This window comes from Bacteroidota bacterium (genome assembly GCA_016718825.1).
Taxonomy (GTDB): Bacteria; Bacteroidota; Bacteroidia; order J057; family JADKCL01; genus JADKCL01.
Window position 1 is genome coordinate 115,343 of the sequence record JADKCL010000008.1, and the last position, 57,671, is coordinate 173,013.

A 57,671-nucleotide genomic window follows, 5' to 3' on the forward strand; every position below is an offset into this window, starting at 1 on the left:
CGCTGCAATGGCCTCAGGGAACTATTGGGTACTGGTGGATGACGGAACTTGTGTCTCCGATACATCCTTGATCACCCAAATCGAGGTATTTCCTTTGCCTCCAACGCCGATCATCACCCCTGATGGCCCAACGGCCTTCTGCGCAGGCGATAGTGTGGTGTTGACGAGCAGCAGTACAACAGGCAATCTATGGTCTACAGGAGAAACCACGGAGTCGATTACGCTGTTTGCAGCGGATACCGTTTGGTTGATCGTCGATGATGGCACTTGTGTTTCAGACACATCTGCGATACTGATTGTTTCCATCAGCCCCAATCCGCCTGCGCCTGTGATCACAGCCAGCGGACCGGTGCAATTTTGCCCCGGTGGCAGCGTGACGCTCACGAGCAGCAGCCCGACGGGCAACCTCTGGTCCACGGGCGCGACGACGCAGTCGATCATCGTGACCACCGGCGGAACCTATACGGTGCAAGTGGTGGACGGCCTTTGCATCTCGGATCCGAGCAATGCGATCACGGTGACCATCAGCCCGGTTCCACCCGTGCCGACGATCACCCCAAGCGGACCGACAACCTTCTGCGATGGCGGCAGCGTGATTTTGACCACCAATGCACCTTCGGGACGTGTTTGGCAGCCCGGCGGACAGACGACGATCTCGATCACGGTGACGACAAGCGGCAGCTACACGGTGATGCGCAGCAATATTTTCGGATGCACCTCGACGTCGTTGCCGACCGTGGTGACGGTGATTCCGTTGCCGACAACTCCGACGATTACAGCGAGCGGACCGACGGCACTTTGCCCCGGCGACAGCGTGACCCTTACAAGCAGCAGCCCGACCGGCAATACCTGGAGCACGGGTGCCACCACGCAATCGATCACCGTCGGCACCGTCGGCAGTTATTGGGTGCGCTGGTTTGACGGAACCTGCACATCCGACACATCTGCGCTGATCAATGTGGTGACCAACCCCAATCCGCCGACACCGACGATCACCCCCTGGTGGCCCGACGACCTTCTGCTCGGGCGACAGCGTGATTTTGACATCGAGCAGCGCAGTCGGCAACACCTGGAGCACCGGCGCGACCACACAATCGATCACGGTTTTTGCCGCCGGCAACTACTGGGTCTTGGTCAATGACGGGAATTGCGTGTCGGATACTTCCGCCATCGTTTCGGTTTCCATCAGCCCCAATCCGCCTGCCCTGTGATCACAGCCAGCGGACCGGTGCAATTTTGCCCCGGTGGCAGCGTGACGCTCACGAGCAGCAGCCCGACGGGCAACCTCTGGTCCACGGGCGCGACGACGCAGTCGATCATCGTGACCACCGGCGGAACCTATACGGTGCAAGTGGTGGACGGCCTTTGCATCTCGGATCCGAGCAATGCGATCACGGTGACCATCAGCCCGGTTCCACCCGTGCCGACGATCACCCCAAGCGGACCGACAACCTTCTGCGATGGCGGCAGCGTTATTTTGACCACCAATGCACCTTCGGGACGTATTTGGCAGCCCGGCGGACAAACAACCGTTTCGATCACGGTGACGGCAAGCGGCAGTTACACGGTGATGCGCAGCAATATTTTCGGCTGTACCTCGACGTCGTTGCCGACCGTGGTGACGGTGATTCCGTTGCCGACGACCCCTACGATCACGCCGAGCGGACCGACGGCACTTTGCCCCGGCGACAGCGTGACCCTTACAAGCAGCAGCCCGACCGGCAATACCTGGAGCACGGGTGCCACCACGCAATCGATCACCGTCGGCACCGTCGGCAGTTATTGGGTGCGCTGGTTTGACGGAACCTGTACATCCGACACATCTGCGCTGATCAATGTGGTGACCAACCCCAATCCGCCAACACCGACCATCACCCCCAATGGCCCGACGACCTTCTGCTCGGGCGACAGCGTGATTTTGACATCGAGCAGCGCAGTCGGCAACACCTGGAGCACCGGCGCGACCACACAATCGATCACCGTTTTTGCTGCCGGCAACTACTGGGTCTTGGTCAATGACGGAAATTGCGTGTCGGATACTTCTGCCATCGTTTCGGTTTCCATCAGCCCCAATCCGCCTGCCCCTGTGATCACAGCCAGCGGACCGGTGCAATTTTGCCCCGGTGGCAGCGTGACACTCACGAGCAGCAGCCCGACGGGCAACCTCTGGTCCACGGGCGCGACGACGCAGTCGATCATCGTGACCACCGGCGGAACCTATACGGTGCAAGTGGTGGACGGCCTTTGCATCTCGGATCCGAGCAATGCGATCACGGTGACGATCAGCCCGGTTCCACCGGTGCCGACGATCACCCCCGGCGGACCGACGACCTTCTGCGATGGCGGCAGCGTTGTTTTGACCACCAATGCACCTTCGGGACGTATTTGGCAGCCCGGCGGACAAACAACCGTTTCGATCACGGTGACGACAAGCGGCAGCTACACGGTGATGCGCAGCAATATTTTCGGATGCACCTCGACGTCATTGCCGACGGTGGTGACGGTGATTCCGTTGCCGACAACTCCGACGATTACAGCGAGCGGACCGACGGCACTTTGCCCCGGCGACAGCGTGACCCTCACGAGCAGCAGCCCGACCGGCAATACCTGGAGCACGGGTGCCACCACGCAATCGATCACCGTCGGCACCGTCGGCAGTTATTGGGTGCGCTGGTTTGACGGAACCTGCACATCCGACACATCTGCGCTGATCAATGTGGTGACCAACCCCAATCCGCCGACACCGACCATCACCCCGAACGGCCCGACGACCTTCTGCTCGGGCGACAGCGTGATCTTGACATCGAGCAGCGCAGTCGGCAACACCTGGAGCACCGGCGCGACCACACAATCGATCACGGTTTTTGCTGCCGGCAACTACTGGGTCCTGGTCAATGACGGGAATTGCGTGTCGGATACTTCGGCCATCGTTTCGGTTTCCATCAGCCCCAATCCGCCTGCCCCTGTGATCACAGCCAGCGGACCGGTGCAATTTTGCCCCGGTGGCAGCGTGACGCTCACGAGCAGCAGCCCGACGGGCAACCTCTGGTCCACGGGCGCGACGACGCAGTCGATCATCGTGACCACCGGCGGAACCTATACGGTGCAAGTGGTGGACGGCCTTTGCATTTCGGATCCGAGCAATGCGATCACGGTGACCATCAGCCCGGTTCCACCGGTGCCGACGATCACCCCCGGCGGTCCGACGACCTTCTGCGATGGCGGCAGCGTTATTTTGACCACGAATGCACCTTCGGGACGTATTTGGCAACCCGGCGGACAAACAACCGTTTCGATCACGGTGACGGCAAGCGGCAGCTACACGGTGATGCGCAGCAATATTTTCGGATGCACCTCGACGTCATTGCCGACGGTGGTGACGGTGATTCCGTTGCCGACAACTCCGACGATTACACCGAGCGGACCGACGGCACTTTGCCCAGGTGACAGCGTGACCCTCACAAGCAGCAGCCCGACCGGCAACACGTGGAGCACGGGTGCCACTACACAATCGATCACTGTCGGCACCGTCGGCAGTTATTGGGTGCGCTGGTTTGACGGAACCTGTACATCCGACACCTCTGCGCTGATTAATGTGGTGACCAATCCCAATCCGCCAACACCGACGATCACCCCGAACGGCCCGACGACCTTCTGCTCGGGCGACAGCGTGATTTTGACATCGAGCAGCGCAGTCGGCAACACCTGGAGCACCGGCGCGACCACACAATCGATCACCGTTTTTGCTGCCGGCAACTACTGGGTCCTGGTCAATGACGGGAATTGCGTGTCGGATACTTCGAATTTTGTTCCTGTCACCGTGATTCAAACACCCGCCACTCCGGTGATCACCCCGCTTGGATCAACAACACTTTGCCCTGGCGATAGTGTGACGTTGGAATCAAGCAGTCCGGCCAACAACCTTTGGTCAACCGGTGCCACCACGCCAACGATAACAGTTTCTTCAGCAGGGAGCTATTCTGTGCAGGTTTTGAATGGGATTTGTATTTCTCAGCCTTCGAATCCCCTTACAATCATCATCGCTCCATTGCCTGCTGTTCCGACAATTTCAGTAAGTGGCCCGACGACATTCTGCGCCGGCGACAGCGTGGTCTTGACAACGACCTCACCACCTTCGCTCAATTGGCAACCCGGCGGAGCAACGACTGCATCATTTACCGTATTTGCCAGCGGAAGTTATACAGTCAGCAGCACCAATGCATTCGGTTGTACCTCCGTTTCCTTGCCTACGGTTGTCACGGTAAATCCGATTCCCGTGACCCCAACGATCACAGCATCAGGACCAACCACCTTCTGCGATGGAGACAGTGTCACATTGACGTCCAGCAGCGCAAGCAACAATATTTGGTCCACCGGTGCGACAACCCAATCCATTACCGTGTCCAGTGCCGGCAATTATTGGGTTCTGTATTCGGCGTTGGATTGTTTTTCAGATACATCTGCTGTCGTGGATGTCATTGTCAATCCATTGCCTTCCATGCCAATTATTTCCGTAACCGGGAATTTGATTTTCTGTGACGGTGACAGTGTGATCCTGACTTCGAATGTATCAACAGGAATTCTCTGGTCCACTGGCGAAACCACCCAATCGATCATTGTTGATTCTTCCGGTACATTTGAGGTGACACAAACGAACCAATTTGGCTGCAGCGCCACTTCTGATTCAATCGTTACCCAAAATTTGACGCCTCCACCTCCGGGGGTTTCACCGAGTGGCCCGATTCAATTCTGTTCTGGCCAGAGTATTCAATTGACTTCGAGTAGCCCAGTGGACAACGTATGGTCCAACGGTGCCACCACACCTTCAATTACCGTGACGACAGCGGGAACTTATTCGCTTTACGTGGACAACGGAACTTGTATTTCCGTCATGTCGAATTCGGTGGTGGTTAACGTAAGCCCAAGTCCGCCAATTCCTGTGATTACGGCAAACGGCCCGGTGAATTTCTGTCTTGGGGACAGCGTGACGCTGACAAGCAGCGCGTTAGCTGGCAACCTTTGGAACACTGGCGCGACAACGCGGTCGATCAAGGTTTTTACGTCCGGATCCTATACGGTGAGCCGTTCCAATATTTTCGGATGTACAAGCACTTCCCTCCCAAAAGTGGTGACTGTGCGTCCAAGACCTGCAACACCGATTGTCACAGTGAGTGGGGCTACGACCTTTTGCGCCGGTGACAGTGTGATCTTGACTTCAAATAGCGCCATTAACAACCAATGGTCCAATGGTGCCAGTACGCAATCCATCAAGGTTGTTGCTTCAGGATCTTATACGGTCGTCATCAATGACGGAGTCTGTCCTTCATTTGCATCCGCGCCAGTAGTGGTGACTGTCAATCCATTACCGCCCACACCAACGATTTCGTCCAGCGGACCTACGACATTTTGTATGGGTGACAGTGTGATTTTGACGTCTAGCAGTCCGACTGGAAACCAATGGTCCACGGGTGCAACGACCCAATCGATCACGGTTTACAGTTCTGGCAACTTCACCGTTTGGGCGACGGATGGTACCTGCAATTCATTGGTTTCCTTGCCATTGAGCGTGACCGTAAATCCAATTCCCACGGCCCCTGCAATTTCTGCGAGCGGATCGACCTATTTTTGCCTTGGAGACAGCGTGACTTTGACGTCCAGCAGTTCTGTTGGAAATGTTTGGACACCGGGCGGTGCGACGACGCAAAGCATCGTGGTGCATACTTCGGGCACCTACACCGTAAGTGTAACGGTTTTGGGTTGTGTTTCTCCGAATTCCGCTCCGATGGTCGTCACAGTGGGAGACAGTTTGGCTCCAACCATCGGCTGCCCGGCAAACTTGGTTATCGCCAATGAGCCGACCTTTTGCGGTGCAAGCGTGAGTTACACGATCATTGCAAATGACAACTGCCCAGGAAGCAACCTTGTGCAGACATCCGGCCTCGCGAGCGGCAGTTTATTTCCCGTGGGATTGACGCAAAATAGTTTCACGTTGACGGATGCCTTTGGAAATTCCGCAACTTGTTCATTTTCAGTGACGGTCAATGACACAGAAGCTCCGGCGGTAGTTTGCCCTGCGAATAGCAGCCTCAGCAACGATCCCGGACTATGTACAGCAACGGTTGGCTTTTGTGCGCCATCGGGTACAGATAATTGTGGTCCTTCGCAGTCGATTCCAGGGTTTACCTACCTCGGAAGTTATGGTGGACACTATTATTACAAATCGAGTTTCCCAACGAATTGGCAAACTGCTTATCAAACGGCAGGGCTTGCCGGTGGGCATCTTGCCTCCGTTTCGAATGCTGGTGAAAATACCTTTTTGGCCTCGTTTGTTTCTGGCGTTCCTGTTTGGATCGGGTGTTCGGACGCTTTGGTTGAGGGGACATTCCTTTGGGTGGATGGCTGTCCAAATGCCTATTCGAATTGGGCTCCGGGCCAACCTGACAACGGCGCCGGGGTAGAAGATTTTGTAGAAATGGTACCGGGCGGACTCTGGACGGATCAATCTCCAGTCGCGACGCGCTTTTCCATCATGGAATTGGATGGCGTTAGGTTGAGCCTGACGTCAGGGTTGCCACCATTCTCGCCATTTCCTGTAGGTACAACGGTGAACAATATCGTTGCAACCGACGGCTCCGGAAACACATCAGCCTGTTCCTTCACGGTAACCGTCAACGACACCGAAATCCCGACAATCACTTGCCCTGCAAACGTGGTCGTCAGCAACGACCCCGGCCAATGCGCAGCGATTGTGACTTATTCGGTCAGCTTCAATGACAACTGTGCGGGAGCCAACTTGGCGCAAACGGCTGGTTTGGCGAGCGGATCGAGCTTCCCAGCGGGCACGACTTCGAATAGCTTCACCGTCACCGACGGCTCGGGCAACACCGCAACTTGTTCCTTCACCGTGACCGTCAACGACACGGAGGCACCAACCATCACTTGCCCCGCCAACGTCGTGGTCAGCAACGACCCCGGCCAATGCGCAGCGATCGTGACTTATTCGGTCAGCTTCAATGACAATTGTGCAGGTGCAAACTTGGCGCAAACAGCTGGTTTGGCGAGCGGATCGAGCTTCCCTTCAGGAACAACTTCGAATAGCTTCACCGTCACTGACGGCTCGGGCAACACCGCAACTTGTTCCTTCACGGTAACTGTCAACGACACCGAAATCCCGACAATCACTTGCCCCGCCAACGTGGTGGTCAGCAACGATCCCGGCCAATGCGCCGCGACCGTGACTTATTCGGTCAGCTTCAATGACAACTGTGCTGGAGCCAACTTGGCGCAGACTGCTGGTTTGGCGAGCGGTTCGAGCTTCCCTTCGGGCACGACTTCGAATAGCTTCACCGTCACCGACGGCTCGGGCAACTCCGCAACTTGTTCCTTCACGGTAACTGTCAACGACACCGAAATCCCGACAATCACTTGCCCCGCCAACGTGGTGGTCAGCAACGATCCCGGCCAATGCGCGGCGATCGTGACCTATTCGGTCAGCTTCAATGACAATTGTGCAGGTGCAAACTTGGCGCAAACGGCTGGTTTGGCGAGCGGATCGAGTTTCCCTTCGGGCACCACTTCGAATAGCTTCACCGTCACCGACGGTTCCGGCAACACTGCAGCTTGTTCCTTCACCGTGACGGTCAATGACACGGAGGCACCAACCATCACTTGCCCCGCCAACGTGGTCGTCAGCAACGACCCGGCCAATGCGCAGCGATCGTGACTTATTCGGGGAGCTTCAATGACAATTGTGCGGGAGCAAACTTGGCGCAAACTGCTGGTTTGGCAAGCGGATCGAGCTTCCCTTCGGGCACGACTGCCAATAGTTTCACCGTCACCGACGGTTCGGGCAATACTGCAACTTGCTCCTTCACGGTGACCGTCAACGACACGGAGGCACCAACGATCACTTGCCCCGCCAACGTCGTGGTCAGCAACGACCCTGGCCAATGCGCTGCGATCGTGACTTATTCGGTCAGCTTCAATGACAACTGTGCGGGAGCCAACTTGGCGCAAACGGCTGGTTTGGCGAGCGGATCGAGCTTCCCTTCGGGAACAACTTCGAATAGCTTCACCGTCACCGACGGTTCCGGCAACACTGCAGCTTGTTCCTTCACGGTGACCGTCAACGACACCGAAATCCCCACAATCACTTGCCCCGCCAACGTGGTCGTCAGCAACGATCCCGGCCAATGCGCTGCGATTGTGACTTATTCGGTCAGCTTCAATGACAACTGTGCTGGCGCAAACTTGGCGCAAACGGCTGGTTTGGCGAGCGGATCCAGCTTCCCTTCAGGCACGACTTTGAATAGCTTCACCGTCACCGACGGCTCCGGCAACACTGCAACTTGTTCCTTCACGGTAACCGTCAACGACACGGAGGCACCAACAATTACCTGCCCTGCAAACGTGGTCGTCAGCAACGATCCCGGCCAATGCGCTGCGATCGTGACTTATTCGGTCAGCTTCAATGACAACTGTTCTGGCGCGAACTTGGCGCAAACGGCTGGTTTGGCGAGCGGTTCGAGCTTCCCAGCTGCCACGACTTCGAATAGCTTCACCGTCACCGACGGCTCGGGCAATACCGCAACTTGTTCCTTCACCGTGACAGTAAACGACACGGAGGCACCAACGATCACTTGCCCAGCAAACGTCGTGGTCAGCAACGACCCCGGCCAATGCGCTGCGATTGTGACTTATTCGGTCAGCTTCAATGACAACTGTGCGGGTGCAAACTTGGCGCAAACGGCTGGTTTGGCGAGCGGATCGAGCTTCCCTTCGGGCACAACTTCGAATAGCTTCACCGTCACCGACGGTTCCGGCAACACGGCAGCTTGTTCCTTCACGGTGACCGTCAACGACACGGAAATCCCAACGATCACTTGCCCCGCCAACGTGGTCGTCAGCAATGATCCCGGCCAATGTGCGGCGATTGTGACTTATTCGGTCAGCTTCAATGACAATTGTGCGGGAGCCAACTTGGCGCAAACGGCTGGTTTGGCGAGCGGATCGAGCTTCCCAACGGGCGTGACTTCGAATAGCTTCACCGTCACCGACGGCTCCGGCAACACCGCAACTTGTTCCTTCACGGTGACTGTCAACGACACGGAAATCCCAACGATCACTTGCCCTGCCAACGTGGTGGTCAGCAACGACCCCGGCCAATGCGCCGCGATTGTGACTTATTCGGTCAGCTTCAATGACAACTGTGCTGGAGCGAACTTGGCGCAAACGACTGGTTTGGCGAGCGGATCGAGCTTCCCTTCAGGCACGACTGCCAATAGCTTCACCGTCACCGACGGCTCAGGCAACTCCGCAACTTGTTCCTTCACCGTGACCGTCAACGACACCGGAAATCCCGACCATCACTTGCCCCGCCAATGTGGTGGTCAGCAACGATCCCGGCCAATGCGCGGCGATCGTGACCTATTCAGTCAGCTTCAATGACAATTGTGCAGGTGCAAACTTGGCGCAAACGGCTGGTTTGGCGAGCGGATCGAGCTTCCCTTCGGGCACGACTTCGAATAGCTTCACCGTCACCGACGGCTCCGGCAACACCGCAACTTGTTCCTTCACGGTAACTGTCAACGACACCGAAATCCCCACAATCACTTGCCCCGCCAACGTGGTCGTCAGCAACGACCCCGGCCAATGCGCCGCGATGGTGACTTATTCGGTCAGCTTCAATGACAACTGTGCGGGAGCGAACTTGGCGCAAACGGCTGGTTTGGCAAGCGGATCGAGCTTCCCTTCGGGAACAACTTCGAATAGCTTCACCGTCACCGACGGCTCGGGCAACACTGCAGCTTGTTCCTTCACGGTGACCGTTAACGACACGGAAATTCCAACGATCACTTGCCCTGCCAACGTGGTGGTCAGCAACGACCCCGGGCAATGCGCCGCGATGGTGACTTATTCGGTCAGTTTCAATGACAACTGTGCGGGTGCGAACTTGGCGCAAACGGCTGGTTTGGCGAGCGGATCGAGCTTCCCTTCGGGCGTGACTTCGAATAGCTTCACTGACTTCGAATAGCTTCACCGTCACTGACGGCTCCGGCAACACCGCAGCTTGTTCCTTCACCGTGACCGTCAACGACACGGAAGTCCCAACGATCACTTGCCCCGCCAACGTCGTGGTCAGCAACGACCCCGGCCAATGCGCCGCGATCGTGACTTATTCGGTGACCTTCAATGACAACTGTGCTGGCGCGAACTTGGCGCAAACGGCTGGTTTGGCGAGCGGATCGAGCTTCCCTTCAGGAACAACTTCGAATAGCTTCACCGTCACTGACGGTTCCGGCAACACTGCAGCTTGTTCCTTCACCGTGACAGTCAACGACACGGAAATCCCACAATCACTTGCCCAGCAAACGTGGTCTTCAGCAACGACCCGGCCAATGCGCGCGATGGTGACTTATTCGGTCAGCTTCAATGACAACTGTCGGCGCGAACTTGGCGCAAACGGCTGGTTTGGCGAGCGGATCGAGCTCCCTGGCACGACTTCGAATAGCTTCACCGTCACCGACGGCTCGGCAACACCGCAGCTTGTTCCTTCACGGTGACCGTCAACGACACGGAAATCCCACAATCACCTGCCCCGCCAACGTGGTGGTCAGCAACGACCCCGGCCAATGCGCAGCGATTGTGACTTATTCGGTCAGCTTCAATGACAACTGTGCGGCGCGAACTTGGCGCAAACGGCTGGTTTGGCGAGCGGATCGAGCTTCCCTGGGCACGACTTCGAATAGCTTCACCGTCACCGACGGCTCGGGCAATACTGCAACTTGTTCCTTCACGGTGACCGTCAACGACACGGAAGTCCCAACGATCACCTGCCCCGCCAACGTGGTCGTCAGCAATGATCCAGGCCAATGCGCAGCGATCGTGACGTATTCGGTCAGCTTCAATGACAACTGTGCGGGAGCAAACTTGGCGCAAACCGCTGGTTTGGCGAGCGGATCGAGCTTCCCCAGCGGAACAGCTTCGAATAGCTTCACCGTCACTGATGGTTCCGGCAACACAGCCACATGCTCCTTCACGGTAACCGTCAACGACACCGAAATTCCCACAATCACTTGCCCCGCCAACGTGGTGGTGAGCAACGACCCCGGCCAATGTGCGGCGATTGTGAGTTATTCGGTCAGCTTCAATGACAATTGCGCAGGAGCGAACTTGGCGCAAACGGCTGGTTTGGCGAGCGGATCGAGCTTCCCTTCGGGAACAACTTCGAATAGCTTCACCGTCACCGACGGCGCGGGCAACACCGCAACTTGTTCCTTCACGGTAACTGTCAACGACACCGAAATTCCAACGATCACTTGCCCCGCCAACGTGGTCGTCAGCAATGATCCCGGCCAATGCGCAGCGATCGTGACTTATTCGGTCAGCTTCAATGACAACTGTGCTGGCGCGAACTTGGCGCAAACGGCTGGTTTGGCGAGCGGATCGAGCTTCCCTTCGGGAACAACTTCGAATAGCTTCACCGTCACCGACGGCTCGGGCAACACCGCAACTTGTTCCTTCACCGTGACCGTCAACGACACGGAAGTCACCAACCATCACTTGCCCCGCCAACGTCGTCGTCAGCAACGATCCAGGCCAATGCGCAGCGATTGTCACTTATTCGGTCAGCTTCAATGACAACTGTGCGGGAGCGAACTTGGCGCAAACGGCTGGTTTGGCGAGCGGATCGAGCTTCCCAACGGGCGTGACTTCGAATAGCTTTACCGTCACCGACGGCTCGGGCAACACTGCAGCTTGTTCCTTCACGGTGACCGTCAATGACACCGAAATTCCCACAATCACTTGCCCAGCCAACGTGGTCGTCAGCAACGACCCCGGCCAATGCGCAGCGATCGTGACTTATTCGGTCAGCTTCAATGACAACTGTGCGGGAGCGAACTTGGCGCAAACGGCTGGTTTGGCAAGCGGATCGAGCTTCCCTTCGGGCGTGACTTCGAATAGCTTCACCGTCACCGACGGTTCCGGCAACACCGCAACTTGTTCCTTCACGGTAACCGTCAACGACACCGAAATCCCAACGATCACATGCCCTGCCAACGTGGTCGTCAGCAACGACCCCGGCCAATGTGCGGCGATTGTGACTTATTCGGTCAGCTTCAATGACAATTGTGCGGGTGCGAACTTGGCGCAAACTGCTGGTTTGGCGAGCGGATCGAGCTTCCCGGCTGGCACGACTTCGAATAGCTTCACCGTCACCGACGGTTCTGGCAACACCGCAACTTGTTCCTTCACGGTAACCGTCAACGACACCGAAATCCCAACGATCACTTGCCCCGCCAACGTGGTCGTCAGCAACGACCCCGGCCAATGCGCAGCGATCGTGACTTATTCGGTCAGCTTCAATGACAACTGTGCTGGAGCGAACTTGGCGCAAACGGCTGGTTTGGCGAGCGGATCGAGCTTCCCTTCGGGAACAACTTCGAATAGCTTCACCGTCACCGACGGCTCGGGCAACACTGCAACTTGTTCCTTCACCGTGACCGTCAACGACACGGAGGCACCAACGATCACTTGCCCTGCAAACGTGGTCGTCAGCAACGATCCAGGCCAATGCGCAGCGATTGTGACTTATTCGGTCAGCTTCAATGACAACTGTGCTGGCGCAAACTTGGCGCAAACGGCTGGTTTGGCGAGCGGATCGAGCTTCCCTTCGGGCACGACTTCGAATAGCTTCACCGTCACCGACGGTTCCGGCAACACCGCAACTTGTTCCTTCACGGTGACCGTCAACGACACCGAAATCCCAACCATCACTTGCCCCGCCAACGTGGTCGTCAGCAACGACCCCGGCCAATGCGCAGCGATTGTGACTTATTCGGTCAGCTTCAATGACAACTGTGCGGGTGCAAACTTGGCGCAAACGGCTGGTTTGGCAAGCGGATCGAGCTTCCCTTCAGGAACAACTTCGAATAGCTTCACCGTCACCGACGGCTCGGGCAATACCGCAGCTTGTTCCTTCACGGTGACCGTCAACGACACCGAAATCCCAACCATCACTTGCCCCGCCAACGTGGTCGTCAGCAATGATCCAGGCCAATGCGCGGCGATCGTGACTTATTCGGTCAGCTTCAATGACAACTGTGCGGGTGCTAACTTGGCGCAAACGGCTGGTTTGGCGAGCGGATCAAGCTTCCCAAAGGCACGACTTCGAATAGCTTCACCGTCACCGACGGCTCCGGCAACACTGCAACTTGTTCCTTCACGGTGACCGTCAACGACACCGAAATCCAATGATCACTTGCCCCGCCAACGTCGTGGTCAGCAACGATCCCGGCCAATGCGCTGCGATCGTCACTTATTCGGTGACCTTCAATGACAACTGTGCGGGTGCGAACTTGGCCCAAACGGCTGGTTTGGCAAGCGGATCGAGCTTCCCTTCGGGAACCACTGCCAATAGCTTCACCGTAACCGACGGTTCCGGCAATACTGCAACATGTTCCTTCACGGTGACCGTCAACGACACGGAAGTCCCAACAATCACATGCCCCGCCAACGTGGTCGTCAGCAATGATCCCGGCCAATGCGCAGCGATCGTGACTTATTCGGTCAGCTTCAATGACAACTGTGCTGGAGCGAACTTGGCGCAAACGGCTGGTTTGGCGAGCGGATCGAGCTTCCCTTCGGGCGTGACTTCGAATAGCTTCACCGTCACCGACGGTTCCGGCAACACGGCAGCTTGTTCCTTCACGGTGACCGTCAACGACACCGAAATTCCAACAATCACTTGCCCCGCCAACGTGGTGGTCAGCAACGACCCCGGCCAATGCGCTGCGATTGTGACTTATTCGGTCAGCTTCAATGACAACTGTGCGGGTGCGAACTTGGCGCAGACTGCTGGTTTGGCGAGCGGATCGAGCTTCCCTTCGGGCACGACTTCGAATAGCTTCACCGTCACCGACGGCTCGGGCAACACTGCAACTTGTTCCTTCACCGTGACCGTCAACGACACGGAAATCCCGACGATCACTTGCCCCGCCAACGTGGTCGTGAGCAACAATCCTGGTTTGTGCGCTGCGATCGTGACCTATTTGGTCAGCTTCAATGACAATTGTGCTGGTGCAAACTTGGCGCAAACGGCTGGTTTGGCGAGCGGTTCGAGCTTCCCCTTCGGGCACGACTTCGAATAGCTTCTCCGTCACCGACGGCTCCGTCAATACCGCAGCTTGTTCCTTCACTGTAACTGTCAACGACACCGAAATTCCCACAATCACTTGCCCTGCCAACGTGGTCGTCAGCAACGATCCTGGCCAATGCGCGGCGATCGTGACCTATTCGGTCAGCTTCAATGACAATTGTGCGGGTGCAAACTTGGCGCAAACGGCTGGTTTGGCGAGCGGTTCGAGCTTCCCTTCGGGCACGACTTCGAATAGCTTCACCGTCACCGACGGCTCGGGCAATACTGCAACTTGTTCCTTCACCGTGACCGTCAACGACACGGAAAATCCAACAATCACTTGCCCTGCCAACGTGGTCGTCAGCAACGACCCCGGCCAATGCGCTGCGATTGTGACTTATTCGGTCAGCTTCAATGACAACTGTGCTGGAGCAAACTTGGCGCAAACGGCTGGTTTGGCGAGCGGATCGAGCTTCCCAACGGGCGTGACTTCGAATAGCTTCACCGTCACCGACGGCTCCGGCAACACCGCAACTTGTTCCTTCACGGTAACTGTCAACGACACGGAAATCCCAACAATCACTTGCCCCGCCAACGTGGTCGTCAGCAACGACCCCGGCCAATGCGCAGCGATCGTGACTTATTCGGTCAGCTTCAATGACAATTGTGCAGGTGCGAACTTGGCGCAAACGGCTGGTTTGGCGAGCGGATCGAGCTTCCCTTCGGGCACGACTTCGAATAGCTTCACCGTCACCGACGGCTCGGGCAACACTGCAACTTGTTCCTTCACCGTGACCGTCAACGACACCGAAATCCCAACGATCACTTGCCCTGCCAACGTGGTCGTCAGCAACGACCCCGGCCAATGCGCTGCGATCGTGACTTATTCGGTCAGCTTCAATGACAATTGTGCGGGTGCAAACTTGGCGCAAACGGCTGGTTTGGCGAGCGGATCGAGCTTCCCAACGGGCGTGACTTCGAATAGCTTCACCGTCACCGACGGCTCGGGCAATACCGCAGCTTGTTCCTTCACGGTGACCGTCAACGACACCGAAATCCCAACCATCACTTGCCCTGCCAACGTGGTCGTGAGCAACGACCCCGGCCAATGCGCAGCGATCGTGACTTATTCGGTCAGCTTCAATGACAACTGTGCGGGCGCGAACTTGGCGCAAACGGCTGGTTTGGCGAGCGGATCGAGCTTCCCAACGGGCGTGACTTCGAATAGCTTCACCGTCACCGACGGCTCGGGCAACACCGCAACTTGTTCCTTCACCGTGACCGTCAACGACACGGAGGCACCAACCATCACTTGCCCCGCCAACGTGGTGGTCAGCAATGACCCCGGCCAATGCGCAGCGATTGTGACTTATTCGGTCAGCTTCAATGACAATTGTGCAGGTGCGAATCTGGCGCAAACGGCTGGTTTGGCGAGCGGATCGAGCTTCCCTTCGGGAACAACTTCGAATAGCTTCGCCGTCACCGACGGTTCCGGCAACACCGCAGCTTGTTCCTTCACGGTGACCGTCAACGACACGGAAGTCCCAACCATCACTTGCCCCGCCAACGTGGTCGTCAGCAACGACCCCGGCCAATGCGCCGCGATCGTGACTTATTCGGTCAGCTTCAATGACAACTGTGCGGGTGCGAACTTGGCGCAAACGGCTGGTTTGGCGAGCGGATCGAGCTTCCCTTCGGGAATCACTGCCAATAGCTTCACCGTCACCGACGGCTCCGGCAATACCGCAGCTTGTTCCTTCACGGTAACCGTCAACGACACGGAAATCCCCACAATCACTTGCCCCGCAAACGTGGTGGTCAGCAACGATCCAGGCCAATGTGCGGCGATTGTGACTTATTCGGTCAGCTTCAATGACAACTGTGCGGGAGCGAACTTGGCGCAAACGGCTGGTTTGGCGAGCGGATCGAGCTTCCCTGGCGGAACAACTTCGAATAGCTTCACCGTCACGGACGGCTCCGGCAATACCGCAGCTTGTTCCTTCACGGTGACCGTCAACGACACGGAGGCACCAACGATCACTTGCCCTGCCAACGTGGTCGTCAGCAATGATCCAGGCCAATGCGCGGCGATTGTGACTTATTCGGTGAGCTTCAATGACAATTGTGCTGGTGCAAACTTGGCGCAAACGGCTGGATTGGCAAGCGGATCGAGCTTCCCTTCAGGCACGACTTCGAATAGCTTCACCGTCACTGACGGCTCTGGCAACACCGCAACTTGTTCCTTCACGGTAACTGTCAACGACACCGAGGCACCAACCATCACTTGCCCTGCCAACGTCGTGGTCAGCAATGATCCCGGCCAATGCGCAGCGATTGTGACTTATTCGGTCACCTTCAATGACAACTGTGCGGGAGCCAACTTGGCGCAAACCGCTGGTTTCGCGAGCGGATCGAGTTTCCCAGCTGGCACGACAAGCAATGCATTCGTAGTCACCGACGGTTCGGGCAACACTGCAACTTGCTCCTTCACGGTGACCGTCAACGACACGGAGGCACCAACCATCACTTGCCCTGCAAACGTGGTCGTCAGCAACGACCCCGGTCAATGCGCTGCGATCGTGACCTATTCGGTCACCTTCAATGACAATTGTGCTGGAGCGAACTTGGCGCAGACCGCTGGTTTGGCTAGCGGATCGAGCTTCCCGGCTGGCACGACTTCGAATAGCTTCACCGTCACCGACGGTTCTGGCAATACTGCAACTTGCTCCTTCACCGTGACCGTCAACGACACGGAGGCACCAACGATCACTTGCCCCGCCAACGTCGTGGTCAGCAACGACCCCGGCCAATGCGCTGCGATCGTGACTTATTCGGTCAGCTTCAATGACAACTGTGCGGGAGCCAACTTGGCGCAAACGGCTGGTTTGGCGAGCGGTTCGAGCTTCCCTTCGGGAACAACTTCGAATAGCTTCACCGTCACGGATGGCTCCAGCAACACCGCAGCTTGTTCCTTCACCGTGACCGTCAACGACACGGAGGTACCAACCATCACATGCCCTGCAAACGTGGTCGTCAGCAACGATCCCGGCCAATGCGCGGCGATGGTGACTTATTCTGTGACCTTCAATGACAACTGTGCTGGCGCGAACTTGGCGCAAACGTCTGGTTTGGCGAGCGGATCGAGCTTCCCAACGGGCGTGACTTCGAATAGCTTCACCGTCACCGACGGTTCCGGCAACACTGCAACTTGTTCCTTCACGGTGACCGTCAACGACACCGAAATCCCAACGATCACTTGCCCTGCCAACGTGGTGGTCAGCAACGATCCCGGCCAATGCGCGGCGATGGTGACTTATTCGGTGAGCTTCAATGACAATTGTGCGGGAGCCAACTTGGCGCAGACGGCTGGTTTGGCGAGCGGATCGAGCTTCCCTTCGGGAACAACTTCGAATAGCTTTACCGTCACCGACGGCTCCGGCAACACTGCAGCTTGTTCCTTCACCGTGACTGTCAACGACACGGAGGCACCAACGATCACTTGCCCCGCCAACGTGGTCGTCAGCAACGACCCCGGCCAATGCGCAGCGATCGTGACTTATTCGGTGACCTTCAATGACAACTGTGCTGGAGCAAACTTGGCGCAAACTGCTGGTTTGGTGAGCGGATCGAGCTTCCCTTCGGGAACAACTTCGAATAGCTTTACCGTCACTGACGGTTCCGGCAATACTGCAACATGTTCCTTCACGGTCACCATCAACGACACCGAAATTCCAACCATCACTTGCCCTGCCAACGTGGTCGTCAGCAACGACCCCGGCCAATGTGCGGCGATTGTGACTTATTCGGTCAGCTTCAATGACAATTGTGCTGGTGCGAACTTGGCGCAAACGGCTGGTTTGGCGAGCGGTTCGAGCTTCCCTTCGGGCGTGACTTCGAATAGCTTCACCGTCACCGACGGCTCGGGCAATACCGCAGCTTGTTCCTTCACAGTGACCGTCAACGACACGGAAATTCCAACGATCACTTGCCCCGCCAACGTGGTCGTCAGCAACGATCCCGGCCAATGTGCGGCGATTGTGACTTATTCGGTGACCTTCAATGACAACTGTGCTGGAGCCAACTTGGCGCAAACGGCTGGTTTGGCGAGCGGATCGAGCTTCGCAGCTGGCACGACAAGCAATGCATTCGTAGTGACCGACGGTTCCGGCAATACCGCAACTTGTTCCTTCACGGTGACCGTCAACGACACCGGAAATCCAACCATCACTTGCCCTGCCAACGTGGTCGTCAGCAACGACCCTGGCCAATGTGCGGCGATCGTGACTTATTCGGTCAGCTTCAATGACAACTGTTCTGGCGCGAACTTGACGCAAACAGCTGGTTTGGCGAGCGGATCGAGCTTCCTTCGGGCACGACTTCGAATAGCTTCACCGTCACCGACGGCTCGGGGAACACTGCAGCTTGTTCCTTCACGGTAACTGTCAACGACACGGAAATCCCAACAATCACTTGCCCCGCCAACGTGGTCGTCAGCAATGATCCCGGCCAATGCGCGGCGATTGTGACTTATTCGGTCAGCTTCAATGACAACTGTGCGGGTGCGAACTTGGCGCAAACGGCTGGTTTGGCAAGCGGATCGAGCTTCCCTTCAGGCACGACTTCGAATAGCTTCACCGTCACCGACGGTTCCGGCAACACTGCAACTTGTTCCTTCACGGTGACCGTCAACGACACGGAGGGCCCCGTTTTGGTTTGCCAAAATATTCAGGTCGCACCTTCGCCTGGACCACTTGTTGTGACACCCGCGCAGGTCATCGTTTCTGCGTCAGACAATTGCGGAATTTCCACAAATGTCCTGACTCCGAATTCGTTCACCTGTGCCCAAGCTGGCCAGACAATTACTGTGGATTTGGCGGTAACTGACGTAAATGGCAATGTCAGTCACTGTACACCGACCGTCGAAGTTCTCGGAACGGGTTGCAATCAGCCGCCGGTCGCAATTTGCCAAAACGTAACGGTAAATGCTGATGTCAATTGCGAAAGGGGTGTTGTGCCTCAAGCATTCGACAATGGCTCTTTTGACCCCAATGGAGACCCGTTGACATTTACCACCAACCCTGCCGGCCCATTCATCGTGGGAGTTACCAACGTCGTGTTGACCGTAAGCGATGGTGCTTTGACCTCGACATGCAGTGCAACGGTTACCGTCTTGGATATCACCCCGCCAACCATTCGTTGTCCGCTGAACGTCAGTGTTTCCAATGATCCCGGAATTTGTGGCGCAATCGTGGGCTACACGGCTGTTACTGGAACCGATGATTGCTCAGGAATCACCATCGTGCAGACATCTGGATTGGTAAGTGGTGGTACTTTCCCAATTGGAACGACCCTTAACGGGTTTACAGCTACGGATGGCGCAGGTAATAGTGCGGTTTGCAGCTTTGAAGTAACGGTATTGGATACCGAGAATCCGATATTGACTTGCCCAGGAAACCTAATCGAAACAGTAGATTCAGGCATTTGTGCTGCCGTCATCAATTACAATGTCGTGCTGAATGACAACTGTCCTGGAGCGACGCTTCTCCAGATTTCGGGTCAGCCAAGTGGTGCAACGATCCCGTTGGGTACGGTGATCAATGAATTCAGGGCTGTCGATGGTGCCGGAAACACCAGCAGTTGTGTGTTCAGCGTTGAGGTCGTGGATCTTACGCCTCCGGTTGCAGTTTGCCAAAACATCACTGTGAGCAATGGTATCAACGGTAACTTCACGATCACGCCGAGCATGATCAACAATGGAAGCAGCGACGGTTGCGGAATTGACTCCATCTTTGCCAGTCAAACTGCATTCACTTGCTCCAACAATGGCGGAAATGTTGTTGTGCTCACAGTGACCGATATCTATGGCAATACCTCCACTTGTTCTTCCATCGTGACGATCTTGGGCATTACACCACCGGTAATTACGCCTTCTGGTCCTACGGTGTTCTGCTCTGGAGGGAGCGTGATTTTGAACGGCGGTGCTGGCTATAATTCCTATATGTGGTCCAACAGTGCCACCACACAGAGCATCACGGTCACGACGAGCGGCTACTATGGACTTGCGGTGGTAAATAACAATGGTTGCATCGCACTTGCGGTTCCTGTGGCTGTGACGGTGAATCCTTCTCCAACTCCGGTCATTACTGCTTCTGGGCCGACGACATTCTGTGTTGGCGGAAGTGTAACCTTGGATGCAGGTGCAGGCTTTGCCTCCTACAATTGGTCCAACGGCGCCACAACGCGCACCATCCTTGTCAATGCTACCGGCAATTATACTGTGACGGTAACCAACGGTCCAGGCTGTCCAGGAATTGCAAGCCGGACAGTAACGGTGAATCCGCTGCCGACGGTCAATATCACCGCCAACAACAACGGAATCATTTGTTTCGGCAATGCCGTGACTTTGACTGCAACGGCTGGTTTGTCGACATACGCTTGGTCTGGCGGTGGCACTGCATTTACCAAGGTAGTAACGACCCCGGGTACCTACACTGTTACAGTGACCAACGCTTTCGGTTGCGCGAATACAGCAAGCTTTGTGGTCACAGCGGTGAATGCTTGCCAGGTTCCTACGGGCGAATTTGCAGATAACATCACTTCCAATGGTGCCACGTTGAATTGGACTGCCGTGCCATGCGCGACTTCTTACCGCGTTCAATGGAGGCGAGTGGGCACCAACCCTTATACATCACGCAACGTTTCGACCAATTCGACGGTGATCACGGGTCTGTTGCCCAATACAACCTACGAATGGCACGTGCGCACGACCTGTACGGGTGGTGGCGGCACCACTGCATATTCAGCGTTGTTCCAGTTCACGACACTTGGCCCACAAGCCAAGGGTGAGATTGGAGCCGAAGCCGAGGCCGCAGCAGGGCCGGATCCAATGCTTTATCCAAACCCCAACAGCGGTAAGTTTACCCTTGAGTACTTTGCCGAAGTTGAGGCCCATGTCCAGATTTGTGTCTATGATATGTTTGGGAAGCTTGTACGCTGCGAAACCAAATTGGCCTCCGAGTCGGAAAACACTTGGGAAATGCAATTTGACAATCTCTCCAAAGGCATGTACATGCTCAAGGTGGAGGGCGTCGAACAAGGCCTTGTGGAAACGCAGAGCGTCAGGTTCATTGTGCAGTAAGTTTGCGATTTAACGAAGGGGGCGCTATCACATTGGCTGTGGTTAGCGCCCCCTTCGTTTTTTGCTGCGCTATCACATTGGCTGTGGTTAGCGCCCCCTTCCTACTTCAGTCGATTATCGTTTTTCAGCAAGCCATACAACATGGTGGCTGCCTTTGTGGCCTTGCGTACGGACCTTCTCAACGGTGACTTTGAAACCGCATTTTTCGAGGCGATTGGTGAATTGTGGTTCGTTGGTGACGGACCAAACGGCAAAAATGCCCTTGGGCTTGAGCGCATTACGCGCGGCTGTGAGCCCGTGAAAGGAGTAGAGCCAATTGTTATTCGAAGTGGTAATGGCCTGTGGGCCATTGTCGACATCCAGCAAAATGGCATCGTACGTTGCTTCTCCTGCACGGATGAGCTTGCCTACATCGCCAATTTCCACCTTTACACGTTTGTCCTTGAGTGGATGTCCTGCCAATTCGCCTAAAACGCCACGGTTCCATTCGACAACCGCAGGCACAAGTTCGCCGAGCGTGATTTTCGCATTGGGAAGGAGGTGCGTCAGGGCTGAAGCAAGCGTAAATCCCATGCCCATACCGCCAATCAGGACATTCGGATCCTTGCGGCGTGCGATCACTGTGCAAGCCATTTCAGCAAGTGCTTCCTCTGAGCCATGCACGTAGCTGTTCATGAGCTCCATTTCACGGTCGCCGGAAATCCAAATGGAAAACTGTTTCCCCGTTTGGATGAGTTTCAATTTGTTCTTCGAATTTGGAATGTCGGCAGTTTCTAGGAGGATGTGTGGGAGCATCTAATTGAGTGAAAAGTGAAAAGTTATCAGTGAAAAGTGAAAAGCGCCATTTTGGTGCAAGTTCTGGCTATTCTTGGGTTTTTCTTTCGAAATTTTAGGAACCCATCAATTTACCCGCGCAATCAACGGGCATTCTTGCTGCCATTTGGCATTTTGAGCTTGTACCTTTTATTTACTTCCCCGTCATCTGCCACTTCAAAAATTCAATGAGCAAATTCCTCACCTCCAGATATTTGGAAAATTTCATTTCCTCAAAGGTATCGTTGACATCATGGTAATGAGGTGGGCCACCCATGGTGAAGATAAACATTCCTTTGACACCGTTTTTCACGAACCAATAGTGGTCGCTGTTGGGTGCATTCGGGCGTCCTTTGACGATCGGGACAGCATTCATCCGCGTATTCAAGGCCTGCAATTGGGCAAAATCAGTCGGATAATCCAAGCCACATACGGCCATGATGCCTTCGTCGCCATTGGCCATCAGGTCCAGGTTCAGGATAAATTTGGTATTGGCGAGTGGAAAAAGCGGATTCTTCTCCACGTATTGCCGCGAGCCGACGAGTCCCGCCTCTTCGCCCGTAAACGCGATGAACAGCATCGTAAAAGCGGGTTTGTTTTGCGGTAGACTGAAATGCTCGGCCATACTCAGCAACATCGAAGTTCCCGAAGCATTGTCGTTGCCACCATAAAAAATCGCCTCGCCTTGGGTGCCGAGGTGGTCATAGTGGGCGCTAACAATGATGATCGAATCGGGGAACGTGGTTCCACGGACCATCGCAGCGACATTTTGGCTTTGGGTGGTTTTGAAGCCTGTATTGATGGTCATGCTGCACTTTTTGACCTTCTTTTTGGGTAAACGATCCGCCAAAACTTCCACGACTGGCAGATCAATTGGCATTTGGCTGAGGCTTGCGGTGAGTTTCTTCTTGAGAATGACGACCGCAGACACCTTCATCTTATGTGCGAAGTCCAGTTTGGCATCATCAGAGGCAAATTGGCTGTATTTTTTCTTGAGTTCGGGGTCTTTTTCGATGTTTTCAGGTAGGCCGCTACGGAAAAGGATGGCCGAACCCTTTGAGGCTTGTGTTGAATTGCTCTGGCAAGCCATAGCCGATGTCCTTTATTTTGAGATTTTCGAGTTTACAGCGTGTACTTGCCTCATGCACGATGTAATCCTGCCCGATTTTCATGGTTTTTCCGTCGATGACGAGGGCTTGTTCTCCTTCGATCAGGTTGATCGACACACGTACCGGCTGAAAATAGGGTTTCGAAGGATCGGCAGGGGAGAGCGGCGGATACAGACCGAAACTTTGAAAGTGGGCAGCAATGTAGTCCGCTGCCATGCGATGGCCCTCTTTTTGGTAGCCACGGCCAAACATCGCTGGCGAAGCCAGATCCTTCGCAAAGACTTTGGCCCGGGTCAAAACACTGTCCTGAGCAGGCAATGCGATTGCGAAGGTGAGCGCGAGCGCGACAAGTAGGGGACGGATCAAGTGCCGCATTTTTGGCTGATTTTTGATGGCGGAAGTGATCATTCGAAATTTAAAAGTATTAATATCTTTCAAAACTCGGTTACGTAACATGGGGTTTTCGCTTTTTTTGTTAATATTACCTTCGTTCGGCTAAAATTAACTCAAAAATCACGTTTGTACGCGATGGAAGTAAAGCGACTCTTCGACATTTTCCCTTATCAACAGGAAAAATTCCCTCAAACTGCTGCGTTGGCGGGCAAAGCCAATGGCATTTGGGAAACCTATTCGACTGCACAAGTCATTGAAATCACGGATAGCATTGCCTTGGGGCTGCTTGCTTTGGGCCTCAAAAAGGGGGATGCAATCGGTTTGATTTCAGAAAATTCGGTGGAATGGGCGTTTGCCGACCACGGAATTCAGAAAATGGGCGGCATTGTCATTCCGTTGTATCCGACCTCGAGCAAGGAGGATTTGGCTTATATCTTGAATCACTGCGAGGCTAAGCTCTGTTTCTGCCAAAGCGAGGAGCTCCACGACAAGATCAAGAGCTGCCAACCTGAGGTTCCGAGTTTGCAACACCTCTATACCTTCCGCGAGGTCAAAGGCGCAAAAAATTACAAGGAGATCAAGGAAAATGTAAGCCCTGAAGGTCGTGCGCAGTTGGCTGCCATTCAGGATACCATCAAGGCGATGGATTTGGCGACCATCATTTACACCTCCGGGACGACTGGCAAGCCCAAGGGCGTCATGCTCTCCCACAACAACATCGTCGCGAATATTTTCTCTTCGATCGAGCGCCTCCCCGTGGGCAAGGGAGATGTGGCGCTGAGCTTTTTGCCCCTGAGTCACATTTTTGAGCGGATGATCAACTACATGTATTTCTCGGTGGGCATCTCGACCTACTATGCAGAGAGCATGGACAAAATCGGCGACAACTTGAAAGAAGTGCGTCCGATGGTGTTTACAGCCGTTCCGCGATTGCTGGAGAAGGTCTTTGACCGTGTCATGGCAGGCGGCAATGCCAATAAAGGCTTCAAGAAAAAAATCTTCCTCTGGGCAACCAAGCTCGCTGAAAAGTGGGAACCGGATGGAAAAGGCGGTTTTGTTTACGGGATGAAGATGAAGATCGCCGACAAGATGGTCTTCTCCAAGATCCGGAAAAAGGCAGGATTGGATCGCGTGTTGGCAGTCGCTTCCGGGTCTGCTGCCTTGCAGGTGCGCCTTTTTCACTTCTACAATGGCATTGGTGTGCCCTTGACCGAGGGTTATGGCTTGACCGAAACGTCGCCGGTAATTTCCGTCGGTGGCTTTGGTCCCGGCGAAATGAAAATCGGCTACGTGGGTACGGTCATCAACGGTGGTACGGTCAAGATTGCCGAAGACGGCGAAATTCTGTACAAAGGTCCGAACGTGATGATGGGCTACTACAAGGAGCCTGAAATGACGGCCGAGGTGATGGACAAAGAAGGTTGGTTCCATACCGGTGATATCGGAGAGGTTGATGCACAAGGATTCATCCGCATCACCGACCGCAAGAAGGAAATGTGGAAGACCAGTGGCGGCAAGTACATTGCACCGCAAGTGATTGAAAATAAGCTCAAAGAATCCCCGTTCATCGAGCAGGTTGTCATTGTCGGCGAGGGCAAAAATTTCCCGGGCGCTTTGATCGTTCCCAACTTCGAAAATCTGTATTCGTGGATGAAAGAAGAAGGAATGAACTTCAACAAGGATATGCCGGCCGCGGTGGTGAGCATGGACAAGGTGAAGGCCAAAATCGCTTCTGAAGTGGCAGTTTTGAACCAAGGATTCGGCAAATGGGAAATGATCAAGCAATTTGAATTGTTGCCTACCGAGCTCAGCATCGCCGGCGGCGAATTGACCCCCAAATTGTCAATCAAGCGGAAGGTGGTTTACACGAAGTATGCCACTGAAATCGAGAAAATCTATGCTGGGAAATCTGGCGGCGGTGAGTAATTGAGAATGGAGAATTGAAAATTGAAAATGGAGAATCCTCATTGGGGTTCTCCATTTTCGTTTTTAGGGGATGTTGAGGCGTAACCGAGGCTGAGAAAAATTCATTTGCGATCTATCCGGGGATAGTTCCTCCATTCTCAGGCGAGCTGCCCATATTCTCAAGCACCTTCGGTGGAAGTCGGGTCTTCCGGGAAGTTGCTGCCTTCTTGAGTTGGCACTTGGGTGGATAATTCTTCCGATGGGGGCTGTATTGCCTTAGGCTCTAGTTCTGCCTGCGCCATCGTCGGATTGGCAACCTCCGGGGCAATCGACTGATAATTTTTCCAGTTGGCGACTTCTTTTGAAAGCAGATTTTCAATCGTCTGCACGAAAATGTCGAAGCGGTTGGCAGCCGCGTAAGCGCCTGTGCGCGTGAGGAACATGTAGCGCTCATGGCGCAGCAATTCGGCGGTGGTGCGGTATTCAACCCAATTGTCACGGTATTTCATCAACGCAAGGAATCCCGAAATCCCGGCAATCGCGACCCCCATGAAGCTCACGCAATGCTTGACCCAAGGCGTTGCTGTCGTCATAAAATTGGAAACAAACGGAATCGATACCGACAATAGAATTGCAACGGCCTCCAGTCGGATGTACCATTGCTTATTCAATTTCGCTTTGTCCGAGTACCAATCGAGTTGGGAATCAACACGTTGTTTGAGATATTCTTCTTCTTTCATAAAAAGCAGCGATTAATTTTTGGGGCCATTCGCTTGCGGAGCTCCGCTATTCGCGACCATTGGCATCATGTGACCTAAAATAGCGGATAAGAGGCAATTATCCTAGGTGCCTGAATCTCAACTTAGCTTTCTCCCGCTGAATCCTGCCTCGATTTTCGGTTTTCGGATCGTTGAAAATCCAATCAAACAGGAGAGAAATATTCCCCAACGAGAAATTCTGCATCTTTGTCGTTATGTCTACTGAACGCACAATACAACCTGAGGGTACAGGGTTGAGAACCTATCTCGGGAGGGTCTGGGCTTACCGCAGATTGATTGGCGTGTTTGCTTGGCGAGATATCCGTGCCCAGTATGCGCAAACCCTTTTGGGGGTGTTTTGGGCAGTGATCAAGCCTTTAATGGCCTTGGCCATTTTTACAATATTCTTCGGTGTGCTTGTACCCTTGGACAGCAAAATCAAGGTCGAATATCCCCTTTTTGCTTTCTCCGGCATGGTGGCTTGGTACTTTTTTACGTACCTCATCACCAATGTCGGAACGTCCGTGGTCAATGCGCAGCAGCTCATCTCACGGGTATATTTTCCAAAACTCATCCTTCCACTCGCCAAAACATTTGCTGGAATGGCTGATTTTTGCATCTCGATGGTGTTGATGGTGATTTTGATGATGATTTGGGGGCACGTTCCCGGCTGGGAGATCGCATTTTTTCCGTTGATTTTGGGGTTGAATATTCTGGTGGGTCTCGGAATGGGACTTTGGTTGAGCGCCCTCACGAGTCGCTACCGCGACTTCCACCATTTATTGCCTTATTTGGTGAATTTTGCGATTTGGCTCACCCCGGTTTTCTATCCGACCACGATCATACCGGAAAAGTATCAAGCCTTTTTGTATGCCAATCCGATGGCGGGTGTCATCGCGGGATTCAGGTGGACCTTGCTCGGGGATGATGTGCCCGACGCGCGATACCTGTACGGCATGATTCCAATGGTTTTGATCTTTTTTGTCGGCGTCGTGTTTTTTTACCGCGTAGAGCGATTGATGGTCGACAAGGTGTGATTGCCTTGGTTTTCCTTCATTCTCAAGCGTCCAAACGCCGCAATTCCCATTCTAGTGCCGGCCGCAAAGCATAGTCCTGTTGCCCCTGATTCCATTGTTTGCCAACCTCCCAAGGCGTGATTTCGACGGTAAACCGCTGGACACAAGGAAGTTCCAGAAGCAATTTTTCCAGGTCGCCAAAGTAAAGGTCCACATAGAATGTTCCGGTATAGAAGAGATTTCCCGGCACGGTGACTTTGGTTTCATATTCACCTGCCTCCATCGGTTGAAATTCGAAGTCTTCACGGTAAATCCGGCAATCACTCATCAATACATTTTCCAAGTTGTTGATGTTGAGCAAAATTTCCAGTTTGGTGAAGTCCGTCTTTTTGCGGTACCGGATTTTGATTTCGACGGCATCGGCCATATAAATCGGCGAATCGACTGCTTTACCTCCCGCGCCAATGGTCATAGACAAAAAGGCTACATTTTCATGCTCCAATACCCGCGAGGTGAGTTCCTGATCGGGGTTGTCGGGACTGCGGTAAAAGAAAACCATGTCGTCGAGGTACTGTTGCATGTATTCGTCGACGATATCCTTGGTTGGACCAAACGCCCGGATTTTCCCCGCCTCGATGAGCATGCACTTGTTGCAGAGGTTGCGGATGCTCGGCAGTTCATGGCTCACGATCAAAACGGTTGTTCCCGACCTGGCAATTTGCTTGATTTTCTGTGCACTACGCAATCTGAATTCAACGTCGCCAACGGACAATACTTCGTCCAGCAGCAAAATATCTGATTGACTGTGGAATGCTACAGAAAAGGCCAAGCGCATATACATCCCGCTGCTGTAGTGCTTGACGGGCATGTCAATAAAACGCTCAACGCCGCTGAAGGCGACGATTTCGTCAAACCGCTCCCTGATCTGTTGGCGGTCCATTCCGTTGATGGCCGCGCTCATGTAGACGTTTTGCCGTCCGCTGAGGTCAGGATGGAATCCCGTCCCCACATCCAAGATGGAAGTCACCGTGCCACGAAAGGTCACCTTGCCAGTCGTGGGTGGGGTAACTTCAGACAGGATTCTTAACAAGGTACTTTTGCCAGCACCGTTTCTACCCACAATGCCAAGCACATCTCCTTTTTCGAGCTCAAAAGAGATGTCTTGAAGTGCCGAAAACGATGGGGCTATCGACTTGTCGATTGCTGAAAAGCTGCTTCAAACCTTGCCAAAAATCCTGCAAAATCGAGCCTTGACCTTGCTGACTAATGGTATATTGCTTCGAGAGCCCTTCGACGACGAGTATGGGGAGATCCATACCGCAAGTTAAGCAATCGGCGGAATCTGTCTGAGGCATTTCGTGCGCGGATAACTTCTCTGCAGGCTTGACGGTCAAATAATCTCCAACCGGGTTGCAGCAACAAGAAATCTTTAAATTTTCTGCACCTTTTGGACCATTTTGAACGGAAATGAGGGGAAAAAGGAAAATGAGCCGATTCCAAGCCCGCCTGCAACCAACATTTTGGACCCCTTGCCGTACTATGCCCTGCATCCACAAAATATGGTGCTGATGTGGATGGCTGCGAGGGTGGATTCCATCCTTTTATTTTCCCCTCAAATTGCGTTGTTTTGCACCTTCATTGGATACCTTTTAACCCTTTCATTGATTAGAAAAATGAATTCACTTGGTAGGCACATTTTGGTCGAGTACTACGAATGCAATCCTGACATTCTCAACGATGTCATGTTGATTGAAAACAGCATGGTGGGCGCGGCAAAGCACGCTGAGGCGACTGTGATCAATGCGACTTTTCACCACTTTTCACCGTTTGGTGTTTCCGGTGTAGTCGTGATCCAGGAAAGCCACCTTGCAATTCACACTTGGCCCGAATATGGCTACGCTGCTGTGGACGTGTTTACTTGTGGTGACGCAGTCGATCCTTGGGATTGCTACAAATTCCTCAAAGAAGCCTTCCAAGCCAAGCATGCTTCGGCGATGGAAATGCAACGGGGTCAAGAAGGTCTGCTCAACAAAAGCACCTTCGATGTGGACAGCTTTGTCGCTGACCGCGGTGTGCCAGCCTCTGTGAAAAACGTGCGCAACGTTTGGTTTACCGAGCGCAACGAAACCGCAGCTTTCTCCCTCCGCCACAAGGGTGACCGCCTCTTTGCAGGTCAAAGCGACTTCCAAAAGGTCGAAATCTTCGATACCTACGCCTACGGTCGCCTCTTGACCCTCGATGGCATGGTCATGACGACCGAAAAAGACGAGTATGTCTACCACGAGATGATCAGCCACGTGGCCATGCAATCGCACCCCAACCCCAAGCGTGTCTTGGTGATCGGCGGTGGTGATGGCGGCGTCGCCCGCGAAATGCTCCGCTACCCGGGTGTCGAAGAAGTCGTGATGGTCGAAATCGACGGCATGGTCATCGACGCCTCCAAAGAATTTTTGCCGGAAATCGCGGCTGAGTTTGGCAATCCACGCCTGACCCTGCACGTCGCCGACGGCATCGAATACGTCAACAATTGCCCTGACGGTGCATTTGACGTCGCCATCATCGACTCGACCGACCCTGTCGGTCCTGCTGAAGGCCTCTTCACCGACAAATTCTACCGCGGCGTGCACCGCATCCTCAAGGACGACGGCCTCATGGTGACGCAAAGCGAAAGCCCACGCTTCAACACCGCTGTCTTCCGCGAAATTTTTGACTGCTACCGTGGTATCTACGGTCAGGACAAGGTTTCTTGCTATTTGGCCTATATCCCGACCTATCCGAGCGGTATGTGGAGCTTCAGTTTCTCCTCCAAAGGCAACTATTCTCCGCTCAACGGATTTGATGCTGCCAAGGCGGATGCTTTTGCAACACAGCACAAGCTCAAATACTACAACGGTGACATTCACCGTGCAGCCTTTGCGCTTCCCGGTTTCGTGAAAGACCTGCTCCACGGCCCTGTGATCGATGAGCAAAAAGGATAAAATTGCCGGCTTCAACGCCAATGGTGCCGGAGACACTTCCGGCAAACTCTTCGGCCTGCCGTTTACGGTAGACGAAGCTGATGTCGTGGTCTTGCCTGTGCCCTGGGACGTCACTGTCTCTTATGGGGCAGGAACCGCGGATGGTCCCAAAGCAATCTTGGAGGCCTCCCCGCAACTTGACCTCTTCGACGAAGATCTTGGAAACATCTGGCAGCATGGCATCGCCATGCTGCCAATTTCCGAGAGCCTGCGCAGCAAAAGTCAGCACCTGCGCGAAATGGCCGAGCCGATCATCCTCATGCAGGAGGAAGGCAAGGACCCCAATGAAGATCCGGTTTCTGCGCAAATCTTGGCCGAGATCAATGTCGCCTGTGCGGAAATGAACGACTGGGTCGAGCATGCTGCCGGCGCGTTGTTGGAGCAGAACAAGAAGGTTGCGCTGCTGGGCGGTGACCATAGTACCCCGCTGGGGTTCATGCGTGCGCTCTCCAAAAAGCATGGTGAATTCGGCATTTTACAAATTGACGCGCACATGGATCTGCGGGACGCCTACGAAGGCTTCAAGCATTCCCATGCGAGCATCATGTACAACGCGCTCGCGATCGAGAATGTCACGCGCTTGGTGCAAGTGGGCATCCGCGACATGTGTGAAGCCGAAATCAACTTGGCAAAAGGTTCTGAGGGCAGGGTCAAGGTGTTTACCGATCGCGCCTTGCAGAAGGCCGCCTTTGCCAATCAATCATGGGCGGAAACTTGCAGGGAAATCATTGCCTATTTGCCCGGAAAGGTCTACTTCAGCTTTGACATTGACGGATTGGAGCCATGGCTCTGTCCCAATACCGGCACACCCGTCGGCGGTGGGCTCGGTTACGAGCAGACGATGTTTCTGCTCGATCAGGTACGGCTCAGTGGCAGGGAAATCATTGGCATCGACCTCGTCGAGGTTAATGCCGGTCGCGATGGTTCCCAATGGGATGGCAGTGTCGGCGCGCGAATCCTTTACCGCATGTGCGGAATGATGGCTTATCGCCCTGCATTGTCGGAGTGGGAGTGATTGTGGGTTGGGTTTAAATGAAAGGGGCGCTAACATCGGATGATCGTAGCGCCCCTTTCGTTTTCTGTTTTTATGCGGCAGAGTCTTCCTCGTACCATTCATACCTAGCCATCCCGATATTGGGAGGGAGGTAATTCAAGACCATTTCAAATACTTGTTTGGCGTTTCCTTTGCCGAGGATGCGGCGTGGCTGCGCGTCATCCTCGTCGTCAACGATGCCCATGTTTACATGTACTTCGAAGTCAAAGTCATCGGTGATCCGCACAAAAGGCAACATCGAACTGCTGTCCTTTGGTGGAATGCGATTGCTGAATGCAAAGTCTCTCAAGCGCGTAAAAGACATGAGATTCCGCGTGCGTTCATCGCTTGCAAAAAGCTCAATGAGCTTTCCAAAGCGACGGTCACCGCGTTTCATGAGATTCTTCCAATACCAGTCCAAAAAGGAGGCTTCGCCTTCTTCAATTTTTTTGCGGCTTTCGGGAAACTGAATGCCAGGAACCCGACGCTCAATTTCTTCGCTGTTCAAACGTAATTCAAGCCAAAAGTGGATCAGGATCGCGCGTACACGTTCGTCACGAATGTCGTCGACACCTAGCCACTTCATGCCGTTTTCCCAGAAATCGAGGTAGCGACCAAACACTTGGCAGTGTCGGTTGCGGAATGAGATTGTTCGGTCATGCACCCTCACTTCGGAACCGATCGCTTCTAATTCGCGATTCAGCGCCGAAAAGGGAGAAACCGAAGTTCTCTTGAGGTTGAACAGTCTCGCCAACATTACTAAACTAGGGGTACGGCAATCGGCCGGATCAGTTTTTGATAAAAAGTTACCGAGGAATGGATCCAACTTTTCCATCCCAGTCCCCAACAAGTGTACAGTCCCAACAGCAAAGTAGGAAAATTTCTAGCACATTGACAATTCGGAGAAAAAACTTTGTTTGATCCAAATATTGCCCAAAAAGCACCTTACAAACGCTAGGAGGACTTTTTTGGTTGATATATTTCCATGAAAATCAGCGAGATAGCAATTGTGGCGATGGCAAGCATTCCCCCAAATTCCCAACGAGCCAAGCGCTCATCTTTTTTTACTGCAACCCAATGGTCGCGGTGAGTTTCAATCAGTTTTTCCTTGATTAAACCAAAATCGGGAGAAATGACCCAGTCATGTCGCTCATCCTCGGCAGTCTTCAGGGTTTCATTCACCTGAAGATCAATGCGATGAAAATGAATCCATGCCGATCCAAGCCCGATCAAAAGGCAAATGCTCAGCAGGAGAAGTCTTATTTTTCGTTGCATGGGACCGAAGCTACCCTGCTCGATACGGAATTCAGGTGCCCGCGGTTGTTAACCGCTGCGATTACTTCAATGGTTCGATCGGTGAAAAGTCACCCATGAAATACTTGTTCTTTCCCGCCTCTACAATGGTGATCGCCTGCACAAAGTGCAATTCCCCTTGTTGAATGTGCATTTTCCCGAGCAGCATTTTGTAGCCGGTAGCAATCTCGACCGGGTTACGGGAAGGTTCGAATTTTTCAAACGAGGCTTTTGACCATTCGATCGGGGATGTTTTCAGAATCGTTTGCAGGCTGTCTTGGACCATTTTCTTGTAGCCGTTTGCGCCCATTTTGGAAAGGGATTCCCGTTTGGCAGAGGCAGGAACCTTCACCTTGCTCATCATGTCTTTCAAGTCGGCATAACCGACAGCGAGGTCGCAAAAAGCATCAAGATCTTGGGCTTTGTAGGCCTTTACGACGCCTGTACATAGAGCCTGAGGGGATTGTTGGCACATTTCCCGCTCGGCTTTGGAAAGCGCGTGGCAGCCTGTGCCAGCAAGAAGAATGCTTAAACCAGACAGAAAATAGAATAATGCGCGTGGGAGCGATTCCCAAGAAGTTTTCACGTATGCTTTCATTTCTTGGGCAATTTAATCGAATTCCCCCCATTCCTCAAGCAAATGACATTTTTGGGTATGTGATCATCTCGCAATTGCGGTTGTGGCAAACCATTGTATGGCGGACGCAGGCTTCCTTCAACATCGATTGAAATATCCTTGAAAATAAATTGCAGGTCGGTTGTAATAAGATTCGCTGAAACACTACTAATAGGGTGAATGTTGAACTATTTTTGGGCCGAAATCAGAAATGCGAAATGCCACAACCCCTCGTTCAGTTTGAACACGTTGCCAAAAAGTACAAATCCTTCCAAGCGTTGGAGGATGTGACTTTTTCGGTGAATGAAGGCGAAATCTTTGGCTACATCGGCCCCAATGGGGCTGGGAAGACCACCACATTGAAGCTGCTTGTCGGCCTGTTGATGCAGTTTGAAGGCGCAATTCACGTCGGCGACTTGACGCTGCCGCGTGACCTTCAGAAACTCCATAAACTTGTGGGCTACCTGCCGCAGGATCCGGAGTATCAGCCTTGGCGCACCGTCGATCATGCCTTGATGACCTTCGGGAGACTCAGTGGTGTCTCCGTCAATGACCTCAAAATCAGAATTCCAGCGCTCTTGGAGCGGTTTGAGTTGGGCGATGTGCGGCACAAAAAGATCAAAAAGCTCTCGGGCGGCATGAAACAGAAGGTCGGCTTTGTGCAGGCGATGTTGCACAAGCCCAAATTGCTTGTGCTCGACGAACCGCTCAACGGCCTTGATCCGGAAAGTCGCATTCGCCTGCGTGAGCAAATCCTCGCGATGCGCGCGGAAGGCACCACCGTGATCTTCTCCTCACACATCCTGGACGACGTGCAAAACGTCGCCGACCGCATCGGCATCATCAAAAAGGGCCGGATGCTCAAAGCCGGCAACATGGCGGAATTGGTAGCGCATTTTGGCATCAACAAAGAGGTGCACCTTGACTATTCGCAGTTGCCTGATTCCACTGGATTTCTCGGCAGCTTGCCATTTGTGAAGGCCGTCAAGCAACGCAGCAGCAGCTATTGGATCCTCGAAATGGACAATGAGGCCAATTTGGACGCGAGCATCCATCAGGCTGTCGCCCAATCCCTTTCACAAAACGGACGTATTCGCAGGGTGACCGAGCAGGCTCCGACGCTCGATGAGTTGTACAAGCGATTCACCGAATCCGGTTCTGCTGAAACTACACCCATCATTCCAGCCAGCGAATCGCCTTCCTCCTCCAATTCTGCCACGCCTTCCACCACCATCAACCTCGAAAAATGAGCACTGCAACCACAACCTCCGGTTCGAGCATGCCCAAGAGCATGACTTGGCTCCTGTTTCTCGATGAATTGAAAGGATTCGCCAAATCCTCGATCATGTTGGCCATGTGGGTCGGAATGCCGCTCATGGGCATTGGACTCTATTATTTGCTGCCAAGCGGCCTGCCCCTGCAAACGCTCTCCGACGAAAAATTCGTCATTCCGGCATCGGCATTTCTGTCGGTGACCCTTTCGAGTATCGCAGGGCTCTTGGCAGCCACGTTGGTGAGCATCGAAATCGTGAATGAAAAGAACAAAAAAGTCTACGACCTTTTCCTCATCCGGCCCATCAATCGCGGCAGTTTCATGTGGGCAAAGTTTTTTGCCGTGAGTTTCTGCGTTTCCGTTGCCGTCGTTTTTGCACTGCTCGGGGGATTGCTGCTGGACTTGATCCGCGGTGTCGAACTTAGTCCGCTGCTGTTGGAATCGATTCTGGATTCGACATTGGCAGCGATTGGAGTGATTCTGGTGTCAACTGCAGCGGGAATTCTCATTGGAATGATCTCCAAGACGGTCATTATTGCTGTGATGCTCGTCTGGTTTATCGGTCAGTACGTTATGTTCATCCCCATGCTCGCTGCCCTCATTCCGATTGACTGGGTGCAAGGTGTTACCTATGGTTTGACGGTGGTATTCACTGTGATCATGATGATGGCCGCATCCTTCATCTTCAAGCGGATGGAAGTTTGACGGTAAATAGCCTTTGACAACGGCCCGATTGGTCGCTGCAAAGTACATTTCGCCTATATTTGGGCCCAGCGTCCCTCAGGGATGCCAAAAGCGTTGAAAATATGTTGAAGACGATTGTGTTGTTGATAGCCGCCTTGGTGGCCGTTCCCTTGGCGACGTTCTATTTTGATGCCCCCTTGTCGGATGCGCATTGGGCCATTCTCCAAAATTCACTGCTGATCTACCTGGGCGTCGCTTTGGGCTGTTTTGCCCTTGCCGAAATCACCCGCAACTGTTCACAGGTCGACAAAATCTGGAGCATCGTGCCGATTGCCTACGTATGGTACATTGCCGTGGCCGGTGGTTTGGGCGATCGTGCCATTCTGATGGCTGTTTTGGTTACGCTTTGGGGCGCCCGCCTGACCTATAATTTCTCGCGCCGCGGCGCATATACCTGGAAATTCTGGACCGGCGAGGAGGATTATCGCTGGGAAGTGCTGCGCAAAATGCCCTTGCTTCAAGGCCGCACAAGGTGGTTTTTCTTCAATTTGTTTTTCATTTCGCTCTATCAAAACGGGCTGATTTTGCTGTTTACCTTGCCGATTCTCGTTGCACTCGATGGCGCCGAAAAGGCATTATTTTGGGCAGATTACTTGCTTGCCGCCTTGTTTATCGCCGCCTTGGTGATGGAAACGGTGGCCGATCAGCAGCAATGGGACTACCAAAACGAAAAGCACCGCCGCAAAAAGGCTGGCGAAAAACTCACGGGCGAATATTCCCTGGGATTTGCCTACCGTGGCCTCTGGAAATGGATGCGCCACCCCAATTACACCGCCGAACAAGCCATTTGGGTCATATTCTACTTTTTCTCCGTGGCCGCTACTGGCCGCTGGTTCAATTGGTCGGTGGCTGGGGCCATTCTTTTGTTGCTCCTCTTTCAAGGAAGTTCTGACTTCAGCGAAGGGATTTCCAGCCAAAAATATCCGCGGTACGCCATCTACAAACGGCGTGTGGGACGTTTTCTGCCCAAGATTTTCAGCAATAGCAAGTCCGAGGAAGTGATCGAATCCTTTGTTTGAGCGGTTGCAGACTCAGAGAAACAATTCGTAGTAAATCATATCCCGAAAACGGCCTTTGACCATTTCGAGTTCGGCCAACATGCCGACGGGTTCGAGTCCGCAGTGGTGAAGCACCTTTTGGGAAGCGATGTTTTGGCTGTCGCAGGCTGCAAAAACCGTATGAATTCCAACGATGGTTCGTGCCAGTTCCACCATGCCTTGGGCGGCTTCGGTGGCATAACCCTTGCCCCAAAATTGCCGGTTGAAGGTGTAGCCGAGCGTTGCAAGGCCTTTTCTGCGTTCATTCAATAAGAATCCGCAGGCGCCGATCACCTGGCCCGTTTCCTTGAGGCAGACGACCAATTCGATTCTTGACCGGCGTTTTTCATGGGCATGGTCCATGGCGGCCTGCACGTAGGCTTTGGATTGTACGACCGAATTGGGTCCCCAAGCCTCAAATTTCAGGGCATCCGCATCGGAACTGTAGGCATGCACTGCCTCCCAATCATCGAGTTGGTATTCGCGGAGTAGCAGCCTTGGGGTCTCTATTTCCATCTTGGAGGTAGATATTCAGCGGCAATTTCGGGAGGTGAAGGGGAATAAAACAAAAAAGCCGCCTGCAAAACAGACGGCTTTTGGAAGGGTGGAAAAGACAGGCTACTATTTTTTGCGGGTCGTGCGCTTTTTGCTTTTGCCACCGAGCCACTTGGGGCGGTGTTTTTTCAGTTCACGGACCGTTTTTTCATGCTTGGTGGCAAAGGCCATCGGGTTCCTGCGAATTTCAGCCGGCGCTTTGCGCAGGTCAGTCACAAACTTGGGGTCGGTGACCCTGGATTGCAGGTCCTTGTCGATTTTGACGTGGCGTGCCACGTCGCGGTCGGCGAGCACGGTCGTTGTTGCACGACCGATGTTTTTGTTGCGCACATCCTTGATCACATTCCGGGCAGTGCGGGTCTTGGCTGCCACGTTGGAAGCTGTCATCGTCTGGGCAGTCAGCGCGGTGGCAGTCGTCAGGGTGAGGAGGGCGAGCATCAAGTACCGGAGTTTCATAATCTTAAAATTTAATGGTAAAATCTATTGGTATGGATTCAAGTTCGGTGCCAAAGAACATCCCCTGAAAAATGGGCTAAATTCGGCTTGAATCGCTGTTTTGAATGCGCGTGCCAAGTGGGCTTGTATGCAAAAGCAGACATGCAACGATTTAGGCCTGTCCAGAAAAGAGTGCAGAAATTGGGGCGGATGTTCCGGATGGATGAACCCAAGGATGCTGGAGGACTTCCTCGAAAGCGGATACAGGCATTTTTGCCAAACGGGTGTAGCGTTCAGCTGCGCTGCGAATTCAAAAATTGGCCTTGATTCCACTAGCAGGAATACCCGATCGGTCGACCGAGTAGCAGCTTCGGCGATAGTGGGCGGCCTAACGAAGCTTGCGTGCGAGTTTTATGAAAATCGGCGGCGTAATGTTCTTCAAGAAGCGCTTGAACGATGATTGTTTCAGGTGGGAGTCGTTTTTGGCATTGCGACCGACAAATAGCGTTGAATGCTCACCTTTTTCAGGATCGATTTCATTGGATGGTCTTCCATTGGTATAATAATAGAATGCAAGAGACCTTCTGCTGCGTCCTTCGGGGCAAGTTAATGGATCTGGATGGCCGTGGTAGGAATTGCTCGTGGTACTAAACATGGCCATGGTATTGAATGTCGGAAGGACCTTCACGCGGCACGCCTTCATCTCAGTGTCCCACAGTTCAAAATGCCCGCCATAGCTTTCTTCCCAATCCTTGTTCAAATAAACGAGCACATTCAAACGTCGATCGAGGCCGTAGCTGGGATGCGTATTAAAATCCGCATGGATCTTCAGGAGGCCTCCCGGTAAAATTTCATGGCAACCGCCACCGATAAACAAAGGGTCGGATATCAAATTGGGTATTCCCGTTAATTTGGATAGAAATTCCAGCATCGGACGAGAATTCATGTAATACATGAAATCGCGCAACTTGTCAGGCATTTCATGCACCTTGTTGTTTGCCATCTTGACTTCGTTGGCATTGTTGAAGCTGTGGGTGTTTTTCTTGCGGAGGTCGGGGAAAACCTCTGCAACCGCCGACAGCATATCTGTATCAAAGAAGTCATGAAATACAATATGCGGGAATGGCGAGGCCTTGGCGTACTGCGGTGCTGCGTTGGCAGCAACTTGGTCTAAATCCTGATAAAGTGTGCTTATATTTTGCATGTTCAAGGATTATTCCCCAAACTACAAAATTTAATTTCTGAATACAAGGGCTCAAATCAGTGTTCTCTGGTCGAAATGGGTTGCAAAATAACCTCCTCAAAATCGGTTTCGAGCAGGTCTGCACTGCGAATGCGGAAGTACCAAGTGCGCTTTTTTTCCTCCAAATGCGTATTCCGCCAGGTGAGATAGACCGTTTCGTTTTTGATTTCGTAGGTGCCGACTTGGTAAAACAATTCGTCGTCTTCGGTCATCGGTTCGTCGTGGTCAGGATCGTCGGTGACGTAGGCTTCGTCGATTTCGTCCCAAAATTCATCCTCCGAAAGCCGCGGATCCTCTTCTGTCTTGCTGATCCAAACCCCATCCGCCCGGAAAAGGTAATACAAATAGTAGGGCTCCTCCTTGCGTTCGCCATTGACAAAACGCACATGAAACTGCTCATTGGAGCGGTAGATGGTATGAAGATGAATGGGGGAGGAGGGCATGGGAATTCTGAAAGTGGACGAAGTTTCAATTGCAGCCGAATGCAGTGAACACCACCTGCCAAGGGAGGACGTCAGCAAAAAGCTTCCACAAAACTAAGTAAATCAAGGAAAGCAGCACAGAAAGCAAGTTCCCTATCAGGAAATAGTCTTTGGAAATTTTTTCACTATCGGTTTCTTTCAGGTCCTTTTGCAGAAAATGAGTTCCGAGTTTCAGCGCACTGAAAAGCGTTAGAACTTGATCGATCCCAGCTGCCAAACCAAGAAAAAGGACTAAACGCTCCAGAAGCCCCTTGAGACGTGCCTTCACCTCGCGCTGATGCGTTGCTTTTGCGGCATCTTCCTCAGGATCTTCTTGCTGCAGATCGTCTTGGACTTCTTCCTTTTCAGGTTGCATCGCAACGATAGGTGGTAAATACCGACGCATGAGCCAAGGAAAAAGTAGCCAATTCGCCAGAATTTCACCAATACCGTAAATGATTGCGAATAGTAAAATAGGAATCAGACGGTCCATTTTTTAGGTTGTGATCATTTGCAAAAGGTCTCTTTGGGCTAAATATTCTTTAAATCTAAGGCTTTTTTCCATTCGCCAAACATTTCCTCTGTCAGCATGAATCGATAGAGCAACAGCTTTGTAATCACCATTTTCGAGAAATAACGGAGCAAATTGCATGTGTTTTTCCTTTTCTTTCCAATGCTCGAGGAAACTGCCCCAAACGACCAAGGTCTTCTGTAACCGCATATCGAACAAGGGATCTCCCAAGTTGATATCGAATCTGAATTCGCTCTTGTTCAATAACTCCAGTCTTTTGCGCGCATTTGTAAGTCCAGAACCGACCATTGCATGTGCACGTTGATGGTGTATCGTCGAATCGATGGCTCCACGATACGCCACGTACCGCAGAAGAATGCTGGAATTTCGCCTGAGCAATGATTCTTCAAGATCGATAATAATTGCGATTAGTGACCTGATATCCTTGACAACGGCTTGAAACTCATCCCCCAAAGTTACCGTGAGCATGGAAACAAGTTCTTTTTCATGGCGACTGTTGACCTCTTCGACGACATCAAAGAAGATCTCCAGTTCAGCCTTCACCATCTTGCTGCTTCCAATTACGTCAGCCATCAAGATGATAAAGGTGTTTGAATGTGAATCCAATGTTGAATTCGGAGCAAGCAAAGGCAAAGATGATTGTTGACGCAAGGATGTATTTACCGTTCTTGACATTTCCTTCAAATTGATTCATTGTCCAAAAATGACAACTTGAACAAATATTGTAAAATATTGACAACAATTCAAGTTATTGTGGTAAAATTACAATAAGACTATTTGTTGTAGAATGTTTACAACATAGTGATTTGTTGTAGAAATGTGACAATAGATATCTGCCTCCCCCTACCGCTCCAAATGCTCCAAATACAGCATCATCGTATTTTGCAACAAGGACGCAATGGTCATCGGACCCACGCCGCCAGGCACGGGCGTGATGTAGCTGCATTTGGGCGCAACGCCTTCAAAATCCACGTCGCCGACGATCTTGTGGCCCTTTTTTGCATTCGGATCAGCTACCCGGTTGATGCCTACGTCGATCACGACGGCACCCTCTTTGACCATGTCGGCCTTGATCAATCCGACGACACCCGTCGCCACAATCAAAATGTCGGCTTGACGCGTGAAATTGGCGAGCCCCTGCGTGTAAATGTGGCAGGTCGTCACGGTTGATCGCCCCGGATATGTGTCGCGGCCCATCAAAATGCTCATCGGCGAACCGACAATATTGCTGTTGCCGACCATCACCACGTGTTTGCCTTGGGTTTCGATCTTGTAACGTTTGAGTATCTCGAGAATACCCGCCGGCGTCGCCGGTAGCGGCGCATGCAGATTCTTGGCCATCCGCCCGATGTTGATCGGGTGAAAGCCATCGACGTCCTTGAGCGGGGAAATCGTCTCGATCACCTTCGTCGCCGAAATCTGCTCCGGCAAGGGCAATTGCACCAAAATGCCGTCGACTTCAGGGTCTTCGTTGAGTGCTTGAAGTTTTTTAAGGAGGAATTTTTCGGAGAGGCTTGCATCATACCGCAGCTCAGTACTGCGGTAGCCGACAAATTCGCAGGCGCGGACCTTGTTGGCGACGTAGGTCTGACTCGCAGGATTTTCGCCGACCAAGATCGCCACCAAATGTGGCGGACGTTGGCCATTGGCGATGTGTTTGGAGACTTCGGTGCGAAGTTCGTCCTTGATTGTTTCCGAAAGTGCTTTTCCGTCGAGCAAAATCATCGTCATTCCTCCAATTTTTGAAAACAAAAAAGCCGAGCGCTTGCCCGGCTTCCTTGCCTGTTATTAATCGAGTTTGAGCAGGGCCATGAAGGCGCTCTGTGGAATCTCCACGTTGCCGACTTGGCGCATGCGTTTCTTTCCTTTTTTCTGCTTTTCGAGCAGTTTCCGCTTCCGGCTGATGTCACCGCCGTAGCATTTGGCGGTCACGTCTTTCCTCAGGGCGGAGATGGTCTCACGTGAAATGATCTTGGCACCGATCGCCGCTTGAATGGCGATCATAAATTGTTGCCTTGGGATCAATTCCTTGAGCTTTTCGCAGATTTTTTTGCCCCAATCATAGGCACGGTCACGGTGAATGATCGCGCTCAAGGCATCGACCTGCTCGCCGTTGATCAAAATGTCCAATTTCACCAGCTTGCTTTCCCGGAACCCGATCAATTCGTAGTCAAAGGAAGCATAACCCTTGGAAATGGTTTTGAGACGGTCAAAAAAGTCGAAGACAACCTCTGCAAGCGGCAATTCGAAAATCAGCTCGACACGCGTGGGTGTGAGGTAGGTCTGATTTTTGAACAAGCCCCGTTTGTTGATGCAGAGCGTCATGATCGCGCCGATAAAATCTGCACGCGAGATGATCTGCGCCCGAATGATCGGTTCCTCCACCCAAGCGATGCGCGACGGATCGGGCAAATCGCTCGGACTGTTGATTTCCAGCTCGGTTTCATTGCTGAGATAGGCTTTGAATCCAACGTTGGGCACCGTGGTGATCACGGTCATGTTGAATTCCCGCTCCAAGCGCTCCTGCACGATCTCCATGTGGAGCATGCCGAGGAAACCCACACGGAATCCGAATCCCAAAGCTGCGGAAGTTTCCGGCTCCCAAACAAGCGCGGCATCGTTCAAAACGAGCTTCTCCAAGGAGCTGCGCAAATCTTCAAATTCCTCGGTATCAACTGGGTAAACCCCGGCAAAAACCATCGGTTTCACCTCTTTGAAACCTTCGACGGGCTGCAAAGCGGGATTTTCAACGCCTGTGATGGTATCGCCAACGTGGATTTCACGCACGTTTTTGATGCCGGAAATCAGATAGCCGACGGACCCGCATTCGACGGAATCGCGGGGTTCCATTTTGAGCTTGAGCACGCCGATTTCGTCGGCATGGTATTGGGCGTCGGTCTGATAGAACTTGACGTGCTGCATCTTGTGGATACTGCCATCCATGATGCGGAAGTAGACAATCGTGCCGCGGTATTGGTTGAAGACCGAGTCAAAAACAAGTGCCTTCAAAGGAGCATTGGGGTCGCCTTTCGGAGGAGAAATGCGTTCGACAATCGCCTCAAGGATGTCCAGAATGCCCACGCCTTCCTTTGCGCTTGCCAAAATGACCTGTTCAGGCTTGACACCGACAAGGTCTACGATTTCGTCGCGTACTTCCTCGACCATCGCGCCGGGCAAGTCGATTTTGTTGATCACCGGGATGATCTCCAAATCGTGCTCCAATGCCAGGTAAAGGTTGGAAATTGTCTGAGCTTCAATGCCTTGTGCGGCATCGACGATCAGCAATGCGCCTTCGCAGGCGGCAATCGAACGGGAAACTTCGTAGCTGAAGTCCACGTGTCCGGGGGTATCGATCAGGTTCAGGATGTACTTCTGCCCGTTTTGGGCGGTGTAGTTCATCTGAATGGCCTTGCTCTTGATCGTAATGCCTTTTTCGCGCTCGAGATCCATGTCGTCGAGCACTTGGGCCTGCATTTCGCGGGAGGTGATGGTGCCTGTAAACTCCAACAACCTGTCTGCCAAGGTACTCTTACCGTGGTCGATGTGGGCGATGATGCAGAAATTGCGAATTTTATCCATAAAAATAAATGCGGTTCAAAGCCCGAGGCTTTGTCGCTTCAAAATTACGCTTGTTGACCGTAGCCCCAAGCCTGTTGTAGATTAATTCTTGTCGTTGCGCTTGAGACCGTACTTTTCAATCTTGTTGTAAAGGTGGCTGCGCTGAATGTCGATTTCCTCCGCCGTTTTGGTGATATTCCACTGATTGCGACGGAGTTTCTTCTCGATAAACTCCCTTTCGGCGTAGTCCTTGAAGTCTTGAAAGCGCTCGTACCGGTCAAAAATGCTTTCCTCGTTGCGCTTGTTTTTGCGGGGAACTGCAAACGTAATGACCTCTTGCTCTGTGATTTCGCCATCGCTCATGATCACGAGGCGCTCGATCACGTTGTGCAATTCGCGGACGTTGCCGCGCCATTCGAGCTTCATCAGTTCCTCCATCGCCTTCTTGTTGACTTTCGGCGAATTGGGGACTTTGTATTCCTCGCAAATTTCCCTGAGGAATTGATCGACGAGTTGCGGGATATCTTCCTTGCGGTCCTTGAGCGAAGGCACGTGGATCAAAATGACGCTGAGGCGATGGTACAAGTCCTCGCGGAAGTTGCCTTCTTCGATTTCGCTGAGCAGATCCTTGTTGGTCGCTGCGATGATACGCACATCGACCGTGATGTCTTTGTCGCCGCCGACGCGGGTGATTTTATGCTCTTGAAGGGCACGGAGCACCTTTGCCTGTGCCGAGAGGCTCATGTCGCCGATTTCATCGAGGAAAAGCGTGCCGCCATTGGCTTGCTCAAACTTGCCGAGGCGTTGTTTGAGTGCGCCGGTGAAAGAGCCCTTTTCGTGGCCAAACAATTCGCTTTCAATCAATTCCGAAGGAATCGCAGCGCAGTTGACCTCCACAATCGGGCCACCGGCGCGGTTACTCTTTTCGTGGATCCATCGGGCGACAAGTTCCTTGCCGGTACCATTGGAGCCGGTCACGAGTACGCGAGCGTCGGTAGGGGCGACGCGCTCGATGGTTTCCTTGATCTTGGAAATGATGGGCGAGTCACCGGTGATTTCGCGGACTTTGGTGACTTTTCGCTTCAGAATACGGGTTTCCGTGACCAATTCGCTTTTGTCCATGGCATTGCGCACAGACACAAGGAGACGATTCAAATCCGGTGGCTTCTGAATGAAGTCGTACGCACCTTTTTTCGTGCATTCGACGGCCGTATCAATATTGGCGTGGCCCGAAATCATGATGAACTGCAATTCCGGGTTGTGCTTCAGTCCCAATTCGAGCACTTCTATGCCATCACGCTTGGGCATTTTGACATCGCAAAGGATCACATCCCATTCGTCGTCCTTGATCATTGCAAGGCCCTCCTCGCCGTCGGAGGCAGTTTCCACCTTGTAATCCTCGTATTCGAGGATGTCTTTCAAGGTGCTGCGGATGCTCTCCTCGTCATCGATGATTAATATTCTAGGCGATTTCATTGTCTTAATTTTGGGACGAAAATTAGGGATTTGTCCACCGTTCTGCAAACAAAAATTGGATGGTTCCGATATCTAGCCCATCCACAGCCTAAATCCTTGCTAATGAATGTTCGGGAATGGTTTTCGGCCGTATTGCCTGGTCGGCTGCGCCGCTTGGAATATCATTTGGGCGGCAACAGACCGCAGGACTTTTCAGAGTTTCCGTCCAAATTCCTATCTTGATGCCTTCGAATAAAAATTTGCATGAAAAGTAGTCCTTGGTTTTTGCATGTGCCCGGTTTGCTTTCCGGCCCGTTGCTCGCGCAGGTGCGTCAGGCGATGGAAACCGCTTCATTTGTCGATGGGCGAACGACTGCAGGCGGTGCAGCGGCGTTGGTGAAGCTCAACCTCCAAATGGCTGATAGTCCGATGAAACAGCAGCTCGATCAGCTGTTGCTGCAAGCAATCATGTCGGTGCCGGATGTGCATAAAGCTTTTTTTCCTACCAAGGTCTACGGTCTGATCTATGCGAAATACAGCTCGGACATGACCTATGGCTGGCATTTGGACAGTCCGATCATGATGAGCAATCAGCCGATTCGCACGGACGTTGCCATGACGATTTTCATTTCCGATCCGGAGACCTATGAAGGCGGCGAACTTGAAGTTCAGGCCCCTGGCGCGCAAAGCAGCTGGAAATTACCTGCCGGCGACGCCATTTTTTATCCGGCGACGACGGTGCATCGGGTTGCGCCTGTGACGAGCGGCGAGCGCCGCGTGGTGGTGACATGGATCCAAAGTGCGGTCAGGGAGCCGAGGCACCGGCAACTATTGTATGATTTGAAGCTCGCGCACGAGCAAATGGAATTGCTGCCGGAAATGCAAGTGGCCGCCGAAAAGGTGCAACATGCCTTCAGCCACCTTTTGCGTGAATGGGCTGAGATTTAAGGAATCAATCGCGGTATTTTACGATGCTGCCTTCATTGGAGGCGTCAGCACCTGCTTGTGTTCCAAGGACCGCACGCAGCGCAAAAGGATAAGGGGCCTTGTTGCCTTGCTGTGATGCATTTCTCCCGGAGGCGGGCATGTCGGTGCCCCAATAGCCTGCGACCCAAAGGCTGCAAAGTCCGCCATTGGGGCAATATTGCCGCACACGGTCTTGCAGGCTTACGCCCAATGCGCTGTCTTCGAGCCACAATTCGATGCGGTCTGCTTTTGCGATCGACGGTTCCACTGCGATATATGCCTGACGATAGGCGCGGTCGTCATTCGGGAGCAATTCGATGACGATGGGTAGGCGCCACAGGCGACGGTTTCCGTTCGCATTTTTGGTTGTCAGCGCGGTCAGAAGGGCAGCTTTGGGCAAAATGGCTGGGCCATCTTTCCAGTTGTTGTCGTCAAATGGCGTCATGTTTCCTGGTTTCATGGATTCAGTGGTTGAAGCTGCCGGTGGAGTGCCGCGGTGGGTGCAACCCGCTGCAGTGAGCAAAACGATGAGGGCGATGGCAGGGAAATTCCGTTTCATAGATCCAAATTACGCACATTCGAAGTGAATCCAATGAAAAATGGCTGTCCACCGAAGCAGACAGCCATTTTTACGTAAGGTTGAATCTAGACTCAGAAGTAATAGCCGAGATTCAATGAAATCGCATTCATTTTGGTGCGTTGATCGGGATCGCTAAACTTTTTGGTGGTGTAGCTCATCAAACCCCAATGGTAGGTAACGCCGAATTCAAGCATTCCCCAGTCAAATTGCCAATCGACACCTGCTCCTGGTGCAAATGAAGTGGTAAAGAGGCTGATTCCATCATTGTCGCGTGTTTCAAGATTTTGGGTGATAGAAGGTGCGCCGCTAATGGAATCAATGACGATCACATCGCCGATGATCTTGTTTTGGACGTTGATTTCGGCATCCATACCAAACACGCCATAGATGAAGATGCCGTCTCCAATTTCAGGAGACCTGAATTTGAGACCGATCGGAACGATGACGGACGTGATTCCCAGTTTGGAATCCAAGGAGGTGAGTCTGCTGATGGCACTGTCAAGGGTATAAGTGGTATTGATGCCCCTGGTTGCCAGTGTCACCCCCGTCTTGATGCCGATATTTTCGGAGAAGCCATAGGTAAAGGCAAAATCAAAAGCGAAACCCAAAGCTGCTCTTGTATCAAGCCCAGCTGGCTTTGCCTTGGTGACTTTGTCGGTAATGTTGCCCCAGCTGATGAGCGGACTTGCGCGGAATCCAACCTTGGCACCCTCTTGCGCCATCACTTTGTTCACGCCCACGAGCCCAACCAGCAAAAACAATGTGCAGATGATTACTGTTCTTTTCATACTTTTCGGTAATAGTGTTACTAAAAACGTTTCGCCTTCCAGAACAAGAATCGTTCCAAAATGCCCTGCAATTCTAATGAATTAGCCCGAACATTCATATTTTTGAGCGCAAAATGCCCTGTTTGATGAAGTTTGACACCTTTCGAATCCGTCTTGTGAAACATATTTCTTGGTTCGCCCTTGCCCTTTGGGGCATCTTGATTTCACAAAGTTGTGGGAATGAGCCCAAAGATGTGCCGTTGGATGAAATCAAACTGGATTTGAATGTGATTCGCCTCGACGAAGCACTTTACAATTCCGCGAAGGCCATTGAAAAAGACAGTACCATCGGACCCGAGGCTCTTTTCAAGGACTATTTTCAGGAAAGCAAGGGCTTTGTGACCGACTGGATGTTTGGTGGCAACGACAGTATCGCAACGGATAGCCTGATCGGGGATGCCTTGGGTGCTTTTGGTCGGGACCGCTATGGGGCGCATTTGTTGGATACCATTCACGAAGTCCTCGGGGGAATGGATCTAAAGGCAGCCCTTGAAAATCCGCTCAAACGTTACAAGCACTATTTCCCCAACAAACAGACTCCCGTGGTGGTAGCCTTCGTCGATGGCTATCCCCGCACGGCGCAAGCGGGATTGGACCAAATCTATATTTCGCCGACTTATCTCGGCATCGGCATGCATTATTTTATGGGGCCTGGCTTTCAGTATTATCCGATCGATTTGCCGAAGTACATCCGCCGACGCTGCACCCCGGAGCATATTCCCGCACTCGTGGTTCACAAAATGGCAGATCTCATTGTGCCGGAACCGGAGCTCAACAAAAATCCTGTGCTCGTCGATTATGTCATCCGGGAGGGTATTCGGATGGTTTTTGTAGACAAACTGCTTGGGCCTCAAGTCAGTGACTCCATCAAAATTTTCTACGAATCCAGTCAGTTGGATTGGGCCAATCTTTATGAAGGCCGCGTGTACAAAGATTTGGTGACCGATCTTTATTCCGCGGATGCAGCCCTGCAACGCAGGTACGTGGACGACAGCCCTTTCACGAGCCAACTCAACCGCGGCTCAGCACCACGTTTAGGCCAATTTATCGGTTGGCGGATCGTATCCGAATACCTGCGGAAATTTCCTGACGTGACGCTCGATGCGCTTGTGCAGATGAAAGACTACCAGAAGATTTTCAAGGATTCGGGTTACCGCCCTCCAAAAGAAGGCGAATGACCGCATAAACTATTGAATGACAATCCTTTGGTTGCCACTGGAGGTGCCGGCTTGCCAACGAAGCAGATAAATTCCTTTCGGAGCATTCAGTTGAATGCGCTGCGTCCATTCATGATTTCCAAGGAAATGCTTTTCCTGCAAGATGATTCGACCATTTGCATCCATTAGGCTGAAAGTCAATGTGCTGGGACTTTTCATTTGCGCATTCAGGAGAAATGTGCCATTGTTTGGATTGGGAACGATGCTAAAGTGCGGAGCATTGGAATTCTCCAATCCAATGAAGCAGTCCACCATAGCTGAGCTGGATGCGGAGGCTGAAAAGCATTCATTCGACGCAACCAGGCCGATAGTAAAGGTTCCGATGCTAGAATAGGTATGGCTGGGGTTGCTTCCGGTTCCGGTGGACCCGTCTCCAAATGTCCAGTTCCATGTGGTGCCGATGGGATCGTTGCTGTTGAAGAGGACGGTGGGACAATCCGTGGTATCCACGCTGATCATCGGGGTGGGTGTCTGCGTCGCAAAAATTAATGAAATGCCCACTGCAGCACTGTCGATGCAGCCATTTTGGTTGCGTTTGGTCATGTTGTACCAGCCGTTTTGTGTCGCAAAATGAACATTCGTATTGGCCCCCGAAATCGTGGAGCCATTGCGGTACCATTGGCTTGTGCCCCCAAATGAACCGGTAATCATCAGCGTGTCGGCAAAGCAAAGAACGGTATCCTGCCCCGGGTTGAGGCTTACCGGCGGGAGTGGCTTCACTTGGATATTCCGGACGCCCATCTGATCAAGTCCTGAAGTCGCATTCTTGAGAGAGGCTGTGGTGACGTAGTTTCCGGGAATGGAATAGCTATGGCTCCTGGAGGCAGCAGGAAACACGGATTCGACCGTGCCATCACCCCAGTCATAGACCACGCAGTATCCAGTGCAATTCCCCCGAAATTCCAGGAAATGGTATCGAATACACAGAAAAAATCGTCGGAAAGCGCGAATTGGGGGGCAAACACCAATCCCGAAGCCGGAAAGGGCAAGTTCATTTGAGGGGGCAGGAAAAGTCCGGTTGCAAACACATATTGTAAGTCTTGGGTGGTGTTTCCAAGGAGGAATCGGCCATTTCCAAGATAGGTAGCCGCCGAAACCTCGGCGTTTGCAGCCCCCGTCATCGGTACGTTGGTCACCGGAGAATACGGTGCCGTTGCGGGCAGCTTTTCCATGATGCGAAGGTTGTTGCCCGACCAATGGTAGAGCAGTTGGTCATCGTGACGGTAGCTGATGGCTTCCCCTGCATCGCCATTCCCCAAGGCCGTTGCGAGACTTGTGGTGCCATTGGCCTTGTCAATCAGGTACAGTGTTTCGGCATTGGCACCGCTATCTGCGACCACGCCAACAAGTTGCCCATCTTCCCTGAAGGCGATGCCTGCGAAGCTTTGCCCGAGGTTGCCCACCTGCGTACACACCCCTGTTGCCAAGTTGGTTTGCGCCAAAATAGAGGCATTGGGCTGTCCAGTGGTAGTGACGAGTCCAAAAACGTCATGTCCAATCGGGTCGAAGGCCAAGCCTTGTATTCCGGTTACGGTCGTGCCGGTCATCGTCGCCTTTACACGTTGCGCAATCGACCAAGCTGTGGTGTCGATCGCCCAAATCGAATCCGTGGCTGCCGATACCACATGCAATCGCTGTCCGTAGGCCCTGCTGCCGATCAGGCAATTCGTGAGCAATAGACTGGAAATAAGCAGTATGCGAAGTTTTTCCATCCGAGATTTTATTGCAAAGCGCTTGGGAATGGCGGTAGTTGGCACCGCATTCTTAGACACAAAGAAACAAAATTCCGTTGTGTCTGCGGAAGATTGCTGCAAAAGGAGCAACAAAAAGGGGAGCCCGAAAACTCCCCTTTTTACGAATCGTGGATGCAGAACTTACTGAATCACGATCGGGTAAACTGCGCGATCGTTCCCAGACATTACCGAGAGGAAATAGATGCCCGGCGCTGCCTGGACTGCAATGCGCTCAGACCATGTGGTACGTACGTCTTCGCTGCTCCAATCCAACAGGCTGCGACCGCTGAGGTCGGTGACCTTGTAGGAGAGGGTTGTAGCGGTAGGCAACGTGACATTCAGGAGGAAGCTGCCGTTGCTGGGATTGGGAGCCACGCTGATGTTGTTGCCAAGCGCTGATTCCAAACCAACGAGGCAGGTGATATCAATCGTGCCAGAGTCGCTGACCGTGAAGCATTGGTTGGTTGCCGTGACGATGCCGGTGTAGGAGCCATTGGCGGTGTAGGTATGCGTCGCAGGATTTCCGGTTGCCGTACCTCCGTCCCCAAATGACCAGTTCCAGCTTGTGCCGTTGGGGTCATTGGAATTGAAAACGAGCGTCGGGCAATTGGAGGTGTCAATGCTCACGTTGATATCAGGCGCCAAAATCACATTCACAAGGATCGAATCAACGGCTTCGCACCCGACACTGTCGGTGGCGCTGACACTATAGGTTCCCGGAGAAGTGAAACATTCGCCATTCAAGGTTGAGCCCGTAGACCAAAGATAGGTGACCCCTGTTGGATTGTTCAGGCCGACGCAAAGCGTATCGCCGTCGCAAATGGTACTGTCCGCACCCAAATCAGCGGTTGGCTGATCTCCGAATTGAACCAAAATCCCTGTTGCAGCACTGTCTCGGCAGCCATTCAAATTTACCTTCTCTTGGTTGTACCATCCATTTAATGTGACGTCGTAGGAGGATGTGGTCGCTCCAGGAATCGCAACCCCATTCATATACCATTGCAACGCTCCGCCCGAGGCACCGAGGAGATGCAAAGAGTCAACCAAGCAGAGTGTCGTATCGGAATTCGGATTGAGGTTCACTGCCGGAACTGCATTGACACGCAACGGTGCAAACTTCATGGTATCCAGACCAACAGTATCGTTTTTCAAAACGGCATGCACAGTGTAGTTTCCGGCCGTAGCATAGCTATGTGTTGCGCCTGCGGCAGGAAAGACCGTGCTTGAGGTGCCGTCGCCCCAATGGTAAACGACGGTATCCATTGCAAAACCTGCATTGCCCATCGTCCATGCGACGTCTTCGCCCACGCAAACCGTGTCGTTCATGAAGGTGAAAGAAGGCGGCATGACCAAGCCACGAAGGTCGTCGGGAAGGCTGATCGGCAAAGGGTTGGAGTAGACGCCGCTCGTCGTAACATATTTGAATTGGCTGCTGATATTGGAGACGATGAAGTTGTTGTTCCCCAGGTAAAGTGCGCCGAAGGTTTCTCCAGAGGCAGGTCCAGAGGTCGGGATGTTCGTAATTGGAGTGTAAGGAGCAGTAACAGGAAATTTCTCATAGACGACGGTACCGTTTCCTGACCAATGATAAAATTGGTTGTCGTCTTTGTTGAAGGCAATGACCTCGCCGTCGGCCCCGTTGCCCAAGGCAACCTGCATCGTCGTCACACCATTACTTTTGTTGATCTTGAAGAGTGTTTCGGGTGGAGTTGCTCCATCTCCAGTCATGCCAAACAATTGACCGTTTGCATCAAAAGCAATAGAGGAAAAGTTAGCTCCGAGGTTGCCGACTTGGGTGCAAACGCCAGTAGTAAGGTCGATTTTGCCGAGCACCCGTCCTGTGACGCCCGACACCTTCATGATAATATAGGTTTCGTGTCCTACGGGGTCATATGCCAATCCGTTCATGCCCGTAATGGTGAATCCCGCGAGCGTTGGGCCAAAGCGGTTCACAACTGTCCAGCTCGTGGTATCTACAGACCACAACGAATCTTGGAACGGTGAAGTGCCATAGATCATCTGGGCATTTGCATTGTGGCCTGCAAAAGATGCTGCCATTAAAAGCATTAGCAGAGAGAACTTTAGGTGGTAGATTTTTTTCATACTTATTCGGGTGAAAAATGAAAACGCAAAATCTGCATGCCGAAGGATCGGCTCTGAAAACCCCAAAGGTAAGAATTTGTCAGATTTTTTTCGCAGATAGGAATGACTTTTTTCACTACTGCCTTGATTTTGATTCTGTTCCCCGAAATCCTCAAACGTCTTCGCTTCTTGTAAATGGTGGAGATTTAATTGGCATTCGAATGCAAATTGGGATGTTGTTGCATTGGTTTGCGACGTCCATCCTTCCAAAAAGAATTCGTATCTTCGCGACCGAATTCTTATATTGGAAGATAGAAATTTATGGAAGCAACAGCTGCAAGGCGCACCGCCCTCTATGATCAACACGTGGCAATGGGAGCCAAAATGATCCCTTTTGCAGGTTTTGACATGCCTGTCAGATATTTTGGTGACAAGGCCGAACACATGGTCGTGCGGGAAGCCGCAGGGGTGTTTGACGTTTCTCACATGGGTGAGTTCATGATCAAAGGCCCTAAAGCCCTCGAACTCATCCAAATGGTGACTTCCAATGATGCCTCCAAACTTTACGACGGCAAGGCACAGTATTCTTGCCTTCCCAACCATGAAGGCGGAATCGTCGACGACCTGATCGTCTATAAATTCGCAGACAACGACTACATGTTGGTTGTCAATGGCGCCAATGTCCAAAAAGACTGGGATTGGATCGTCGAAAGCAACAAGAAGGTCGGCGCCGAAATGATCAATGAAACCGACGACTTGTCGTTGTTGGCTGTTTCAGGTCCAAAGGCAACGGAAATTGTATCCAAATTGACTGATTTGCCAGTCGAGAGCTATGAAAACTACGGCTTTGGCCGTGGTACCGTAGCAGGCATTCCCAATATTCTCGTCGCTACAACCGGGTACACCGGCGAACGTACCTACGAGATTTTCGTCCCCAATCAATTTGCCGTCCAGTTTTGGAACACCCTGTTTGAGGTTGGAACGCCACTGGGGCTTCAGCCTACGGGCTTGGGATGCCGCGATACCCTTCGCCTTGAAATGGGTTATATGCTTTACGGCAACGACATCAACGATACTACCTCGCCACTCGAGGCAGGCTTGGGATGGATTACCAAAATCAACAAGGGCAATTTCAACGGGCGTGACAAGATCGTTGCCCTGAAAGAGGCCGGCCTCAAGCGCAAGTTGGTCGGATTCACGGTTGCCGATAAGCAGGTTCCGCGCGGTCACTGCGAAATTGCCAGCAATGGCGTGATCGTAGGTGAAGTCACATCCGGCTCGGTCAGCCCTGTTTTGGGTTATGGCATTGGCATGGGTTACGTTCCAGCAGAATTGGCCGTGGTCGGTGGGCAAATTGACATCGTGATCCGCGGCAAGCACGTGCCTGCTGTTGTGACGAATCCGCCTTTTATCCGTAAGTGATTATCAAACAGTAGATTAGGATATGAGACCCGTCAAGGTTGACAAGTCAAAAAAATGGGTGGGTGTTTGCATCAGTCCGGCACTCATCGATCAGTTTGAACTCGACAACGCAATCGTGGTGGTGATCGACGTATTGCGTGCAACGACAAGTATGTGTGTGGCATTCGGCCATGGCGTACGCTCGATGATACCCGTGCTCACGACGGAAGAAGGCCTCGAATACAAGCGCCAAGGCTTCCTCACCGCTGGCGAACGCGATGGCGAGCAAGTCGAAGGTTTTGACTTCGGCAATTCTCCTTTTTCCTTTATGGGCGAGGAAATTCGTGGAAAAGACATTGTGATGACCACGACCAACGGTACCAAAGCCATCAAGGCTGCCGTCGCGTTGAATGCCATGGAAGTCGTTGTGGGGGCATTCCCCAACTTGACGGTCCTCTGTAATTACCTCATTCAGCGCAATGAAAACGTAGTGCTTGTCTGTTCGGCTTGGAAGGACAAGCCCAACTTGGAAGACACGATTTTTGCCGGCGCGATGGTCAACCGCCTTCGTCCCTATTTCCGCATGTTTGAAGACACCACGTTGATTGCCGAGACGTTGTACCGCGCTGCAAATCGCCGCAAGCGTTATTTTCTTCGCAGTTCCTCGCACTTCAACCGTCTTTTTCACAAGCTTCAGATTCAAAAGGACGTGAAATACGCCTTGCGGCGCGATACGCATCCTGTCATTCCAAAGCTGTACGGTGACCACCTCGTGGAAATCAATTCGCCCTATGTGCTGGAATTCGAAATAAAGGCGAAACGTCAGGCGGAACAGAAGGCTGCGGAGCAAGCCGCCCTCCAAGATCAAGAGAAGCTGAAATCCAATTGATTCCGTTGCCCAATTTACCTGTGGCGCGGCCAATGCAATGAACTATCCCCAACTCGTGCTCAAATCGGGGCGTGACCGCGCCGTGCGTAACCGCCATCCGTGGATCTTTTCCGGGGCAGTCAAGGAACGGCCCGCCAAGGTCGGCGAAGGTGAAATCGTGGCGGTTTGCACCAATGACGGAGAGGTCTTGGGTCTCGGCCATTATGCCCCGCAATCGACTTTGATCTGCCGTCTTTTCCATTTCGGGAAGGACGAGGTCACGATCGATGCCGAATTTTGGCATCGTAAATTGCTGGCTGCCTGGACCTACCGTACCAAGGTACTGGATTTGCAAACGACAACGGGATACCGTTTGGTGCACGCCGAAGGCGATAGCCTGCCGGGCATTGTCATCGATATCTATGGCGATGCGGCTTCGGTGCAACTACGTACCCTTGGAACTGCCAAACTCGCCCCGGTGATCACGCAATTCCTTGAAAACCATCTCGGTATTGCGCATATCTATCTACGGACCGAAACCAAGGAGGAGGGCGAGGGCAAATGGATCAAAGGGGAAGAGGCCGAGCGAACCTTCACCGAGAACGGCGTTTCCTTTTACGTGGACATCGCAACGGGGCAGAAGACAGGCTTTTTCCTGGATCAGCGCGACAACAAGACCCTCCTGAAAAGCATGGCCAAGGGCCGCCGAGTGCTCAATGCATTTTCCTACAGCGGTGCATTTTCCGTTTATGCCTTGGCGGGCGGCGCCGTTTCCGTGGATTCCGTCGATATTTCTGCCTCTGCTGCCGAATTGGCGACCCGCAATGTTATGCTCAATTTTGGGGAGAACGAAAACCATTCGGCCATCAAGGCGGATGCGTTCAAGTTTTTGGCCGAAATGGAAAAGGACAAATATGACTTGATCATTTTGGATCCGCCTGCTTTTACAAAGCATATTTCGACCGTGCAAAAGGCCGCGCGCGGCTACAAGGAGATCAATTTGAAGGCCATGCAACGCATCGCCCCGGGCGGATTGTTGTTTACCTATTCCTGCTCCCAGCACATTTCAACGGACCTCTTTCGGAAGATCGTTTTTGGAGCAGCTGCGGATGCGGGACGCGAAGTGCGCATTGTGCATCAAATGACCCAAGCACCGGACCATCCGGTGAGCATTTACCACCCGGAAGGGGAGTACCTCAAGGGGCTTTGCCTCTATGTGGAATAGGATAGGAACCTAGCCTGCGGATGTCTCTCTGATTGGAAATCCAAGCGGAAATTGCACCCGAGTTGGATTCGCAAATTCATCATGATTCTGACGAATCGCCTCAAAGTGGTGCAAAAATTTTTGCACCATGTCAAGGGCAAGCCGCCGGCGGGCGAAGGGTACCGACATTTATTCGACCGAACTTTGTCGGAGAACTGATTGTCGCATACCCATTTTTCCCGTGGAACAACATCGCGGTAGCTTGCCCTTGAAAGTGCATCATGCTTTGATCCTGAAATAATCTACGCTTCACTTGATCGAATCGGCTTGCTGTTGGACACAGCTAGTCGACCATATAGGCAGCTTCTTCTGGCAGCCTGATCGAATAGATAATCTTGCGCACCGTGTCAAATTGCAGGTAGGGATAAGCCTCCAACAAGGCATCAATCGCTTCCTGTGACTTCAGGCCACGCCTGCGCATCATTTTGTACTCGCGTTTGATCTCGAAATCACGCAATACTTTGCGGTTGATCAGATTGAGATCAAGCAAGACACGAAACAGATCATCGGGCAAGATCTGACGAATCGGATTACTCATTTTAATACCCTCCTTTAATGTTCTTGTGTACTGAAACTAAAGGTAGAGATCAGTCATAAAACCTTTTAATTAGCTAAAACCACTATTTTCTAAAAGGTAAATCCTATCGTCATATAAATATTGTTCGCAGAAATTCTATTAATCAACTCCGGAGAATAGGCCGACAAATCTTGCAGTGTATAGAGCAATCTTCGGTCTGCCGACGTCTCATGTGTAAATGCAAGGTCAATATAGAAGGATTTTTTCTTGATTCCAAGTCCCAGCGAAAAAAGTTGCTTTCCGCCCTTCAAACTTTTGATGGTGTTGTCGGGATATTCGTAGTAGTTCAGGAATTCCTTTTTGAGGATCGGGCTGTAAAACCCAAAGCCGGCACGTGCACGGCCTGGTCCGAAACGCAATTCGCCTCCCGCCCTAAAATTGTAGGCACCCGCAAACAAATCTCGAATCGCCTGATTCTCGTCCCGGAAAGCATAATAATAGGAGCTGCCCAACTTTGCACTGGACTTGAATTTTGCCGTCGTATAGTCGGTGTAGTCAAAATCCGCAGAAACGAATCCACGCTTGCCAAACAAGGCCATTCCACCCAGCGTGACTTTAAAAGGTGTCGTAAGGTTGTAGCTGAAAGCGCCGTCAGGAACTTCGTCCTTCTGCCGGGGATTGAGATCGCCATCAATGTAGCCCACGATTTCGCTGTAGTAGCGGTCGGTCATGTTGATGAGTGTCGGGGTTGTGACGCTGAGTCCCACCCGCAAAAAGTCCAAGGGTTTGGCAATCACTCCCAAACGCAAATTCAGGCCCGATCCCGTGGTGGAAAAACCATTTGTAAAGGTCGAGGATGTATAAGGTGTACTGTCATTGGCCCAGGTGTTGTGGACGTTGTTGATGTCAGCCTCTTCGAATACCATTTCGGTCTGATAACGAAGGTCTTGAATGCCAACCGTTCCCCCGAAATAAAGCAGGTCATTGACGTTTGCTGCGAATCCAACCGACCATTCGTTGGTGCGGCCGATTTCTGCGATAGTCAAGGTCTGCTGCACCTGACCGCCATTGGCGGCGCCTATGTAGTTGCCATCCTGCCCCGAGGTATCGATGGCATACGCCCACCAGGCTTGGCCGGCATAGCCGTCATCTACGTCCATTTCAGCGGCTGTCGACCCATTGGCGAGCGCGGCGAAATATTGCGTGATGCTATTTTGCGAATTGTACGCCGAAACTTCGGTGGATCTCCCGAGTTGTGCCGTTTGGTTGAATCCCAAGGAAAATGCGTAGGACTTCAATCCCTTTTCGGCTTCTTCCCGGGTACGCGTTGCGCGGTTCCATTTCGCAACGCGATCCGAATAAACATAGCCCATGTTGCTGAATCCGAATCGGCTGTAGCCTGTGGTGGCCGTCTGATCCAGATACGTGCTTTTATTGGAGATAATCCGCATGGCAGGCGTGACCATGAATTCACTGCTGCGGTACAGCGCCAATCCTGCCGGATTTAAGGTTCCTGCTGAAAAATCCGCTCCAACGGCCGAAAAAGCCCCTGCAAGTCCCAAGGACCTTGCCGTTCCAATCGGTCCCGGTGACATGTACCGGAAAGCATCAAGCTCATTTTGTGCAAACACAGTTGAGCCAACGCAGAGCATTGCAAGGGTAAACCCTATGGCCTTTCGCCTCAAATTCATGGAC

At 52.7% G+C, this 57,671-nt stretch carries 47 protein-coding genes (1 of these 47 cut by a window edge); 22 read left to right on the plus strand and 25 right to left on the minus strand.

The features are described from left to right. From IPN95_11435 to IPN95_11480, 10 genes are all read left to right on the plus strand, one after another. Nucleotides 1–1,141: the end of a hypothetical protein gene (locus tag IPN95_11435; protein ID MBK9449993.1), read on the plus strand. Its footprint begins 1,241 nt before the window's first position; 1,141 of the gene's 2,382 nt are visible here — the last part of the coding sequence; its start codon lies off the left edge, out of view; it ends in the stop codon at nt 1,139–1,141. A gap of 66 nt (nt 1,142–1,207) precedes the next feature. After that, the gene (locus IPN95_11440; protein ID MBK9449994.1) at nt 1,208–7,723 is read left to right on the plus strand and encodes an HYR domain-containing protein; all 6,516 of its coding nucleotides are present in this window, start codon (nt 1,208–1,210) and stop codon (nt 7,721–7,723) included. After that, complete coding sequence (locus IPN95_11445; GenBank protein ID MBK9449995.1) at nt 7,669–9,447, plus strand: HYR domain-containing protein; 1,779 nt, start codon at nt 7,669–7,671, stop codon at nt 9,445–9,447. The genes IPN95_11440 and IPN95_11445 overlap by 55 nt, the downstream gene beginning before the upstream one ends. Next, a complete protein-coding gene (locus tag IPN95_11450) occupies nt 9,386–10,033 on the plus strand; it encodes an HYR domain-containing protein (protein MBK9449996.1) in 648 nt (215 codons plus the stop codon). The genes IPN95_11445 and IPN95_11450 overlap by 62 nt, the downstream gene beginning before the upstream one ends. Before the next feature lie 49 nt (nt 10,034–10,082). Continuing rightward, nucleotides 10,083–10,562, plus strand: coding sequence for an HYR domain-containing protein (locus IPN95_11455; protein MBK9449997.1), 480 nt, complete (start codon nt 10,083–10,085; stop codon nt 10,560–10,562). Beyond that, nucleotides 10,546–11,640: an HYR domain-containing protein gene (locus tag IPN95_11460; GenBank protein MBK9449998.1), complete on the plus strand. Its 1,095-nt coding sequence runs from the start codon at nt 10,546–10,548 to the stop codon at nt 11,638–11,640. The genes IPN95_11455 and IPN95_11460 overlap by 17 nt, the downstream gene beginning before the upstream one ends. A gap of 19 nt (nt 11,641–11,659) precedes the next feature. After that, nucleotides 11,660–13,231 (plus strand): HYR domain-containing protein, encoded by a 1,572-nt coding sequence (locus IPN95_11465; GenBank protein ID MBK9449999.1) that lies wholly within the window; start codon nt 11,660–11,662, stop codon nt 13,229–13,231. 22 nt (nt 13,232–13,253) lie between these two features. Next, nucleotides 13,254–14,150, plus strand: coding sequence for an HYR domain-containing protein (locus IPN95_11470; GenBank protein ID MBK9450000.1), 897 nt, complete (start codon nt 13,254–13,256; stop codon nt 14,148–14,150). Then, nucleotides 14,065–18,576: an HYR domain-containing protein gene (locus IPN95_11475; protein ID MBK9450001.1), complete on the plus strand. Its 4,512-nt coding sequence runs from the start codon at nt 14,065–14,067 to the stop codon at nt 18,574–18,576. The genes IPN95_11470 and IPN95_11475 overlap by 86 nt, the downstream gene beginning before the upstream one ends. Nucleotides 18,577–18,620: 44 nt before the next feature. Next, complete coding sequence (locus IPN95_11480) at nt 18,621–21,275, plus strand: HYR domain-containing protein (GenBank protein MBK9450002.1); 2,655 nt, start codon at nt 18,621–18,623, stop codon at nt 21,273–21,275. 114 nt (nt 21,276–21,389) lie between these two features. Here the strand turns inward: IPN95_11480 and IPN95_11485 are convergent, their stop codons facing one another. The 3 genes from IPN95_11485 to IPN95_11495 form a co-directional block, all read right to left on the minus strand. Then, on the minus strand, nt 21,390–22,070 hold the full coding sequence (locus IPN95_11485) for a hypothetical protein (protein MBK9450003.1): 681 nt from the start codon (nt 22,068–22,070) through the stop codon (nt 21,390–21,392). Between the two features lie 172 nt (nt 22,071–22,242). Next, nucleotides 22,243–23,178: a M28 family peptidase gene (locus IPN95_11490; protein MBK9450004.1), complete on the minus strand. Its 936-nt coding sequence runs from the start codon at nt 23,176–23,178 to the stop codon at nt 22,243–22,245. After that, nucleotides 23,120–23,605 carry a hypothetical protein gene (locus tag IPN95_11495; protein ID MBK9450005.1) on the minus strand — a complete coding sequence of 162 codons (486 nt, stop codon included), beginning with the start codon at nt 23,603–23,605 and terminating at the stop codon, nt 23,120–23,122. The genes IPN95_11490 and IPN95_11495 overlap by 59 nt, the downstream gene beginning before the upstream one ends. A gap of 120 nt (nt 23,606–23,725) precedes the next feature. Here IPN95_11495 and IPN95_11500 point away from each other — a divergent pair, with 120 nt between their 5' ends. After that, entirely contained in the window at nt 23,726–25,516 is a 1,791-nt protein-coding gene (locus IPN95_11500; GenBank protein ID MBK9450006.1) for a long-chain fatty acid--CoA ligase, read from the plus strand. A gap of 158 nt (nt 25,517–25,674) precedes the next feature. Here IPN95_11500 and IPN95_11505 read toward each other — a convergent pair whose 3' ends face one another. Further along, a complete protein-coding gene (locus IPN95_11505) occupies nt 25,675–26,235 on the minus strand; it encodes a DUF4231 domain-containing protein (protein MBK9450007.1) in 561 nt (186 codons plus the stop codon). A gap of 233 nt (nt 26,236–26,468) precedes the next feature. Here IPN95_11505 and IPN95_11510 point away from each other — a divergent pair, with 233 nt between their 5' ends. Further along, nucleotides 26,469–27,290 carry an ABC transporter permease gene (locus tag IPN95_11510; GenBank protein ID MBK9450008.1) on the plus strand — a complete coding sequence of 274 codons (822 nt, stop codon included), beginning with the start codon at nt 26,469–26,471 and terminating at the stop codon, nt 27,288–27,290. Between the two features lie 22 nt (nt 27,291–27,312). Here IPN95_11510 and IPN95_11515 read toward each other — a convergent pair whose 3' ends face one another. Further along, a complete protein-coding gene (locus tag IPN95_11515) occupies nt 27,313–28,401 on the minus strand; it encodes an ABC transporter ATP-binding protein (protein ID MBK9450009.1) in 1,089 nt (362 codons plus the stop codon). A 16-nt stretch (nt 28,402–28,417) separates the two neighbouring features. Beyond that, a complete protein-coding gene (locus IPN95_11520) occupies nt 28,418–28,585 on the minus strand; it encodes a hypothetical protein (GenBank protein ID MBK9450010.1) in 168 nt (55 codons plus the stop codon). Nucleotides 28,586–28,942: 357 nt separating this feature from the next. Here IPN95_11520 and speE point away from each other — a divergent pair, with 357 nt between their 5' ends. Next, nucleotides 28,943–30,247, plus strand: coding sequence for a polyamine aminopropyltransferase (speE, locus tag IPN95_11525; GenBank protein ID MBK9450011.1), 1,305 nt, complete (start codon nt 28,943–28,945; stop codon nt 30,245–30,247). Beyond that, nucleotides 30,231–31,301, plus strand: coding sequence for an agmatinase family protein (locus IPN95_11530; protein ID MBK9450012.1), 1,071 nt, complete (start codon nt 30,231–30,233; stop codon nt 31,299–31,301). Before speE ends, IPN95_11530 begins: the two co-directional genes overlap by 17 nt. Before the next feature lie 70 nt (nt 31,302–31,371). Here the strand turns inward: IPN95_11530 and IPN95_11535 are convergent, their stop codons facing one another. From IPN95_11535 to IPN95_11545, 3 genes are all read right to left on the minus strand, one after another. After that, the gene (locus IPN95_11535; GenBank protein MBK9450013.1) at nt 31,372–31,941 is read right to left on the minus strand and encodes a hypothetical protein; all 570 of its coding nucleotides are present in this window, start codon (nt 31,939–31,941) and stop codon (nt 31,372–31,374) included. 332 nt (nt 31,942–32,273) lie between these two features. Beyond that, nucleotides 32,274–32,594: a hypothetical protein gene (locus tag IPN95_11540; GenBank protein ID MBK9450014.1), complete on the minus strand. Its 321-nt coding sequence runs from the start codon at nt 32,592–32,594 to the stop codon at nt 32,274–32,276. Between the two features lie 61 nt (nt 32,595–32,655). Beyond that, nucleotides 32,656–33,210: a hypothetical protein gene (locus IPN95_11545; GenBank protein MBK9450015.1), complete on the minus strand. Its 555-nt coding sequence runs from the start codon at nt 33,208–33,210 to the stop codon at nt 32,656–32,658. Nucleotides 33,211–33,446: 236 nt separating this feature from the next. On the opposite strand from IPN95_11545, the gene IPN95_11550 reads away from it, so the two are divergent. The 3 genes from IPN95_11550 to IPN95_11560 all read left to right on the plus strand — a co-directional run bounded on the left by IPN95_11550 (nt 33,447) and on the right by IPN95_11560 (nt 36,264). Further along, complete coding sequence (locus tag IPN95_11550) at nt 33,447–34,478, plus strand: ABC transporter ATP-binding protein (protein ID MBK9450016.1); 1,032 nt, start codon at nt 33,447–33,449, stop codon at nt 34,476–34,478. Continuing rightward, on the plus strand, nt 34,475–35,206 hold the full coding sequence (locus IPN95_11555) for a hypothetical protein (GenBank protein MBK9450017.1): 732 nt from the start codon (nt 34,475–34,477) through the stop codon (nt 35,204–35,206). Before IPN95_11550 ends, IPN95_11555 begins: the two co-directional genes overlap by 4 nt. Before the next feature lie 101 nt (nt 35,207–35,307). Next, nucleotides 35,308–36,264, plus strand: a complete 957-nt coding sequence (locus IPN95_11560; GenBank protein ID MBK9450018.1) for a DUF1295 domain-containing protein — start codon at nt 35,308–35,310, stop codon at nt 36,262–36,264. 12 nt (nt 36,265–36,276) lie between these two features. On the opposite strand, the gene IPN95_11565 is transcribed toward IPN95_11560, so the two are convergent. From IPN95_11565 to IPN95_11605, 9 genes are all read right to left on the minus strand, one after another. Continuing rightward, nucleotides 36,277–36,798 carry a GNAT family N-acetyltransferase gene (locus tag IPN95_11565; protein MBK9450019.1) on the minus strand — a complete coding sequence of 174 codons (522 nt, stop codon included), beginning with the start codon at nt 36,796–36,798 and terminating at the stop codon, nt 36,277–36,279. Nucleotides 36,799–36,903: 105 nt separating this feature from the next. Continuing rightward, on the minus strand, nt 36,904–37,293 hold the full coding sequence (locus IPN95_11570; GenBank protein MBK9450020.1) for a hypothetical protein: 390 nt from the start codon (nt 37,291–37,293) through the stop codon (nt 36,904–36,906). Between the two features lie 367 nt (nt 37,294–37,660). Next, complete coding sequence (locus IPN95_11575) at nt 37,661–38,476, minus strand: 2OG-Fe(II) oxygenase (GenBank protein ID MBK9450021.1); 816 nt, start codon at nt 38,474–38,476, stop codon at nt 37,661–37,663. A gap of 56 nt (nt 38,477–38,532) precedes the next feature. Continuing rightward, nucleotides 38,533–38,958, minus strand: a complete 426-nt coding sequence (locus tag IPN95_11580) for a hypothetical protein (GenBank protein ID MBK9450022.1) — start codon at nt 38,956–38,958, stop codon at nt 38,533–38,535. A gap of 25 nt (nt 38,959–38,983) precedes the next feature. Continuing rightward, entirely contained in the window at nt 38,984–39,469 is a 486-nt protein-coding gene (locus IPN95_11585; protein ID MBK9450023.1) for a hypothetical protein, read from the minus strand. Between the two features lie 3 nt (nt 39,470–39,472). After that, the gene (locus tag IPN95_11590) at nt 39,473–40,183 is read right to left on the minus strand and encodes a hypothetical protein (protein ID MBK9450024.1); all 711 of its coding nucleotides are present in this window, start codon (nt 40,181–40,183) and stop codon (nt 39,473–39,475) included. 168 nt (nt 40,184–40,351) lie between these two features. Beyond that, complete coding sequence (locus IPN95_11595; protein ID MBK9450025.1) at nt 40,352–41,233, minus strand: bifunctional 5,10-methylenetetrahydrofolate dehydrogenase/5,10-methenyltetrahydrofolate cyclohydrolase; 882 nt, start codon at nt 41,231–41,233, stop codon at nt 40,352–40,354. A gap of 63 nt (nt 41,234–41,296) precedes the next feature. Further along, nucleotides 41,297–43,087: an elongation factor 4 gene (gene lepA, locus IPN95_11600; GenBank protein ID MBK9450026.1), complete on the minus strand. Its 1,791-nt coding sequence runs from the start codon at nt 43,085–43,087 to the stop codon at nt 41,297–41,299. Between the two features lie 81 nt (nt 43,088–43,168). Beyond that, on the minus strand, nt 43,169–44,542 hold the full coding sequence (locus tag IPN95_11605; protein MBK9450027.1) for a sigma-54-dependent Fis family transcriptional regulator: 1,374 nt from the start codon (nt 44,540–44,542) through the stop codon (nt 43,169–43,171). Nucleotides 44,543–44,785: 243 nt separating this feature from the next. Between IPN95_11605 and IPN95_11610 the strand changes: the two genes are divergently transcribed. After that, nucleotides 44,786–45,469, plus strand: a complete 684-nt coding sequence (locus IPN95_11610) for a Fe2+-dependent dioxygenase (GenBank protein ID MBK9450028.1) — start codon at nt 44,786–44,788, stop codon at nt 45,467–45,469. Between the two features lie 4 nt (nt 45,470–45,473). Here IPN95_11610 and IPN95_11615 read toward each other — a convergent pair whose 3' ends face one another. Together IPN95_11615 and IPN95_11620 are read right to left on the minus strand one after the other, a co-directional pair. Next, nucleotides 45,474–46,046, minus strand: coding sequence for a hypothetical protein (locus IPN95_11615; GenBank protein MBK9450029.1), 573 nt, complete (start codon nt 46,044–46,046; stop codon nt 45,474–45,476). 92 nt (nt 46,047–46,138) lie between these two features. After that, entirely contained in the window at nt 46,139–46,855 is a 717-nt protein-coding gene (locus tag IPN95_11620; GenBank protein ID MBK9450030.1) for an outer membrane beta-barrel protein, read from the minus strand. Between the two features lie 155 nt (nt 46,856–47,010). Between IPN95_11620 and IPN95_11625 the strand changes: the two genes are divergently transcribed. Beyond that, the gene (locus IPN95_11625) at nt 47,011–48,072 is read left to right on the plus strand and encodes a hypothetical protein (protein ID MBK9450031.1); all 1,062 of its coding nucleotides are present in this window, start codon (nt 47,011–47,013) and stop codon (nt 48,070–48,072) included. Between the two features lie 9 nt (nt 48,073–48,081). Here IPN95_11625 and IPN95_11630 read toward each other — a convergent pair whose 3' ends face one another. From IPN95_11630 to IPN95_11640, 3 genes are all read right to left on the minus strand, one after another. Then, nucleotides 48,082–48,831 (minus strand): PKD domain-containing protein, encoded by a 750-nt coding sequence (locus tag IPN95_11630; protein MBK9450032.1) that lies wholly within the window; start codon nt 48,829–48,831, stop codon nt 48,082–48,084. Next, a complete protein-coding gene (locus IPN95_11635) occupies nt 48,828–49,823 on the minus strand; it encodes a hypothetical protein (GenBank protein ID MBK9450033.1) in 996 nt (331 codons plus the stop codon). The genes IPN95_11630 and IPN95_11635 overlap by 4 nt, the downstream gene beginning before the upstream one ends. A 162-nt stretch (nt 49,824–49,985) precedes the next feature. Continuing rightward, nucleotides 49,986–51,902: a PKD domain-containing protein gene (locus IPN95_11640; GenBank protein MBK9450034.1), complete on the minus strand. Its 1,917-nt coding sequence runs from the start codon at nt 51,900–51,902 to the stop codon at nt 49,986–49,988. Nucleotides 51,903–52,247: 345 nt separating this feature from the next. On the opposite strand from IPN95_11640, the gene gcvT reads away from it, so the two are divergent. Genes gcvT through IPN95_11655 form a run of 3 tightly spaced genes read left to right on the plus strand, consistent with a single transcriptional unit; the run spans nt 52,248 to nt 55,420 of the window. Then, nucleotides 52,248–53,348, plus strand: a complete 1,101-nt coding sequence (gene gcvT / locus IPN95_11645) for a glycine cleavage system aminomethyltransferase GcvT (GenBank protein MBK9450035.1) — start codon at nt 52,248–52,250, stop codon at nt 53,346–53,348. 22 nt (nt 53,349–53,370) lie between these two features. Continuing rightward, nucleotides 53,371–54,216, plus strand: a complete 846-nt coding sequence (locus IPN95_11650; protein MBK9450036.1) for a 2-phosphosulfolactate phosphatase — start codon at nt 53,371–53,373, stop codon at nt 54,214–54,216. A gap of 37 nt (nt 54,217–54,253) precedes the next feature. Beyond that, nucleotides 54,254–55,420, plus strand: a complete 1,167-nt coding sequence (locus IPN95_11655) for a class I SAM-dependent rRNA methyltransferase (protein MBK9450037.1) — start codon at nt 54,254–54,256, stop codon at nt 55,418–55,420. A 322-nt stretch (nt 55,421–55,742) separates the two neighbouring features. On the opposite strand, the gene IPN95_11660 is transcribed toward IPN95_11655, so the two are convergent. Both IPN95_11660 and IPN95_11665 read right to left on the minus strand, forming a co-directional pair. Then, on the minus strand, nt 55,743–55,997 hold the full coding sequence (locus tag IPN95_11660; GenBank protein MBK9450038.1) for a hypothetical protein: 255 nt from the start codon (nt 55,995–55,997) through the stop codon (nt 55,743–55,745). 89 nt (nt 55,998–56,086) lie between these two features. Beyond that, nucleotides 56,087–57,667, minus strand: coding sequence for a hypothetical protein (locus tag IPN95_11665; GenBank protein ID MBK9450039.1), 1,581 nt, complete (start codon nt 57,665–57,667; stop codon nt 56,087–56,089). Nucleotides 57,668–57,671 lie beyond the last annotated feature (4 nt).

What these genes read in the sequence shown, in the direction of transcription:
- IPN95_11505 (MBK9450007.1), bottom strand. Translation starts at nt 26,235, where the DNA reads ATGAAAGAAGAAGAATATCTCAAACAACGTGTTGATTCCCAACTCGAT.
- IPN95_11660 (MBK9450038.1), bottom strand. Translation starts at nt 55,997, where the DNA reads ATGAGTAATCCGATTCGTCAGATCTTGCCCGATGATCTGTTTCGTGTC.
- IPN95_11575 (MBK9450021.1), bottom strand. Translation starts at nt 38,476, where the DNA reads ATGCAAAATATAAGCACACTTTATCAGGATTTAGACCAAGTTGCTGCC.
- IPN95_11610 (MBK9450028.1), top strand. Translation starts at nt 44,786, where the DNA reads ATGAAAAGTAGTCCTTGGTTTTTGCATGTGCCCGGTTTGCTTTCCGGC.
- IPN95_11520 (MBK9450010.1), bottom strand. Translation starts at nt 28,585, where the DNA reads ATGGATCTCCCCATACTCGTCGTCGAAGGGCTCTCGAAGCAATATACC.
- IPN95_11510 (MBK9450008.1), top strand. Translation starts at nt 26,469, where the DNA reads ATGTCTACTGAACGCACAATACAACCTGAGGGTACAGGGTTGAGAACC.
- IPN95_11635 (MBK9450033.1), bottom strand. Translation starts at nt 49,823, where the DNA reads ATGGAAAAACTTCGCATACTGCTTATTTCCAGTCTATTGCTCACGAAT.
- IPN95_11490 (MBK9450004.1), bottom strand. Translation starts at nt 23,178, where the DNA reads ATGGCTTGCCAGAGCAATTCAACACAAGCCTCAAAGGGTTCGGCCATC.
- IPN95_11620 (MBK9450030.1), bottom strand. Translation starts at nt 46,855, where the DNA reads ATGAAAAGAACAGTAATCATCTGCACATTGTTTTTGCTGGTTGGGCTC.
- IPN95_11470 (MBK9450000.1), top strand. Translation starts at nt 13,254, where the DNA reads ATGATCACTTGCCCCGCCAACGTCGTGGTCAGCAACGATCCCGGCCAA.
- IPN95_11595 (MBK9450025.1), bottom strand. Translation starts at nt 41,233, where the DNA reads ATGATTTTGCTCGACGGAAAAGCACTTTCGGAAACAATCAAGGACGAA.
- IPN95_11565 (MBK9450019.1), bottom strand. Translation starts at nt 36,798, where the DNA reads ATGGAAATAGAGACCCCAAGGCTGCTACTCCGCGAATACCAACTCGAT.
- IPN95_11495 (MBK9450005.1), bottom strand. Translation starts at nt 23,605, where the DNA reads ATGATCACTTCCGCCATCAAAAATCAGCCAAAAATGCGGCACTTGATC.
- IPN95_11500 (MBK9450006.1), top strand. Translation starts at nt 23,726, where the DNA reads ATGGAAGTAAAGCGACTCTTCGACATTTTCCCTTATCAACAGGAAAAA.
- IPN95_11665 (MBK9450039.1), bottom strand. Translation starts at nt 57,667, where the DNA reads ATGAATTTGAGGCGAAAGGCCATAGGGTTTACCCTTGCAATGCTCTGC.
- IPN95_11475 (MBK9450001.1), top strand. Translation starts at nt 14,065, where the DNA reads ATGACAATTGTGCTGGTGCAAACTTGGCGCAAACGGCTGGTTTGGCGA.
- IPN95_11560 (MBK9450018.1), top strand. Translation starts at nt 35,308, where the DNA reads ATGTTGAAGACGATTGTGTTGTTGATAGCCGCCTTGGTGGCCGTTCCC.
- lepA (MBK9450026.1), bottom strand. Translation starts at nt 43,087, where the DNA reads ATGGATAAAATTCGCAATTTCTGCATCATCGCCCACATCGACCACGGT.
- IPN95_11585 (MBK9450023.1), bottom strand. Translation starts at nt 39,469, where the DNA reads ATGGACCGTCTGATTCCTATTTTACTATTCGCAATCATTTACGGTATT.
- IPN95_11540 (MBK9450014.1), bottom strand. Translation starts at nt 32,594, where the DNA reads ATGCAACGAAAAATAAGACTTCTCCTGCTGAGCATTTGCCTTTTGATC.
- IPN95_11605 (MBK9450027.1), bottom strand. Translation starts at nt 44,542, where the DNA reads ATGAAATCGCCTAGAATATTAATCATCGATGACGAGGAGAGCATCCGC.
- speE (MBK9450011.1), top strand. Translation starts at nt 28,943, where the DNA reads ATGAATTCACTTGGTAGGCACATTTTGGTCGAGTACTACGAATGCAAT.
- IPN95_11655 (MBK9450037.1), top strand. Translation starts at nt 54,254, where the DNA reads ATGAACTATCCCCAACTCGTGCTCAAATCGGGGCGTGACCGCGCCGTG.
- IPN95_11590 (MBK9450024.1), bottom strand. Translation starts at nt 40,183, where the DNA reads ATGTCAAGAACGGTAAATACATCCTTGCGTCAACAATCATCTTTGCCT.
- IPN95_11640 (MBK9450034.1), bottom strand. Translation starts at nt 51,902, where the DNA reads ATGGCAGCATCTTTTGCAGGCCACAATGCAAATGCCCAGATGATCTAT.
- IPN95_11555 (MBK9450017.1), top strand. Translation starts at nt 34,475, where the DNA reads ATGAGCACTGCAACCACAACCTCCGGTTCGAGCATGCCCAAGAGCATG.
- IPN95_11580 (MBK9450022.1), bottom strand. Translation starts at nt 38,958, where the DNA reads ATGCCCTCCTCCCCCATTCATCTTCATACCATCTACCGCTCCAATGAG.
- gcvT (MBK9450035.1), top strand. Translation starts at nt 52,248, where the DNA reads ATGGAAGCAACAGCTGCAAGGCGCACCGCCCTCTATGATCAACACGTG.
- IPN95_11485 (MBK9450003.1), bottom strand. Translation starts at nt 22,070, where the DNA reads ATGCTCCCACACATCCTCCTAGAAACTGCCGACATTCCAAATTCGAAG.
- IPN95_11530 (MBK9450012.1), top strand. Translation starts at nt 30,231, where the DNA reads ATGAGCAAAAAGGATAAAATTGCCGGCTTCAACGCCAATGGTGCCGGA.
- IPN95_11615 (MBK9450029.1), bottom strand. Translation starts at nt 46,046, where the DNA reads ATGAAACGGAATTTCCCTGCCATCGCCCTCATCGTTTTGCTCACTGCA.
- IPN95_11650 (MBK9450036.1), top strand. Translation starts at nt 53,371, where the DNA reads ATGAGACCCGTCAAGGTTGACAAGTCAAAAAAATGGGTGGGTGTTTGC.
- IPN95_11570 (MBK9450020.1), bottom strand. Translation starts at nt 37,293, where the DNA reads ATGAAACTCCGGTACTTGATGCTCGCCCTCCTCACCCTGACGACTGCC.
- IPN95_11550 (MBK9450016.1), top strand. Translation starts at nt 33,447, where the DNA reads ATGCCACAACCCCTCGTTCAGTTTGAACACGTTGCCAAAAAGTACAAA.
- IPN95_11545 (MBK9450015.1), bottom strand. Translation starts at nt 33,210, where the DNA reads ATGAAAGCATACGTGAAAACTTCTTGGGAATCGCTCCCACGCGCATTA.